General features: G+C 41.4%; 37 protein-coding genes and 1 tRNA gene. 25 read left to right on the forward strand and 13 right to left on the reverse strand.

All coding sequences use genetic code 11. The features are described 5' to 3' along the window. The first annotated feature begins 229 nt into the window (after window positions 1–229). From VIK44_RS00165 to VIK44_RS00180, 4 genes are all read left to right on the forward strand, one after another. Complete coding sequence (locus tag VIK44_RS00165) at window positions 230–937, forward strand: MIP/aquaporin family protein (protein WP_414637029.1); 708 nt, start codon at window positions 230–232, stop codon at window positions 935–937. A gap of 439 nt (window positions 938–1,376) precedes the next feature. Then, window positions 1,377–1,916 carry an NADH-quinone oxidoreductase subunit NuoE gene (gene nuoE / locus VIK44_RS00170; RefSeq protein WP_331551795.1) on the forward strand — a complete coding sequence of 180 codons (540 nt, stop codon included), beginning with the start codon at window positions 1,377–1,379 and terminating at the stop codon, window positions 1,914–1,916. Continuing rightward, window positions 1,913–3,664 (forward strand): NADH-quinone oxidoreductase subunit NuoF, encoded by a 1,752-nt coding sequence (locus VIK44_RS00175; RefSeq protein WP_331551796.1) that lies wholly within the window; start codon window positions 1,913–1,915, stop codon window positions 3,662–3,664. Before nuoE ends, VIK44_RS00175 begins: the two co-directional genes overlap by 4 nt. Window positions 3,665–3,678: 14 nt before the next feature. Beyond that, entirely contained in the window at window positions 3,679–7,185 is a 3,507-nt protein-coding gene (locus VIK44_RS00180; protein WP_331551797.1) for a molybdopterin-dependent oxidoreductase, read from the forward strand. 61 nt (window positions 7,186–7,246) lie between these two features. On the opposite strand, the gene VIK44_RS00185 is transcribed toward VIK44_RS00180, so the two are convergent. Both VIK44_RS00185 and VIK44_RS00190 read right to left on the reverse strand, forming a co-directional pair. Continuing rightward, on the reverse strand, window positions 7,247–7,990 hold the full coding sequence (locus VIK44_RS00185; RefSeq protein WP_331551798.1) for a DUF3169 family protein: 744 nt from the start codon (window positions 7,988–7,990) through the stop codon (window positions 7,247–7,249). Next, window positions 7,987–8,208: a helix-turn-helix transcriptional regulator gene (locus VIK44_RS00190; RefSeq protein WP_331551799.1), complete on the reverse strand. Its 222-nt coding sequence runs from the start codon at window positions 8,206–8,208 to the stop codon at window positions 7,987–7,989. Before VIK44_RS00190 ends, VIK44_RS00185 begins: the two co-directional genes overlap by 4 nt. A gap of 197 nt (window positions 8,209–8,405) precedes the next feature. Between VIK44_RS00190 and polA the strand changes: the two genes are divergently transcribed. The 15 genes from polA to VIK44_RS00265 all read left to right on the forward strand — a co-directional run bounded on the left by polA (window position 8,406) and on the right by VIK44_RS00265 (window position 23,158). Next, window positions 8,406–11,048: a DNA polymerase I gene (polA, locus tag VIK44_RS00195; protein WP_331551800.1), complete on the forward strand. Its 2,643-nt coding sequence runs from the start codon at window positions 8,406–8,408 to the stop codon at window positions 11,046–11,048. A gap of 43 nt (window positions 11,049–11,091) precedes the next feature. Then, window positions 11,092–11,697 carry a dephospho-CoA kinase gene (gene coaE / locus VIK44_RS00200; RefSeq protein ID WP_331551802.1) on the forward strand — a complete coding sequence of 202 codons (606 nt, stop codon included), beginning with the start codon at window positions 11,092–11,094 and terminating at the stop codon, window positions 11,695–11,697. A 92-nt stretch (window positions 11,698–11,789) separates the two neighbouring features. After that, window positions 11,790–11,876 (forward strand) — tRNA-Leu (locus VIK44_RS00205). Window positions 11,877–12,509: 633 nt separating this feature from the next. After that, window positions 12,510–13,973 (forward strand): anthranilate synthase component I, encoded by a 1,464-nt coding sequence (gene trpE / locus VIK44_RS00210; protein WP_331551803.1) that lies wholly within the window; start codon window positions 12,510–12,512, stop codon window positions 13,971–13,973. Next, window positions 13,973–14,557, forward strand: a complete 585-nt coding sequence (locus VIK44_RS00215; protein ID WP_331551804.1) for an aminodeoxychorismate/anthranilate synthase component II — start codon at window positions 13,973–13,975, stop codon at window positions 14,555–14,557. Before trpE ends, VIK44_RS00215 begins: the two co-directional genes overlap by 1 nt. Continuing rightward, window positions 14,550–15,566 (forward strand): anthranilate phosphoribosyltransferase, encoded by a 1,017-nt coding sequence (gene trpD, locus VIK44_RS00220; protein WP_331551805.1) that lies wholly within the window; start codon window positions 14,550–14,552, stop codon window positions 15,564–15,566. The genes VIK44_RS00215 and trpD overlap by 8 nt, the downstream gene beginning before the upstream one ends. Then, on the forward strand, window positions 15,563–16,342 hold the full coding sequence (gene trpC, locus VIK44_RS00225) for an indole-3-glycerol phosphate synthase TrpC (protein ID WP_331551806.1): 780 nt from the start codon (window positions 15,563–15,565) through the stop codon (window positions 16,340–16,342). The genes trpD and trpC overlap by 4 nt, the downstream gene beginning before the upstream one ends. Window positions 16,343–16,528: 186 nt before the next feature. Beyond that, window positions 16,529–17,140 (forward strand): phosphoribosylanthranilate isomerase, encoded by a 612-nt coding sequence (locus tag VIK44_RS00230; protein ID WP_331551807.1) that lies wholly within the window; start codon window positions 16,529–16,531, stop codon window positions 17,138–17,140. Beyond that, window positions 17,133–18,317, forward strand: coding sequence for a tryptophan synthase subunit beta (gene trpB, locus VIK44_RS00235; protein WP_331551808.1), 1,185 nt, complete (start codon window positions 17,133–17,135; stop codon window positions 18,315–18,317). The genes VIK44_RS00230 and trpB overlap by 8 nt, the downstream gene beginning before the upstream one ends. Further along, on the forward strand, window positions 18,310–19,080 hold the full coding sequence (gene trpA, locus VIK44_RS00240; protein WP_331551809.1) for a tryptophan synthase subunit alpha: 771 nt from the start codon (window positions 18,310–18,312) through the stop codon (window positions 19,078–19,080). The genes trpB and trpA overlap by 8 nt, the downstream gene beginning before the upstream one ends. A gap of 341 nt (window positions 19,081–19,421) precedes the next feature. Continuing rightward, window positions 19,422–20,414, forward strand: a complete 993-nt coding sequence (gene dhaK / locus VIK44_RS00245; protein WP_331551810.1) for a dihydroxyacetone kinase subunit DhaK — start codon at window positions 19,422–19,424, stop codon at window positions 20,412–20,414. A 45-nt stretch (window positions 20,415–20,459) separates the two neighbouring features. Then, on the forward strand, window positions 20,460–21,098 hold the full coding sequence (gene dhaL, locus VIK44_RS00250; protein WP_331551811.1) for a dihydroxyacetone kinase subunit DhaL: 639 nt from the start codon (window positions 20,460–20,462) through the stop codon (window positions 21,096–21,098). Between the two features lie 3 nt (window positions 21,099–21,101). Further along, window positions 21,102–21,485 (forward strand): dihydroxyacetone kinase phosphoryl donor subunit DhaM, encoded by a 384-nt coding sequence (gene dhaM, locus VIK44_RS00255; protein WP_331551812.1) that lies wholly within the window; start codon window positions 21,102–21,104, stop codon window positions 21,483–21,485. A gap of 32 nt (window positions 21,486–21,517) precedes the next feature. Further along, the gene (locus VIK44_RS00260; protein WP_331551813.1) at window positions 21,518–22,327 is read left to right on the forward strand and encodes a protein-ADP-ribose hydrolase; all 810 of its coding nucleotides are present in this window, start codon (window positions 21,518–21,520) and stop codon (window positions 22,325–22,327) included. Continuing rightward, window positions 22,328–23,158, forward strand: a complete 831-nt coding sequence (locus VIK44_RS00265; RefSeq protein ID WP_331551814.1) for a hypothetical protein — start codon at window positions 22,328–22,330, stop codon at window positions 23,156–23,158. It abuts the gene before it with no gap. A gap of 106 nt (window positions 23,159–23,264) precedes the next feature. Here the strand turns inward: VIK44_RS00265 and VIK44_RS00270 are convergent, their stop codons facing one another. The 4 genes from VIK44_RS00270 to VIK44_RS00285 form a co-directional block, all read right to left on the reverse strand. Then, window positions 23,265–25,592 carry a methyl-accepting chemotaxis protein gene (locus tag VIK44_RS00270; protein ID WP_331551815.1) on the reverse strand — a complete coding sequence of 776 codons (2,328 nt, stop codon included), beginning with the start codon at window positions 25,590–25,592 and terminating at the stop codon, window positions 23,265–23,267. 189 nt (window positions 25,593–25,781) lie between these two features. Beyond that, window positions 25,782–27,080, reverse strand: coding sequence for a serpin family protein (locus VIK44_RS00275; protein WP_331551816.1), 1,299 nt, complete (start codon window positions 27,078–27,080; stop codon window positions 25,782–25,784). A 109-nt stretch (window positions 27,081–27,189) separates the two neighbouring features. Next, window positions 27,190–27,648, reverse strand: a complete 459-nt coding sequence (locus tag VIK44_RS00280; RefSeq protein ID WP_331551817.1) for a chemotaxis protein CheX — start codon at window positions 27,646–27,648, stop codon at window positions 27,190–27,192. Then, on the reverse strand, window positions 27,639–28,505 hold the full coding sequence (locus VIK44_RS00285; RefSeq protein WP_331551818.1) for a response regulator: 867 nt from the start codon (window positions 28,503–28,505) through the stop codon (window positions 27,639–27,641). The genes VIK44_RS00280 and VIK44_RS00285 overlap by 10 nt, the downstream gene beginning before the upstream one ends. A gap of 577 nt (window positions 28,506–29,082) precedes the next feature. Between VIK44_RS00285 and VIK44_RS00290 the strand changes: the two genes are divergently transcribed. The 6 genes from VIK44_RS00290 to VIK44_RS00315 all read left to right on the forward strand — a co-directional run bounded on the left by VIK44_RS00290 (window position 29,083) and on the right by VIK44_RS00315 (window position 34,581). Then, window positions 29,083–30,135: an inorganic phosphate transporter gene (locus VIK44_RS00290; protein ID WP_331551819.1), complete on the forward strand. Its 1,053-nt coding sequence runs from the start codon at window positions 29,083–29,085 to the stop codon at window positions 30,133–30,135. A gap of 13 nt (window positions 30,136–30,148) precedes the next feature. Continuing rightward, window positions 30,149–30,781, forward strand: a complete 633-nt coding sequence (locus VIK44_RS00295) for a DUF47 domain-containing protein (RefSeq protein WP_331551820.1) — start codon at window positions 30,149–30,151, stop codon at window positions 30,779–30,781. Window positions 30,782–30,936: 155 nt separating this feature from the next. Beyond that, a complete protein-coding gene (locus VIK44_RS00300; protein ID WP_331551821.1) occupies window positions 30,937–31,617 on the forward strand; it encodes a response regulator transcription factor in 681 nt (226 codons plus the stop codon). A 342-nt stretch (window positions 31,618–31,959) separates the two neighbouring features. Beyond that, on the forward strand, window positions 31,960–32,883 hold the full coding sequence (locus VIK44_RS00305) for an ABC transporter ATP-binding protein (RefSeq protein WP_331551822.1): 924 nt from the start codon (window positions 31,960–31,962) through the stop codon (window positions 32,881–32,883). Then, window positions 32,876–33,673 carry an ABC transporter permease gene (locus VIK44_RS00310; RefSeq protein WP_331551823.1) on the forward strand — a complete coding sequence of 266 codons (798 nt, stop codon included), beginning with the start codon at window positions 32,876–32,878 and terminating at the stop codon, window positions 33,671–33,673. Before VIK44_RS00305 ends, VIK44_RS00310 begins: the two co-directional genes overlap by 8 nt. 11 nt (window positions 33,674–33,684) lie before the next feature. Continuing rightward, complete coding sequence (locus VIK44_RS00315) at window positions 33,685–34,581, forward strand: HAMP domain-containing sensor histidine kinase (RefSeq protein WP_331551824.1); 897 nt, start codon at window positions 33,685–33,687, stop codon at window positions 34,579–34,581. A 142-nt stretch (window positions 34,582–34,723) separates the two neighbouring features. Here the strand turns inward: VIK44_RS00315 and VIK44_RS00320 are convergent, their stop codons facing one another. The 7 genes from VIK44_RS00320 to VIK44_RS00350 all read right to left on the reverse strand — a co-directional run bounded on the left by VIK44_RS00320 (window position 34,724) and on the right by VIK44_RS00350 (window position 41,233). Next, window positions 34,724–35,485 carry an ABC transporter permease gene (locus VIK44_RS00320; protein WP_331551825.1) on the reverse strand — a complete coding sequence of 254 codons (762 nt, stop codon included), beginning with the start codon at window positions 35,483–35,485 and terminating at the stop codon, window positions 34,724–34,726. Beyond that, window positions 35,482–36,240 carry an ABC transporter ATP-binding protein gene (locus VIK44_RS00325; protein ID WP_331551826.1) on the reverse strand — a complete coding sequence of 253 codons (759 nt, stop codon included), beginning with the start codon at window positions 36,238–36,240 and terminating at the stop codon, window positions 35,482–35,484. The genes VIK44_RS00320 and VIK44_RS00325 overlap by 4 nt, the downstream gene beginning before the upstream one ends. A gap of 10 nt (window positions 36,241–36,250) precedes the next feature. Then, window positions 36,251–37,171, reverse strand: coding sequence for an ABC transporter substrate-binding protein (locus tag VIK44_RS00330; RefSeq protein ID WP_331551827.1), 921 nt, complete (start codon window positions 37,169–37,171; stop codon window positions 36,251–36,253). Beyond that, a complete protein-coding gene (locus VIK44_RS00335; protein WP_331551828.1) occupies window positions 37,171–37,749 on the reverse strand; it encodes a flavin prenyltransferase UbiX in 579 nt (192 codons plus the stop codon). Before VIK44_RS00335 ends, VIK44_RS00330 begins: the two co-directional genes overlap by 1 nt. Before the next feature lie 83 nt (window positions 37,750–37,832). Then, a complete protein-coding gene (locus VIK44_RS00340) occupies window positions 37,833–38,714 on the reverse strand; it encodes a UbiA-like polyprenyltransferase (protein ID WP_331551829.1) in 882 nt (293 codons plus the stop codon). After that, window positions 38,701–40,149 carry a menaquinone biosynthesis decarboxylase gene (locus tag VIK44_RS00345; protein WP_331551830.1) on the reverse strand — a complete coding sequence of 483 codons (1,449 nt, stop codon included), beginning with the start codon at window positions 40,147–40,149 and terminating at the stop codon, window positions 38,701–38,703. Before VIK44_RS00345 ends, VIK44_RS00340 begins: the two co-directional genes overlap by 14 nt. 106 nt (window positions 40,150–40,255) lie before the next feature. Next, a complete protein-coding gene (locus VIK44_RS00350) occupies window positions 40,256–41,233 on the reverse strand; it encodes an alpha/beta hydrolase (RefSeq protein WP_331551831.1) in 978 nt (325 codons plus the stop codon). Between the last annotated feature and the right edge of the window lie 85 nt (window positions 41,234–41,318).

Below are 41,318 nucleotides of genomic sequence, written 5' to 3' on the forward strand. Positions count from 1 at the left end.
TCGGCATTCTAGTTCTTGTTTAATAGAACTGAAAATTTAAAAGAATAGGCAAGACATCTGATAACTGCTTAGTACCTATAGAAACGATTAATGTCATCAGGGGGAAAGGCAGTATATCATCAGTCATGGTAACGAAAGAGGGATGTGATATTCAATTAGGTAATAAAAAAACTGTTTCCACTTGGGATTTCACAACCTGATCTGAATAAAATTTAAGAAGGTGGTTTTAATGTCACATTTTATGGCTGAATTTCTGGGAACGGCACTCTTGATTCTTATTGGGGACAGCACAATAGCAAACGTTTGCTTGAAAAAATCAAAGGCTTTTGGTGGTGGATGGAACGTAATAGCATTAGGCTGGGGTTTTGGACTTATGATTCCAATTTTCATTTTTGGAGGTATTAGTGGTGCTCACTTAAATCCAGCATTAACAATTTCTCTTGCTGTAATTGGATTGTTCCCATGGGCTGAGGTTCCGACTTATATCGTTGCACAATTCCTTGGTGCATTTGTTGGTGCTGTACTTGTATGGCTTGAATTCCTTCCTCATTGGGCTGAAACTGAAGATAAGACTACAAAACTTTCTGTTTTCTGCACACAACCAGCAATTAGAAACACTGTTGCTAATTTTATTTCAGAGATTATTGCAACCTTCATACTCGTATTTACAGTCCTAGCTATCATGGGTAATGAAGCTTTAGGAAATTTTGCCCCCATGCTAATTGGTTTCGTATTGATGGCAATTGGTATGGCAATGGGCGGAACTACAGGTTATGCTATTAATCCAGCAAGAGACCTTGCTCCAAGAATTGCTCACTTAGTTTTACCTATAGCAGGTAAAGGAGACTCAGATTTTGGCTATGCATGGATTCCAGTAGTTGCTCCAATAGTTGGTGCTATTATAGCCGCATTAACTTATAATACAGTATTTATTTAGTTAATATTCAAAACTTAATTATATTATCTAAATAGTTTACCATTTGTTATTGGCTACGAAAGAATAAAATAAAGACGGTGTTTTCATTATTCGAAAAATAGGCTTAGATATTTCAAGAAACAATGTTATCTGAACTTTTGGCTTAAAAGGAGTAAGTAGGCGACTAAACAAACCATCGATTTGATATCGTGGATGTTGCATGAGCATGTTTTATCTTATTAGCCATAAATTCTGAGTTTTATATAAATATCATGGACCGCTGGAAAGCAAAATTTCCAGCGGTTCATGACGTTTATCGGGAGCAGTTTAAAAAAATTCAAAATGAATAAAAAATAAAACTGTATTATACACTTTTTTACTCGTAAAAAAGTGTATAATTATAGAAAATATATAATTTTAAATTAACTATATCTTCTGAATTTGAAAGGAGTTTTACACTATGAGTCATGAAACACATGAACATGGCTGCGGTTGTGGCTGCCATGGCGAAAATATGAATCCCTATGAGGATCTGGTGCCTATTTTGGAACACTATGCAGGGGTTCCGGGAAGTCTGATTACTGTTTTACAGAAAGCCCAGGAGATTTACGGGTTTTTGTCCACTGATTTAATGCGTTATATTGCAATAGAAACAGACATCAGTATTGCAAAGGTCTATGGCGTTGCCACCTTTTATACCCAGTTTCGTTTTGAACCCATCGGAAAATATCTGGTGATGTTGTGCCAGGGAACCGCCTGTCACGTCAATGGATCAGAAAGAGTTGAGGAAGTGGTTATGGAAACCCTTAATATTCAAGAAGGCGAAACCACGAAGGATGGGTTGTTTACATTAAACAACGTTGCCTGTTTGGGATGCTGCAGTCTTTCACCGGTGATGATGGTCAATGATACAACCTATGGTCAGCTGACCCCGGATAAGGTAAAAAATATCCTGGCGGAAATTAAAGAAAAGAATCTTTCTCAGGAGGCGACAACATGAAAATAGTTATTGGAAAAGGAAGCTGCGGCATTGCGGCAGGAGCCAATATTATTCAAAGTGCCTTTGTAGAAAATCTTTCCTTAAAAGGACTGGACATTCCCATTGATACCACCGGTTGTATTGGTGCCTGTTACCTGGAACCCATTGTTGATGTTTTTGATGATAAAGGGCAGAAAGTCACCTTTGTTAATGTGACCACAGATAACGTGAAAGATATTGTTGAACAGCACATTTTAGAAAAACAGGCCCTTAAAGAATTACAGATGACAGAGGCCGACATGACAATGATCGGAAAACAGACACGGATTGTCCTTAAAAACTCAGGAATCATTGATCCTGAGCGCATCGACGATTACCTGGCTGTGGACGGCTATGTTGCCGCAAAAAAATGTCTCACCGAACTGACACCGGAAGAGATTATCGAAACCGTTAAAATCGCCGGTCTCAGAGGCCGCGGCGGCGCCGGTTTCCCAACATGGTTTAAGTGGAATGCCGCTTTTCGATCACCGGGCACTGTGAAATATATGGTCTGCAATGCCGATGAAGGCGATCCCGGGGCATTCATGGATCGAAGTGTTCTGGAAAGTGATCCACATGCCCTTATTGAAGGCATGCTCATTGCTGCAAAAGCCATTGGCGCCAATGAAGGCGTGGTTTATGTCCGTGCCGAATACCCCCTGGCCATTATTCGACTGCAGCTGGCCATTGATCAGGCAAGAGAACACGGCTATTTAGGGGAAAATATTTTTGACACCGGTTTTGATTTTGACCTGCGCATAAAAGCAGGTGCCGGAGCCTTTGTCTGCGGCGAAGAAACCGCCCTGATTGCCTCTCTGGAAGGCGAACGCGGCATGCCGCGGTTAAAACCCCCATTCCCGGCCCAGAAAGGGTACTGGAACAAACCAACCAACATCAACAACGTGGAAACCTTTGCCAACGTTCCCTGGATTTTCAGAAACGGCGGAGAAGCCTACGCTGCCATCGGAACCAGGGACAGCAAGGGAACCAAGGTCTTTGCTCTTACCGGCAAGATTGCCCATGGCGGTTTGGTGGAAATCCCAATGGGGTTGAAACTCAGGGACGTTATTTTTGAAATCGGCGGCGGCATTAAAAACAACAAAGAATTTAAAGCCGTGCAGATGGGTGGTCCTTCCGGGGGATGCGTACCCGCATCACTGCTGGATACTGAAATCGACTACGCAGGAATTACAAAAACCGGTGCCATTATGGGATCCGGCGGCATGGTCGTCATGGATGAAACCACCTGCATGGTGGATATGGCCCGTTTCTTTCTGGATTTCACCTGTAAAGAGTCCTGTGGAAAATGCACCTACTGCCGGGTTGGAACCAAACGCATGCTCGAAATCCTCACCCGTATCACCAAAGGCGAAGGGGCTTCCGGGGATATAGATCTGTTGGAAGAACTGTGCAATAAAATTAAAGAAGGTGCCATGTGCGGCCTGGGGCAAACCGCCCCAAACCCCATATTAACCACCATTAAATATTTCAGAAATGAATATGAAGATCATATTAACAATAAAAAATGCACCGCCAAAAGTTGTAAAGCCCTTTTAACCTATACCATCAGTGAAGAAAACTGTGTGGGTTGCGGAGTGTGTAAAAAGAAATGTCCGGCGAAAGCCATAGAAGGCAAAAAGAAAAAAGTGCATGAAATAAACCAGGCACTTTGTATTAAATGCGGAAAATGTTTCGCCAACTGTAAATTCGATGCAGTTTGTGTAGACTAGAAAGGAGTGGGAGAATGAAAAAATTCAAATTAAATATTGACGGTAAAGAAGTGACCGGCTTTCCGGGACAGACGATTCTGGAAATTGCCCGGGAAAATAACATCGACATCCCCACGCTTTGTTATGATGAACGACTGGAAATCTTCGGGGCGTGTCTGCTGTGTCTGGTCGAAGTGGCCGGCAGTCCGAAACTGTTCAAAGCCTGCGCCACAGAAATCGCTCCGGACATGGTTATTCAGACAAAAACCGAGCGTGTCATTGAATCCCGAAAAACAAATCTGGAGTTGCTGCTGTCCAAACATATCGGCGACTGTGTGGCCCCCTGTAAACGGGCCTGTCCGGGAACAACCGATTGCCAGGGCTATGTGGGGCTCATCGCCAACGGCGAGTTTAAAGAAGCCCTGAAACTGATAAAAGAACAGCTGCCCCTGCCGGGATGTATCGGCCGGGTCTGCCCCCATCCCTGTGAAACAGCCTGTCGACGGGCAGAAGTGGATGAACCCATTTCCATTGCCTGGCTCAAACGTTTTGCCGGAGATTTCGATTTGACCCATGAGATGTTTATACCGGAAATTAAAGAAGCCACCGGCAAATCCATTGGGATCATCGGCGGAGGCCCCGGTGGTCTCACCGCGGCTTACTATCTTATCCAATCCGGCCACGACGTGACCATTTACGAAGCCATGCCTAAAATGGGCGGCATGCTACGCTACGGAATTCCGGAATACCGTTTACCCAAAGGTATTGTGGACGAAGAAGCCGGCCTCATTGAAGAAATGGGGGTTGTCTTTAAAAACAATGTGCGCATTGGCAAAGACATCGCTTTTGAAACCATTCGTGAAAATCACGATGCGGTTTTTGTGGCTCTGGGAGCCTGGACCAGTTCGGGACTGCGGTGTGACGGCATTGATGCCAAAGGCGTCATCGGCGGCATTGAACTGCTGAAACAAGTAGCCAATAATGAACCCATTGTCCTCGGTGAAAAAGTCGCCATTGTCGGTGGCGGTAATACCGCCATGGATGCCTGTCGAACCGCCCTGCGGTTAGGCGCCAGAGAAGTCACCAATATTTACAGACGCACCATTGCCGAAATGCCCGCAGAACAGATTGAAATCACCGAAGCCCAGGAAGAAGGGGTGGTCTTTAAAAACCTGGCAAGCCCCATTGAAGTCATTAAAGGAGACGACGGACAAGTCATAAAAGTACGTCTCCAGAAAATGGAACTCGGGGAACCCGATGCCAGCGGCCGGCGCCGTCCGGTTCCCATCGAAGGGGATGAAGAAACCATCGATGTGGATACCCTGATCCTTGCCATTGGCCAGGGCATCAACCCTGACGGACTCACCGCCATGAATCTGACTAAAATGAATACCGTGGTTGCGGATGAACAAACCTTCAGAACCAATCTGGAAGGGGTATTCGCCGCCGGGGACTGCATTAATAAAGGGGCATCCATTGCCATTAAAGCCATCGGCGATTCCAAAAAAGCGGTGCCCTTTATTGAAGCCTATCTCAGAGGCGAAGACATTGCGTATCACGAGCCCTACTATGTTTCCCGGGAATTCGCAGATCCGGATTACCTGGAAAGCATTAAAAAAGATAAACGCCCGGTGATGACCCATCTGGCTCCGGATGCCCGGAAAAACAACTTTCAGGAAGTGGTTGAAGGGTATGATCCGATCCAGGCCGTGACCGAAGCCAACCGCTGTCTGGAATGCGGCTGCCAGGATTATTTTGAGTGCAAACTCATTGCCAATGCCAATGCCTATGATATTAAACCCGACCGCTTTAAAGGCGCCAATCCCGAGAAAAAAATACAGGATGACCATCCCTTTGTGATCCGGGACAACAATAAGTGCATTACCTGTGGCCTGTGTGTTCGGGTCTGTGATGAAATTGTCGGCGCCTCTGCCCTTGGTCTGGTGGACCGTGGTTTTGAAACCGAAGTCCAGCCGGCGTTAAAACAGCCTCTAGCCGAAACCGGTTGTGTCAGTTGCGGCTTATGTATCAGTGTTTGTCCTACCGGCGCCTTAAAAGAAGGCCTTATAGGAATTAAAACGGTGCCCATGAATACAACGAAAACCGAATCAACCTGCGGCTACTGTTCAGCCGGTTGTCAGACAGTCATCGAGTCCATGGGAGATACCATTATTAAGGCAATTCCCAGGTCAAATCATACCCGGTTAAACCAGGGCGTGATGTGTGGTCGGGGACGCTTTGGAACTAATCTGGTTCAGTGGGGAGATAGGCTTACCACACCTCTGATTCGAAATGAACAGGGTGAGCTTAAGGAAGTCAGCTGGTATGACGCCTTTGTCACCATTGCCAAAAAATCCCAAAGTATTGCCGCACGCTATGGTGCAGATGCTTTAAAAATGGGAATTTCACCGAAATATACCAATGAAGAAATTTTCACCATGACCGAGCTTGCCAAAGTGCTCCGGGCTGAAACCTTCAGCTTCAGCAACGTTGTAAAAGGCGAAGCCGACGTTCTGAGCGGCAACTATGCCCTTCAGGATATGGATGAACTGCTCTCTGCAGACACCATTCTCGTTTTGGGAATGCTTCCGGTGAATAACCCCATTGTTAAATTCAAATTGAGCCAGGCCTCTAAAAACGGGGCTCAAATATTTGTGATTAATCACATGGAAAGCGGTTTTAACAAGTTCAGTGATGAATTCATTACTGATTGTGATGATTTGGAATTTCTGGGTGAGATTACAAAATACATTCTGGAAAATGGGAACATCAATCCCGATGCTAACAATATTGAAAGCCTCAAGGCTTCCCTTGAAGACTTCGATATCTGCCCTGAAGCTGAATTTATCGGAGCTGGACTTGTCAAAGCGAAAAACCCGGTCATTGTTCTGGGCGATAAATATGTGACCCCGGAAGCAGCAACTTTGGCAGGTGATATGATTGGCCTGTTAGGAAAAGCTGAGAATCCGCGATCCGGTATTTTCAGAGTGGCCATTAAGAATAACAGTGTTGGCCTTAACGCATTAGGTGTTGTTAATACTAATGCTGTCCTGAAAAATGCCAAAGCATTACTCCTCTTTGGAGAAGACCCGAATGCAGACTTAAGCATTTATGAATTCCTGATGGTGCAGGATACTCATTTGACCCAGGCCTGTGCCAGAGCTGATGTTGTGTTGCCAGCACTGGCTTTCCCTGAAGTGAACGGTACCTTTGTCAATACCGAAGGACGACTTTTGAAAGTTGAAAAAGCAGTTGGAAAACCATTTGAATTGTCGAATATAGAAATGGTACAAGCCATTGCAGAAATTCTTTCCAAAGATTTGGGATCCGCTTCTTCGGGCGAGATTTTAATAGCTATTGACCAGGTTAATCCGGCTTTTAATAATGTTGGAGTTGGCAAAAACCTTAAGGTTAACTTTGCCGAAAAAATCACAGTTAATCTTAAACCTTATGTCGATGGAAGACTCTTTACCGAGATTCCCTATACCGATTACCTCATGAACGAAATACAGGACGAATTGAACAAGGTCACTAAGCAATAGAAGTATGTAAAAAACGCCACCACAAATTTTGTGATGGCGTTTTTGTATTTAAAGCTTAAAATTATCTGGCGTTTTCCAACTGGCCACGCTGGTATTTAATGGCGTAAACTGAATATACCAGGGTTTGGGTGATCCAGAGAAAAGTAATCAGCAGATAGAGATAGATACCGATGTTGATAATGATTGAAATTAACAAAGAAACCACCATGGCACTGCTATAGGCATAGTTCATGAACTGATAACATTTGTAGGCAGCTTTATAAATGACGTATTTCTCGGCTTCATCACAGCTTTCAATCCATACTTTATCGAAATTAAAATCCAATGGGTTCCCTTTTTTTTCAGGATAGAGTATCTTAGTTAGTTTGATGCTTTTGGTGATCATGAAAAGGGTGAACGAAATGTTCGCTAAAAAGATAACCAGAGCCCAAGGGGAGAAACTTGATAAGAAGCTTGTAACAGAAATCCCAAAGAAACCAAAGCTTAGAATCATATCTATAGAAATAAATGGAAGCAAAAAGTTAAGCTGACGGTCAATGCTATCAAAGAATGCTTCATCATCCTCTTTGAAGTGGGAAAGCCTTTTTTTCACAGTGAAATACATGATGATGATAATCAAAGCGGACACTCCGAGGATTACCCCTTGAATAACTAAATTGTTTTCTAGTATAAATGACTCAAGGCTTATAAAAAAGCCTGTGATCACCTCTTCACCCATGGAAAGAGTGGCGCCCAGGATGCCTCCGAAAATTCCGGAAATGATCATGATTACAAAAAACTTTGCAGTGGTATTTAATTTTTTCATAGTGTTTTCTCCTCTTTCTCTTCTTTAAATAAAAATAATGACTCGACCGTTGTATCAAAAACTTTCGCAATTTTTAAGGCCAAAACTACTGACGGAGAATAGTCCCCACGTTCAATGAGACTAATGGTTTGCCGGGAAGCTCCGACCAGCTTTCCCAGATCCGATTGATTCAGGTTATTTCGGGCACGATATTCCTTTAAATGATTTTCAAGTGCCATGAACTAATCCCCCTTCTATTTTTAGTGGAAATGATACTTGTCAATATGACAAACATTATTGTCAATTTCAGTATAACTCTGACAGGGATCGTTGTCAAGGCATAATAATAAATTTATTATGCTTTATTCAATGTTCACGAGTCAGGTCTTTTGGTATAATAATAAGATACAAACACACTGACCAAGAAGGGGAATATATGAAAAGCATACTCATTGACGGCAATAGCCTCATATATCGAACGTTTTACGCCATACATGAAATGTCCAACTCAAAGGGAATACCAACCAACGCGATTTATGGTTTTGTTAATATTTTAGTGAAAATACAAGAGGAATATAAGCCGGATTATTTGGGCGTCGCTTTTGATTTAAATGCTCCAACCTTCAGAAATCTGGCCTATGCTGATTACAAGGGCGGTCGTCATAAAATGCCTGAGGGTTTACAGGAACAATTTCCAATCCTCAAGGATCTTCTTGAAAAAATGGGGATTACCATTCTGGAAGTGGAAGGTTACGAAGCCGATGATATCATCGGAACTTTGGCCCGTATTGGTTCGGAAAAAGGCTTTGAAACCGAAATCATCACCGGTGACCGGGATGCCTTCCAACTGGTAGGACCCAAAACAAAAGTTCTATTCACAAAAAAAGGAATCTCTCAATTGGATGAGGTGGATGAAGCCTGGATAACAGAAAACTATGGCCTGACTCCTAAGGATCTCATTGATTTAAAAGCTCTCATGGGCGATAAATCCGACAATATTCCCGGGATCCCGGGAATTGGGGAAAAAACCGCACTGAAGCTTATTCAAAAATATACAAGTCTGGAAAATCTCTATGAACACATTGAGGAAGAAAAGGGTAAACAAAAAGAAAAACTCATTAATGGAAAAGAAAATGCTTTTCTAAGCCGAATGCTGGGAACAGTCGCATTGGACGTTCCCGGGTTTGAGGATTTTGAGTCCCTTGCCTTTGAACCACTTTTTAATGAAAAAAGCATTGCTCTTTTAAAAGAGCTGGAATTCAATACCCTTCTGTCAAGAATTGAGGCCACAGATATAGTTGAAACTATCCATAAGCCGGTAGAATATCAATGGGTAAAAACCATTCAGGAAATGGATGGATTAATGGATGTTTTATCAAAGGCCAAAGAGGTCACTGTCTATTATCACAAGGAAGAGGCACAAATTTATCTGGCACTGAGAGTGGCAGAAAACTATTATTACATCAATCCAAAGGGCGTGGAAGATCTCGGCTTCTTTGATAAAATAAGAGCGTTGAAAAACCTGAAAACCCTGGAATTTATAAGCCAGGACTTGAAAAATCTCATTCATATTTTCAATAAGCACGGGATTGAAGACATCAAAGATGCTTTCGATACCTATATTGCAACCTACTTGTTAAGCCCCGGGGATCAGCGCTATGATCTTAAAACGGCGGCGTACAGATACCTGAAACGGGATGTTTTTAGTGATGAAGAGCTTTTCGGAAAAGGGAAAAGTCTGGTCAACGCCAATAGTCTGGATGAAGCCCTGCTGGCAACCTATATGGTTAAAAATTGCGAGACCGTTTATGATCTCAAAGCAGTTCTGGGAAAAGAATTGGAAGAAGCAGGGATGACGACTCTTTATAATACCATTGAAATACCGCTGCTTCGTGTGATGGCTTCCATGGAAACTTTAGGCTTTACCGTTGATTTAGAACAGTTGGAAGCACTTGCAGCTGATTTTGAAAACAAGCTCAAATTATTAACCCAGGAAATTTACGATTTGGCAGGAGCCTCAGATTTTAATATTAATTCACCTAAACAATTGGGAGAAGTCCTTTTTGAAGATTTGAAATTACCGGTGATTAAAAAAACAAAAACCGGTTACTCCACGAACATTGATGTGCTGGAGCAGCTGGTGCTGTTTCATCCCATTATCCAGAAAATCATTGACTATCGAACCCTTTCTAAACTGGATTCAACCTATGGCCGGGGACTGATGCCATTTGTTGATCCGAAAACCCATCGGATATATTCAACCTTTAATCAAACCGTTGCCGCCACCGGACGGTTAAGCAGCTCCAATCCGAATCTCCAGAACATCCCCATAAAAACAGAAATGGGCCGGGAGATTCGCCGGGTCTTTGTACCATCCGATAATGATCATATTTTAGTGGATGCGGATTATAATCAAATTGAATTACGTGTTTTGGCATGTTTGTCAGGAGATGAAAATCTCATTGAAACATTTAAAAAGAATGAAGATATCCACACCAGAACCGCGTGCGAGATTTTTGATGTGCCACTGGAGAAAGTTACAAGAGAACAACGTGGACATGCAAAGGCCATAAATTTCGGACTTATTTATGGGAAACAGGCCTTTAGCTTAGGAAAAGATCTGGGAATCTCAAGAAAAGAAGCCCAGGAATATATTGATCGTTATTTTTCCCGATATCCCAAAATCCAGGCTTATTTGGCAAATGTGGTAAAAGAGGCCAAGGAAAAAGGTTATGTTACCTCTATATGGGGACGCCGGCGTTATATTCCAGAGCTGAATTCAAGAAATGCCATTCTGGTTAAGGCCGGGGAACGTATGGCTTTAAACACCCCGATACAGGGAAGTGCCGCCGATATTATTAAGCTGGCCATGCTCAGGGTTTATAACCGAATAAAAAAAGAAAATCTCAAAGCACAGCTTATTTTACAGGTCCATGATGAGCTGATCATCGATACACCGAAAGATGAACAGGCCCAGGTTGAACGGCTCATTAAGGAAGAAATGGAAAGTGTTGCTGACCTTTGTGTTTCCATGACTGTGGACGTTCACAGCGGATCATCCTGGTTTGAGTTAAAATAAGCCGTTGAAACAAAGAAAGAACAGAGAGGATTTTGTAATAGAAATGAAAGTTATTGCCTTGACCGGTGGAATCGCTTCAGGAAAATCAATGGTTACGAAGATACTTCAAAAGCGTTTTAACTATATTGTCATCGACGCCGATGAACTGGCACGAGCAGCTGTTCAAAAGGGCAGCCAGTGCCTTAAAAAAATTGCTGCAACCTTTGGCGAAAAATATTTCAGGGAAGACGGTGAGCTTAACCGGGGTTTGTTGGGGGAGCGGATTGCTGAGGATGAGGACGCCCGAAAAAAACTTAATGCCATCGTTCATCCCGAAGTAAAAAGGCTCTATGATGAACAAGTTGCAGTTTATGAAAGCAAAGGGATTCCAGCGATCTTTTTCGATTGCCCGTTGCTTTTTGAAGCAGGGCTTGAAAATACCGTTGATGAAACTATGTTGGTGGTTGCGGATGAAGAAACCCGGATCAACCGCATCATGGAAAGAGATGGGTTTCCCCGGGAATTCGCAATGAAAAAAATACAGATGCAAATGAAGGATTCCGAGAAAATTAAACGGGCGGATGTGATTATTGAAAACAATGGAACACTGGATGATCTGTTAGTCACACTGAACGGATATTTCTCAAGCCGTAAGCTCTGGGTAAAATAAATATTAAAGTTTGTAAAAAAGTCAATATATGATTGCTATTTTATCAGAGATCCTTTATAATTATCATCAGGGTTAAAAACCCAACCATTTGTGCGAGGGTGGTGGAACGGCAGACACGCAGGTTTGAGGGATCTGTTGCAGATAATGCAGTGAGGGTTCAAATCCCTTTCCTCGCACCAATAATAAAAGAAAATTCCGAATGCGTAAGCAATCGGATTTTATTATATTTATCAATGGTTTCCTTAATGATTTCGTTATCATCCAAAAAACATTTGACAAAAATAAAGAATTGCCATATGATAAAACTAATTTAATAAAAGAATAAACCGTTGAAGTGGAGATAACGGTGTTTCGTGCAGTTACAGAGAGTAAGCAAAGCTGAGAGCTTACACAACGCAGATCATCAAATGGACCACCGAGGGCGCAGTCAAAGGAAATTTTAATTTCCGAGTACTCTGCGACGTAGCGCATACGTCAGTTGCGAGGAATATGATAGTATTCTGATAAGTGTACAGAGACAAATCTCTGTAAATTAAGGTGGTACCACGGGTGAATTTAGTGCGCTCGTCCTTGACAATTTTATGTTGTCAAAGACGAGCGCTTTTTTTATTGGATTGAGTAAACAGGCAAATGAGATACGGTTCTGTTTCTTGCTGTTGGTTTATATGAAACAATTTTTCCACTCTACGTCGGACACTCTTCGAGATGTCCGCCTAAGACGTTACAAAATCGTTTATATAAACAAACAGCAAGGTATAAAGGTCTGTTTTTGTGCATTTCCAATTAACCATGAAGTGAAGAAGGGAGAAAAAATGATAAAACCAACCATTGATGAATCAAGAAAATATTGTAAGGAAAACAGGATACTGCCAATCAGCCTGGAACTGTATTCTGATATTAAAACACCAATTGAGGTGCTTAAATGTTTGAAAGCCACGAGCAAAAAATGTTTTCTTTTAGAAAGCGTTGAAGGTGGAGAAAAATGGGGGCGTTATTCTTTTTTAGGCTATGATCCTGAACTAACCGTTAAGTGTATGGACGGACAGGTCGAAATTAAAAATGGGCACAGTACTAAAATCCTGGAAGAGGATCCTCAGGCAGTTTTACGGGGAATCCTCAAAGAATGGAAAAGTCCTAAATTAGACTTCCTGCCTGTTTTTACCGGAGGCTTTGTGGGATACATATCCTATGATTTTGTTAAATATACCGAAAAAAATCTGAGGCTTGAAAATTCCAATCCTGCTGATTTTGATGATTTAAATCTCATGCTTTTTGATAAAGTCATTGCTTTTGACCACCTCAGACAGAAAATTGTGGTGATTGTAAACATTAAAACCGATGATCTGGAAAAGAATTATATTGATGGGGTTATTAAACTTAAAGAAATTGAATCCTTAATTAAAAACGGAAGCAGTACCCAAACCTTCGAAGGAAAACTCACCTCGGATTTTTCATCCCTTTTTACAAAAGAGTATTACTGCAACATGGTCGAAAAAACAAAAGAACATATTTATGAAGGGGATATTTTCCAGGCCGTGATTTCAAACCGTATAGAAGCGGATTTTCAAGGCGATTTATTGTCAACCTATCGGGTGCTCAGAACCCTGAACCCGTCTCCTTACATGTTCTATATTGATTTTGATCAAATTCAGGTTGCCGGTGCATCACCGGAAACCTTGGTTTCTCTAAAAAACGGGAAATTATCAACATTCCCCATTGCCGGCTCTTGCCCAAGAGGAGAAACACCGGCAGAAGACGATGCCTATATTAAAGAGCTTCTCGAAGATGAAAAAGAATTATCCGAACATAATATGCTGGTGGATTTGGGAAGAAACGATTTGGGAAAAATCAGTGAATTTGGTACTGTTCAGGTTGAGGGCTATCAACAGGTCCTTAAGTTTTCTCATATTTCCCATATTTGTTCAACCGTCACCGGAACCTTACAACAAGGTCTGGACCAGTTGGATGCCATTGCCGCATTACTTCCCGCCGGAACCCTGTCCGGAGCCCCTAAAAAGCGGGCTATTGAAATCATCAATGAGCTGGAAGGCGTGAAACGCGGCGTATACGGGGGAGCCGTGGGTTATATCGATTTTTCAGGAAACATGGATATGTGTATTGCCATTCGCATGGCCGTAAAAAAAGATGACAGGGTTTATGTGTCTGCCGGAGCAGGCATTGTTGCTGACAGCATTCCTGAAAATGAATTTATTGAATCCCGTAATAAAGCAAAAGCCATGTTTGAAGCATTAGAACGCGCCCAGGAGGTGGAATAATGATACTACTCATTGATAATTATGACAGCTTTGCCTACAACCTCTATCAATACGTGGGAATCATCAATCCGGATATTCAGGTCATTAAAAATGATGAAATGAGTCTTGAAGAAATCATCAACCTGGACCCCAGTCATATCATTATTTCACCGGGACCGGGACGTCCTAAGAATGCAGGGTTGTGTGAAGCCGTTATTGACCAGTTTAAAGATAAAACACCGATTCTCGGAGTTTGTCTTGGACATCAGGCCATTTGTGAAGTCTTTGGTGGGGTTATCATCTATGCCAAAACTTTAATGCATGGGAAACAAAGCGCCATTCATATTGCCAACGGCAGCCCGATCTTTCGGGGATTACCTCCTATTATTGAGGGCGCACGGTATCATTCATTAAGTGTTGAAAGGGAGTCCCTTCCGGATGATCTTCTGATTATTGCCGAGGACAACGATGGCGAGATTATGGCGGTTAAACATCGAAACTTTGATATTTACGGGGTTCAGTTTCACCCCGAATCCATATTAACCAAAAACGGTCATGAAATCATTGAAAACTTTTTAAAGATTGGGTGCGAAAAAAATGATTAAAGCAGCAATTTACGAGTTAGTGAACGGAAACGATTTGCCTCTGGAACAGACAAGAGAAGTCATGAACCAGATCATGAGCGGGGAAGCCACCAATGCTCAAATTGGGTCATTTTTAACTGCCATGCGAACCAAGGGCGAAACCATTGATGAAATCACCGCCTGTGCCATGGTCATGCGTGAAAAATGCACAAAAATTCATCCAAAAACCGATGTTCTCGACATTGTGGGAACCGGTGGGGACGAAGTATCCACCTTTAATATTTCCACCGTATCCTCCTTTGTTATCGCTGCCGGCGGGGTTCCGGTGGCAAAGCACGGAAATCGCAGTGTGTCCAGTAAATGCGGCAGTGCGGATCTATTAGAGGCATTGGGAGTTAATATTAATTTAACGGCCGAACAAAGTGCGAAAAATCTGGATGAAATCGGTATTTGCTTTATGTTTGCCCCAACCTATCACGCCTCCATGAAATATGCCGGTCCCGTGAGAAAAGAATTGGGGATTCGGACCATCTTTAATATTTTAGGACCATTGGCCAATCCTGCCGGAGCCAATATGCAGCTCCTCGGCGTTTATGACGAGAACCTGGTGGAACCTCTTGCCAATGTTCTCAACAAACTGAAAGTGAAGCGCGGCATGGTGGTTCACGGACATGATGGCCTTGATGAAATCACCCTAACCGACACCACTACCATTTGTGAGATTACCGATGGAAAAATCAACAGCTTCTTTATTACTCCGGAACAGCTGGGGTTGAAACGGTGTCAGTTATCAGACCTCATCGGCGGGGAAAAAGAAGAAAATGCGCTGATTGCTTTAGATATTTTAAATGGGAAAAAAGGACCGAAACGGGATGTGGTGGTTTTAAATTCAGCGTTTTGTTTGTATATGTCCCACAATGATATTACCCTTCGGGATTGCGTAAAAATGGCAGAGAATATTATTGACAGCGGTTTGGCAAAGAAAAAACTGGATGACTTTATTAGATTAACCAATGAGGTTGAGTCATGATCCTCGACCGGATTGTCAAGTCCACTGAAATCCGGGTGGCGCAATTAAAAAAAAGTTACCCCCTAAACATATTAAAAGAACTGGCGAAAAAATCCGAGAATCCCTTTTCTTTTGAAAAAGCCCTGAGAGTCGATGATATTGCTTTTATCTGTGAAGTGAAAAAAGCATCCCCGTCAAAAGGCCTGATTGCCAAAGATTTTCTCTATATTCAAATTGCCAAAGAATATGAAACGGCAGGGGCTAACGCCATTTCAGTTTTAACCGAGCCGGAATTTTTTCAGGGGGCCAATGCCTATCTTTCGGAGATTAAAAAAAATGTGAGCATTCCGGTGCTGAGAAAAGATTTTATTCTCGAGGAATCTCAGATTTATGAATCAAGAATTATTGGCGCAGATGCCATTCTGCTGATCTGTTCAATCTTAAGCGAGGAACAAATCAGCCACTACATTAAAATTGCCGATAAGCTTGGCATGTCCAGTTTAGTGGAAGCTCATGATGAAGCCGAGGTGGAGAAGGCCATTAACGCCGGTGCCCGGATCATTGGGGTGAATAACCGCAATCTTAAAACATTTGAGGTGGACATCGAAAACAGCGTCCGCCTTCGAAAAATGGTGCCGGCTGAAATCGTCTTTGTGTCAGAAAGTGGGATAAAAAATCAGAAAGACATCAAGATACTACGGGATAATGGAACGAACGCCGTTTTAATTGGTGAAACGCTGATGCGTAGTGGGGATAAATCCCTGGAAATCAAGAAACTGAAGGGGATTGGGCAATGATAATTGCGAAACTGCTGTGAGCTTCGCTGTCTGTTTACATGAAACAATTTTTCCACTATACGTCGTACAGTTCGTTGAACTGTTCGCCTATACGTTATAAAATTGTTTATGAAAACTGACATCAAAGCAATTTGCGTTTGTGAATTTGGCAAAGGTCTAAAGATTATTAATGATAAGAAGGTAAAAATGACTAAAATAAAAATATGCGGACTCACTCGTTTTGAAGATATTAATGCCGTTAATAGTGCCAAACCGGATTATATCGGGTTTGTGTTTGCAGAAAGTAAACGGCAGGTTGATATTGAAACCGCGAAGCGCTTAAAATCAGCACTGAATCAGGAAATTAAAGCCGTCGGTGTTTTTGTAAATCAGCCGATAGAAGAGATCATCTCTTTAGCAAATGCACGAATTATCGATATCATCCAGCTTCATGGTGACGAAGATGAAGAATATATATCCAACCTGAGAGAGGAAGTTTCACTGCCCATCATTAAGGCCATGCGTATCAGGCAAAAGAGTGATGTTAAAAAAACAAAGTCCGATTTTGCACTGTTTGACACCTATGACAAAAATCAGTATGGCGGCTCCGGGGTGAGCTTTAACTGGGAATTATTACAGGGTTATGAAGGAGACTTCTTTTTAGCCGGAGGCCTTCAGAGCGATAATATCGAAGAGGCCATAAAGACTGTCAAACCATTTTGCGTGGATATCAGCAGCGGCGTCGAAACAAACGGCATAAAGGATCAAAGAAAAATCCTTGAAATAGTAGAAAAAGTTAGGAGAATTAATTATGAGTAAAGGAAAATTTGGGGTTCATGGCGGGCAATACATTCCCGAAACACTGATGAATGCAATCATTGAACTTGAAAAAGCCTATGCGTTTTATAAAACAGATAAAGACTTTCAGGACGAGCTTACCGCTCTGTTAAACGACTATGCCGGACGACCGTCCCGACTGTATTTTGCAAAAAAAATGACCGAGGATCTGGGCGGAGCAAAGATCTATTTAAAAAGAGAAGATCTCAACCATACCGGTTCCCATAAAATCAATAACGTTCTGGGTCAGGCACTGCTGGCAAAAAGAATGGGTAAAACACGACTCATTGCCGAAACCGGCGCCGGCCAGCACGGGGTGGCCACCGCCACAGCCGCAGCCCTGATGGGTTTTGAATGCGAAATATTTATGGGCAAAGAAGATACCGATCGCCAGGCCCTGAATGTTTATCGGATGAAGCTATTAGGGGCAAAGGTTAATGTCGTAACATCGGGCACCATGACCCTCAAAGATGCAGTTAACGATACCATGCGGGAATGGACCAAACGGGTTGAAGATACCCATTACGTTTTGGGCTCGGTTATGGGTCCTCATCCTTTTCCAGAAATTGTCCGTGATTTTCAAAGCATTATCAGCAAGGAAGCACGACAGCAGATTCTTGAAAAAGAAGGAAAGTTGCCAAATGCCATTATCGCCTGTGTCGGCGGAGGCAGCAACGCCATCGGTGCTTTTTATAACTTTATTCCCGATAAAGAAGTCCGTCTCATCGGCTGTGAAGCCGCTGGCAAAGGCGTGGATACGGCCTTACACGCAGCAACCATTGCTAAAGGGAGCTTGGGTATTTTTCATGGTATGAAATCCTATTTTTGTCAGGACGAATACGGTCAGATCACCCCGGTTTATTCAATATCAGCAGGGCTTGATTACCCGGGAATCGGCCCGGAACATGCAAATTTGTATGATACAAATAGAGCGGAGTACGTGCCAATCACCGATGATGAAGCGGTTGAAGCCTTTGAGTATCTGTCCAAAACAGAAGGTATTATTCCAGCAATCGAATCGGCCCATGCCGTGGCCTATGCCATGGTTCTTGCCCCGACAATGAAAAAAGACGAAATTATTATCATTAACTTATCCGGTCGGGGGGATAAAGATGTGGCAGCCATTGCACGCTATAAGGGGGAAGATATTCATGAGTAAAATAACCGAAATTTTTAAAAACAATAAAGCATTTATCGGCTTTCTCACAGCAGGAGATCCAACCCTGGCAAAAACAGAAGAATTTATTTTAACCATGGAAAAAGCCGGGGCTGATTTAATTGAAATTGGAATTCCTTTTTCCGATCCCATTGCCGAAGGACCGGTTATTGAAAAAGCGAATATCAGGGCCTTAAGCGTTGGCACCACCACGGATAAAATATTTGATATGGTGAAACGGGTTCGCACAAAAACCGATATATCACTGGTGTTTTTAACTTATATGAATCCTGTTTTTGTTTATGGGATTAAAAAATTCTTTAAAACCTGTCAGGAAATAGGCATGAACGGCATTATTATTCCGGACCTGCCTTTTGAGGAAAAAGATGAAGTGCTGGGAATTGCAACATCCTACGGCATCGATGTAATTACCCTGATTGCACCCACATCAAAAGATCGGATCCAGATGTTGGCAGAAAATGCCACCGGATTTATTTACCTGGTTTCATCCATGGGGGTCACCGGGGTAAGAAGTGAAATCAAGACAGATATTGGTGCCATCGTTAAAGACATCAGGCAGGTATCAAAAACGCCCATTGCCGTGGGCTTTGGTATCTCCACACCGGACCAGGCAAAAGAAATCTCGAAAACTGCCGATGGAGTAATTGTCGGCAGCGCCATTGTCAGAATTATTGCAGAACACGGTGAAAATGCTGGAGATGTTCTTTTTGACTATGTGAAGTCATTGAAGGATGCCATTTTATAGTCAATGAAAAGAAATGATAGTTATATTAGTACTGATATTAACTATCATTTCTCTATGATGAATAGAAGGACCAGGAATTAAGGTTTGTCAGCACGCTGAGCACCCTGTTAATTCAGGGTGCTTTTTAAATAAAGATAGAAAAGCAGTGTAAGCTGACAAAACTGCTTTGAATTTAAAACGCTGAGGATCGGTAGTCGTGATATCTTTTTTAAGAATCATAACTTAATTGTTAGATTGCCGGGGACCGTAAATTTATTTTCAATAAGCAATCATTAATAAAGCAGAAACGTGTTATTATAGTATGAACTAGGAAACTAACACTGTTTGTAGGAGGAAGTCTTATGAAAAAATTTATTAATGACGTTGAAAATGTAGAAAATGAAATGCTGGAAGGCATGGCCTTTGCATATCCTGAGTATGTGACCCGTCTTGATGGATTTGATGTTCTGGTAAGAACTGAAAAAAAAGTTAGTAAGGTTGCCCTAGTCAGCGGTGGCGGAAGTGGTCATGAGCCAGCCCATGGCGGATATGTTGGAAAAGGAATGCTGGATGCTGCTGTTGCAGGCGCCATGTTTACATCCCCAACGCCAGACCAGGTGTTCGAAGCCATCAAAGCTGTTGATGCCGGACAAGGTGTATTATTAGTTATAAAGAACTACACCGGTGATATTATGAACTTCGAAATGGCAGAAGAACTGGCAGAAGCCGAAGGCATCAAAATTGCCAGTGTTGTTACTAATGATGACGTTGCTGTTGAAGACAGTCTTTATACCACCGGACGTCGGGGTGTCGCAGGAACTATTTTTGTTCATAAAATTGCAGGTGCAAAAGCCGAAACAGGTGCAGACCTCAAAGACGTAAAAACCGTTGCAGAGAAAGTAATTGCCAATGTAAGAACCATGGGCGTCGCCTTAGAACCATGTACTGTACCAGCTGCCGGGAAGCCGGGTTTTGAGTTATCAGATAATGAAATGGAGCTGGGCATTGGTATCCATGGCGAACCGGGAATCGAAAGAAAGCCCCTCCAAAAAGCGGATGTAATCGTTGATTATCTTATGGTCAGAATCCTAAAAGAGTTTAATCTTCAAGCAGGTGCTGAAGTGGCAGTCATGATTAACGGTGCCGGTGCCACGCCTCCAATGGAATTATATATATTAAACCGTCGCGTGCACCAGATTTTAACAGAAAAGGGCATTAGAGTATTTAAAACCTTTGTAGGGGATTATATGACATCCATTGATATGGCTGGAGCTTCCGTTACACTGTTAAAACTTGATACAGAGTTAAAGGAATTACTATTGGCAGAAGCGGACACCTTTGCTTTTAAAATGTAATACAACTTGTTAAGTGACGGATTAGAAAAAGAAACGAGGATAATTATGGCAACTAAGGCTGAGATACTGGATTTTATCAAAATATTTGGTGATAAAATGGCAGAGCATCGACAGGAATTAACAGATCTTGACCAGGTGATAGGGGATGGAGATCATGGGATTAACATGAACCGCGGATTTAATGCTGTAGGGGAAAAATTACCGACACTTGCAGATAAAAGCATTACCGAAATTTTAAAAACTGTTGGAATGACTCTGGTTTCCACTGTCGGCGGTGCAGCCGGTCCGCTTTATGGCACTGCCTTTATGAGAGCAGGGGAATCAGCAAAAAGCAAAGAAGCATTATCCGATCAGGATGTGATTCTTGCTTTCGATGAAGGTGTGGGCGGAATAAAGTTTCGCGGAAAAGCAGTACAAGGCGAGAAAACTATTTTAGACAGCATGATTCCAGCCATTGACGCGATAAAAAAAAGTATCAGAGAAGGAAAACCCATGACCGTCGCTCTAGATGAAGCTGAAAAAGCAGCATGGGAAGGTGTAGCGTACACAAAAACCATTATTGCAACGAAAGGAAGAGCGAGTTACCTGGGTGAACGAAGTATTGGTCACCAGGATCCTGGTGCAACGTCCATGGCCTATTTATTTCAAGCTGCCAAAGAAGCCGCTCAGAAATCAGGTAAATAAAGTATGGTCGGAATTGTAGTTGTTTCCCACAGCCAAAAGATTGCTGAAGGTGCTTGTGAGCTGGCATTGCAAATGGCTCCGAAAGCCAAAATAGCCGCTGCCGGTGGTACTAAGGATGGCCGCATCGGAATAGATGTTGCGAAAATATTAGCAGGAATCCAGGCAGTGCAATCTGATGAAGGCATTGTTATTTTAGTCGATATTGGCAGCGCTGTTATGAGTTCAGAAACGGCCATTGATATGATCCCGGATAACGAAAATATTGTGATTGTCGATGCGCCTTTAGTCGAAGGAACATTTTTCGGTGCGGTTGAAGCTTCCGTGGGATCACCTCTGGCTAAAGTTATTGAGGTGCTAAAAGAATCGAAAAATTACAGGAAAATATAATTTGAATGGTGAAAATCATAGGGAGAATCGAAATGAATAATGAAGAGAAACTTGATTATCTGGTTAAATCACTGACCGAAGAAAACCATGGGATTCCCGGAATAGAACTTACCGAAAATAACTTTACCAAACGAAAATTGCTTCGTGGTCTCATGAACGTCCGACTTCCAGGGAACATAGCTCCGAAATTTTTAGAAATTCAGGATGAATTTCTTTCAAATGAAACTGAAGAAAAGGGAATCATCGATGGGAATAGTCTTATCACCGTTAATAAGATGTTTCCATGTTCCGAAATTCGCAATGGGGATAGAATCGTACTGTGGCAGGGGGACATTACCCGGCTGAAAGTTGATGGGATTGTCAATGCTGCCAATAAAAGAATGCTCGGCTGTTTTACGCCCTGTCATGGTTGTATTGACAATGTCATCCATTCTGCAGCAGGGATCCAGCTTCGGGAAGAATGCAATGAACTCATGGAGAAACAAGGATTTGAGGAACCAACGGGAAAAGCAAAAATCACAAAATCCTATAATCTGCCAAGTAAAGCTGTCATCCATACTGTGGGACCAATTGTGGAAGAAGGTGTGACAAAATTAGAAGAAATCCAGCTTTGGTCATGCTATGAAGAATCTTTAAAATCAGCAATCGACCACCATCTCACAACGATTGCTTTTTGCTGTATTTCCACCGGTGAGTTCCATTTTCCAAACCAGCTGGCCGCTGAAATAGCCGTCCATACAATTGATAATTTCCTTGATTCCCACAAAGAGATAGAAAGGGTAATCATCGATGTCTTTAAAAAAACAGACTGGGACATTTACCAGAAAATATTCGAAGAATAGATGAAACTGAAAATAATTGTCCTGGGTTTAGTTATTATAATACTTGTTTTTATTCTATCTTTTATTTTATTATCTCCCGGCTTTGCCGGACTGAGAAGTGATGTGGCCCTTCAAATTCAAGGTCAAAGTTTTAAAGAAAAAAGTGTTTTCAATCAAGTAGGATTACAGTTGGATATTCCCACAGGCAAAGATGATAATAAAAACGGATGGACCAGAAATATGAAGCTCTATCATCCCGGCAATAACTTTCCTCATGATGGGGGAGCAGGTGAAATGAGTATCCTCTATAATTTTGGTAATTTTGAAAAGGGACGTTCGCTTTTTTATGATCCGAATTCGGATTACTTTAATGCCCATTATGGTGTTTATGCCATTCAACTGGAAAATGGGGTTTTTGGTTTGGAAAATGGACAATTAAACGAAGAAGCCATTACTGATATTGTAGCCTTTGATCAGTTACAACTCGTGATGGAGTCACTAGGCTGTCCACCATCAAAAAGACATTTTGATTATGAAATAACCAGCATCAAAGAAGGACCGGCAATGGCAGGTTTTTCTGACTGGATTCAAATCGATGGGTTAATTAATACCAATTCGCCACTTCATCATCAAACACAGAATCGTTTGGGCTATGTTCAGTACGGCGAGCCGCCTAAAGATTACCTTGGCGAGGATTTTCCGGTAGTCTCCATGGCAGGACGGCTTTACCTGCGCTATGATAATTTAAAAAATATAACGGTCATCTATTTTATGGTTGGAAAAACCCAGGAATTCATCGATGAAACGAGTGTTGATTATTTAATCCCAATTCAATGGAAGACCGTAGATTAAGGTGGCCCAGAACAGTGCCACCTTAATCTAATCACTAAATAAAATAATCCCTTCGATTTCGAGTTTTAATCGAATCCGAAGGGATTATTGTTTTATGATCCAAAAGTTAGTATTTATCATTCTCCATATCAGTTAAGATAATTTTTGGTTCCGATGATGGACTGGTTTTTTTTTCAGATGGTTTTGGAGCGGATGTCGTTTTCTCACTATTTTCAGAGTGTGCTTTTAATTTAAACGCACCCACCATTTCCTTAAGCATTTCAGCCTGACCGGATAGCTCTTCACCGGCTGCAGCACTTTCTTCAGCAGTAGCTGAATTGGTTTGAACGACTTGGGAAACCTGTTCGATACCCTGTGTAATTTGAGCGATTTCCGAGGCTTGATCATTGGAAGCCTGGGCAATGTTTCCGACCAAACCGGTTACTTTTTCAATTTCATTCAGCATTTCTTTCAAGCTCTCTCCAGTGTAATCGGCGATTTTTGTTCCGGTTGCCACTTTGTCAAGGGAGCCTTCAATGAGGACAGTCGTTTCTTTGACTGCTTCTGCGCTTCGTGCTGCCAGGCTTCGAACTTCTTCGGCGACGACTGCAAAGCCTTTTCCATGTTGTCCTGCCCGAGCGGCTTCCACAGCGGCATTCAGTGCCAGAATATTGGTCTGGAAGGCGATGTCGTCAATGACTTTAATGATTTTAGAAATATTTTTAGAGGAATTATTGATTTCGCCCATGGCCAGGATCATTTTTTTCATTTGATCATTGCCGATTTCGGCGCTTGCCTGAACTTTCAAGGTTAGTTCATTGGCCTGGTTGGCGTTTATTGCATTACGCTTCGTTTCCGCAGCAACCTCTTCGATAGAGGCAGTGAGTTGCTCTATGGCACTGGCTTGTTCAGTTGTGCCCTGGGCCAGTGCCTGTCCACCGTCAGATATTTGTCTGGAACCAGATTCGACTTGTCCCGATGCATTGTCAATTTCAGACATGACTTCGCTTAAATTGGTGGTGATGCCGTTGATGGCCAGCTTAATATTCACAAAATCGCCGTGATAGTAAGATACAATTTCCTGACTGAGATCCCCATTACCGACTTGTTCCAACGTGCTTGTGATTTCGTCCACATAACGTTTGAGGAATTTGATGGTTCGATTCATATCATCTTTAATTTTACCATGATGTCCTTTGAAGTCGCCTTCCATGATAGTGTTTAAGTTGCCCTTGGACAGTTCTTTTAATGCTCCGGAGGCTGCTTTTATGGGTTCAATCACAACATCAAGGGTTTGGTTGAAGCCTCCAATGACCTTGGCATATTCGCCAGGGAATTTACTGGCATCTCCGCGATGATTCAAATCACCTTCAACAGCGATCCGTGTCATTTCGTCAGCTTCGTCAACCAATGATTGAATATTTTCAATCATCTGTACCAGGCTCGGGGTAAAATTGTCCTCATCGCTAGTCTTTCCGAGACTTTTCAATTCTTCATAATCGCTTAAATTTCCGTTGGAAACATTGTTGACAATGGTGAGAATATTGGTGAGTTTCTCTTGCATATCATTAACCGATTTGGCGAGTTCACCGAATACACCTAAATAGTTGCCTTCCATTTTTTCGTCAAAATTGTTGATGTCCAATTGATGCAGAACGGTTTTGGTTTCGGTTAAGGCTCCTAAACCATCGATACAGGTATTAATATTGTCCTTAAGCACATTAAAATCACCTTGGTAGTTGAGTGAGAGCCGCGGTGGTACTTTACCCATTCCAATTCTTTCGATGGCCTTCACTGCAACCTTTAAGGGCTTAACAAATGAAGTGATAACAGCGTTTAATTCAACAATAAAATTTTTGAATAATCCAGGGTATCCTTCCGTATTTCCCCTAAAACTAAAGTCACCATTCAAGGCTGCAGTTTCGGTTTCTCTCATGCCATCGTAAAGCTTATTCATTTCTTTAACCAGGGCAATAAAGGAGTAGGAAAAGACATCCTTATCCGATTGGGGTTTAATTTTTACAGTGAAATCGCCTTGAGATAAATGCTGAATCGCCTGGGCCTGAATTTTTCTGTTTTCAACCATCAGCTTAAACGATTTCATTAGATTCCCAAGTTCATCATTGGTTGTTATCTCAGGTAACTCAATATCTAAATCTCCAAGCACTAATTTGTCTAATGTATTCTGCAGTGCGTGAATTGGTTTGGCCATACTTTTTGATACGAATTTGGCGACAACTCCGCCGATTAACAGAATAATTAGCATAGCAATCAGCATAATAGTTATCGATGCTCCTAAGTTAATCGAGATGATTCCTAAAGGTATTACGACAAGCCCAAGAATTACAATGATAAATACAAATAATCTGTTGGAAAACCCCATTTTAAAGTGTTTCGTTAAAAGTTTGCCTCTCAGTTCATTCACAGCATTCCCTTTTGTCTGACTTCTTTTCATTTTTTCCCCTCTCAAATTGTAATTTCATTCCTTTATGTAAATTAATGTTTGGGGTATTCTGAATTTTCACACCTAATTGATAATTGGATACCCGTAACTTTAATATCGTCATATTCTGATATAACTTTAGGAAGATATTGTTCTATGATGGAAAAAAATGAAAGTGCACAAAGTTAACGATACGGATGATTATGGATGCCTCACAACACCAATAAATAGAGTTGATCCAGTTTGGTTTTCCTGAATGACAAACATAAATGGGCGGTTACAGTTAAACATTTTGGGCTCATCGCTTGGGACACTGGTAACACCCATGGTAATGACGGTAACTGCTGCCGCTTCGGTTCCCTTTTCATCGACAATGATTGAGGCGTTTTGAAACAAATCGCTGATGTATACATTCCCGTTAGCAGATTCAATCATATTTGAAAAATCAGCCTCATCCGGTGAAAAGGATGTTTTCATACCGGATGAAGAGAGTGGATCTTTAAGGTCATTGCTCACCTCGTATTTAAATTTCGGGAAATCCAGGATTAATGGTGATGAACTCTGTTTTGCATTTTCTATTTTTGCGGCAATTTCATCAAAAGAAGCGGTATTAATAAATGTTTCAATATTTTCTTTTGGCAGGAGAATGTACATGGTACTCCCCCCATAGTAAGGCAACCCGGCAATTTGACTGGATTCATCTTCATAGTATTCAAAACTATTCTCCTGCTGCATCATATCCACATCAACCGATTCAGTTTCGCTGAAAGAAAAAGGCTTCTTTGTTGTTTGAGAGTCATCAAATGCTTTAATCCAGGTACCTTTAAAATAAACAGTATTCATGAGATAAGCAATGGTGCTCGGATTGATTTCAGAAAGTGTGTTTTTCAAGAGATGATTTGTCTTTTCTTCCACCCAAAGATTGATTTGATCCACGGTTTTCGGGTCAGAGAAATCTGTTTTGTAGACTTCAGCGTCATAAGATGTTTTTAGTGTGTCAACAAAATCCTGCTTTGGAATGATGTCATCTTTAAACCAAAAGGAATTTGCAATATTGAGAGTAAAGGGTGGTGGCGTTTCATCTTCACCCTTTGTTTCGGCTGAAGAAATTTGGTTGAAATAATTCAGCAGGGTGTTAAATCGGCTGTTTAAGCCTGGATCCGAGTCCGCCATGGCAGTTAAAATGCCTTCCTTTGTCTGGCCTTCAGCGCCGTTTTGCACCATGGCCAGGGCAACAGAAAGACTAATAGGGGACATAAGGACATTATTTTCCGGGGAGTTCTTAAGCATGCCTTTCATCAGATTGTATCCGGTCTGATTTGAACCCTTAATGCTCAATGCAACAGCATCATTCATAACGACATCAGAAACAGTTTTGTCTTGAGTTTCAAATTTGGTTGTTGGATTAACTAATCCTTTAGAAACACTGTCTGGCAGCAGACCGCAACCGCTAAACAACAGAGTACAAAATAATAAAGTTGTAAATGTTTTAAGTTTCATCCAAACCACCCTTTTTTTGTTTAATTATACCTTTTCAGATGCTGTTTTGTCAAAAAAAAACAAGGTATCGATTTTAAAAATCTATACCTTGTCAGAAATTAAACTTATCTTAATCTAAAGCGACACTGATTTCCAGCTTAATGCCGTCTACATCAAATTCAGCACAAATAATCTCATCTTTATTCATGCTTAACTCGATATCCTCACCGTACATAAGGGTAGGAACAGATATATCCACAGTGATTCCTTCATTTGAAAAATTTATTCCCGCATTGGCAGTCAGCATATTGGACAATTCAGAAAGCGCACTTTTTGCCATGTCATCCAATTCTTCTACCGGCATGCCCATCATCATAATCGAAGCTATTTTTTTTGCGCCTTCTTTACTAGTGGAATAAACCACGTTACCTTTTTTATCTCCAACGATTCCCAGGGTGATAACGACTCCGCTGGCAACAATCTTTTTCCTCTTAGTAGTCAGTCCATTTTGGGTTACACATTCAAAACCCAGCTGTGGCAAAACGTCAGTTACAGCGTCAATAAAGGGTTTAATCATTTTCAGTGCCATTCATTACCTACCTTTTGAAAACCGGCATTCATAAAAACTTCTCCTAAATTTGTTTTTATCTTATACGATTTACTTAGAATATCCCCGATGGATATAGTAATATCATTTCCGCGAAAAACCGTTGGCGGAGAGACTCTAAGACCAAATGACTGATTTAATCCATTAAGCAGAGAACAGGCATTGCCTGCAACGACATTGGTAAACTCGCTTAAAAATGCGATTGCATTGTCAATTGATTGATCTTCATCCTGTAATATTTTTCTTGTCATATTCAGTGAAGTATCATCTGACATGTCAATGATGCATCTGCCGTTGTGTCTTCCAATGATGCCAATCGTCACTGAGATTCCCGAAGATTTCCTGGTGGCCGTGGAGTTAATCGGATTGTCCTCAATCACTATTTCGCCACCGATTTCTCTTTTTAAGAAACTGAATATTGATTCCTTAAAAGCTTCTTCATAATTATCAGTTAAGATTTTATACAGTTCGTCTCCTTCAAACAATCGTTGGATTGATGCATTAAGTTCGTTTTGATTCACTGGCTTTTGCAAATATGCTTTTATTCCAACATCTTTTGCTTTTTTAATAATTTCTTCATCCATCATTGAACTGATCGCCAGGATCTTTGCATCTTTAACATGTTTTAAAATCTCTCTTGAACATTCTATCCCGTCACCATCCGGCAAGGTCATATCCATGGTAATCAAATCGAAGGTATTGCCCTTGGCTTGTTCGATTGCATCACCCATTGTCAGTGCCGTAGCCACAACATCAAGACCACTTTTTACCAACATGTTTTTTAAAACTGCAATTGAAAAAGTAGAATCATCGACAATCATTACTTTTAAACTTCCCATAATTTCTCCCCTTTGAAATAATAGACTTAAAATTTTACATGCTTTATTCTATTTCTGAAAAGGGGTGTACGTCAAGTTATATTTACCGGATATCTCTGTGAGATCTCCATTTAGATGTCCAGGTAAAATGGTTTCTTCTTGAAAACTATATGATTCTATAGCAAAATGATTTAAGAGTAGAAGACGTTTTTAAGGAAGGAATAACAACAATGATCTCTTTAGTAGAGTTAACCCTTGAATTATCAAGATTTCTCTGAAATTGCAAAAATAATTAAATTTCATCATGTTGATTGGGATGGAAATAAATGAAGGATTGCTGGCCACAAGGACTTTTAAAACTCAAGGATTTTTCCGCCATCTGTTTCGATGGCCGTGTAACTCCCCGTATCTTTTATCACCTGGCGATATTATTATATCATTCATTAAGAGTGAGCATTTTATTAAAAAATCTTCTATTGACGTACTTTCTGTAGTAAAATGAAAGCGGCACTAACAGTCAAAAGAAGTGGTGCTATCAAAACTCAATCAATACAATTGATTTTTGGATGTGCATAGAAAAAGAGGAGAAGAAAAAGATATGACAATAACTTTATCGGATTTTATCAATGGTATCATGAATAATCCGGCGCTATTGATAATTGTAGTATTGACACTTGGGGTCATTCTAGTAAACGGTTGGACCGATGCACCAAATGCCATTGCTACCTGTGTATCCACACGGTCTCTAGCGCCCAGGAAAGCAATTATCATGGCGGCCATCTTTAATTTCCTGGGTGTTTTTGTAATGACTTCCATTAATGCAAAAGTTGCCCAAACCATAGCAAATATGGTTAATTTCAGCGGTAACCCAGATGATGCGATTATCGCCTTGTGTGCTGCTCTTTTTGCCATTGTGCTGTGGGCAACCGCCGCATGGTATTTCGGGATTCCCACTAGTGAAAGTCACGCGTTAATTGCTGGATTATCCGGAGCTGCGATTGCTCTGCAAGGTGGTATTGGCGGAATCAATGGAGCAGAATGGATCAAGGTTATTTATGGTTTGTTTACTTCCACCATTTTGGGCTTTGGATTTGGTTTCCTGGTTGTCAAAGCAGTGATGCGTATTTGTAAAAAAATGTCTCGGCAACAAACGACAAATTTTTTCAAAAAAGGGCAAGTCGGTGCAGGAGCTGCCATGGCATTTATGCACGGCGCTCAGGATGGCCAGAAATTCATGGGGATCTTCATGCTTGGAATTTTCCTGGCTCAAGGTAATGCAAATGCAACAAATTTTGTTATTCCAGTTTGGATGATGATCTTGTGTTCCCTGGTCATGGCTTTAGGAACGTCTATTGGGGGCATGAAAATCATTAAAACCGTTGGAATGGATATGGTTAAGCTGGAATCCTTCCAGGGATTCAGCGCTGATGTTGCAGCTTCAGTCTGTTTACTGCTGTCGTCTATTTGGGGGTTACCGGTAAGTACCACACATACGAAAACAACGGCCATTATGGGAGTAGGCGCGGCGAAACGCTTTTCCTCTGTTAACTGGTCAACCGTAAATAGTATGGTTTTGGCTTGGGTACTGACGTTTCCGGGATGTGGATTAATTGGTTTTCTAATGGCCTGGATTTTTGTGAGAATTTTCTAAGAAGGAGTTTACTATGTCAAAAAAAATGAAAACAAAAAGGTATAACTATTATAAGGAATTCATCAGTGTTTCCAATTTAATTGTGGAAGCATCGCATTTCCTGAATGAAATTATGAATGACTATGATGTCAATGATTTAGAACAAAAGCTGATACAATTGCATAAAATCGAACGCAATGCCGATGAACAAAAATATGAGATGATGAACAATCTGTATCGAGATTTTCTTCCTCCCATTGAACGGGATGATATTATTGATCTGGCAAATGCCCTCGATACAATCATCGATTTAATTGAAGATATTTTAATATACATTGATATGTATCAAGTTCCGGCGATTACAGCCGAAATGCTTGAATTTACGGAATTGATTGAAAAATGCGCTGAAAAGCTTCAGGAAGCAATCAAAGACCTGAAAAATTTCAAGAAACCAAAAGCCCTTCATGAAGCAATTATTTTGATTAATCGTTATGAAAATCTTGGAGATGATTTATATACGAAATCAGTTAAAAAACTCTTTGTCGCAAGAAAAGATGCTCTTGATACCATAGCATTAATACGAATTTATGATTACTTTGAGAAAAGCTGTGATTCGTTTGAGGAAGCGGCAGATATTATCTCAAGCATCATCCTCAAAAATTCTTAGCGTTGATCAAATAATTTACCCCATTATTATAGCCTTTTACCTGGTGATATTTGTTCGTTCCAGTGTAAAAAAAATATTCCGTCTTAAGGTGATCTGGAAAGAAAGAGAAATTCGACTAGAAAAATAATAGAGAAAGGCGGTATCAAGCATTTACGATGGATACAATTTTAATTGTAGAAGATAACAGGGATGTGAATCTCATGCTGGCAGAAGCATTAACCGATGCAGGCTATGAGACAAAATCCATATACACAGGAACAGATGGCATCCGAGAAATCAAAAGTCATTCCTACGACCTGATTTTGCTGGATATAATGCTTCCCTATAAAAGCGGGGATGAAATTCTCAAAGAAGTCCGGTCATTTTCGGATGTGCCGGTGATCATTATTTCCGCAAAGGAACTGGTTGGCACAAAAATTGACCTTTTGAAAATAGGCGCCGATGATTATATCACCAAGCCCTTTGACCTTGGAGAAGTGGTGGCCCGGGTGGGATCCAATTTACGGCGTTTTCATAAACAGATTCAGGAAACCAGGACTTTCAGTTATAAGGATTTAGCCTTGGATGACAGTACAAAGCGGGTGGCTATCAGTGACGCTGAAGTCGAGTTAACCGCCAAAGAATATTTAATTCTGGAGCTTCTCTTAGAACACCCGGGTAAGGTTTTTACCAAGGCGAATCTCTATGAAACCGTCTGGGAGGAAGACTACCTAGGGGATGATAATGCGGTAAAAACCCATATGAGCAATCTGCGCAGCAAACTGAAGAAGGCCAATCCTCATGAAGACTATATCGAAACCGTTTGGGGATTGGGCTATCGGCTGTATAAGGCTTGAATTGTCTGTACAACTGCACACCAATAGCAGATAATGTGAGGTGTCGTTGTACAAAAAAAGGTTCTTTGAATTGAATTATCTCTTTCTTGACTTATTCTTCGTCCACCTTAACCTTTTCTAAACCTTTTAATCCTAAACTAAAGTCATCGATAATTGCGAAAGTAATCCAATCCCTGTTGTCGGTTTATATAAAACAATTTTTCCACTCTACGTCGGACACTCTTCGAGATGTCCGCCTAAGACGTTACAAAATCGTTTATATAAACCGACAACAAGGTCTAAAGGTTTTTGTTTGTGGATTTCGCAGTTATCACTAAAGTCAGGAAAGGATTGGTGAACAAAATGAATGATCGCGTATTAAAAACAAACAATCTCACAAAAACCTATAAAGGCACGGATGCACTGCATAATGTGTCGATCTCCCTGGAGTCTGGAAAAATATATGGACTGATCGGCCAGAATGGCGCCGGAAAAACCACGTTAATGCGGTTGATCGCAGGACTTAGCTTCCCCAAAAGTGGCAACATTGAGCTTTTCGGTCATACCGGGGAAAAAGCTTTGCAGACTGAACGAAAACGACTGGGGTCCATAATTGAGTATCCCGGGATGACTCCTAACATGACTGCCAGGGAAAATCTCAAATTTCACAGAATGATGCAAGGAATCCCCAATCAGGAAGTTGAGGATGAACTCCTGGTTTTGGTGGGGCTCGGTGATACCGGGAAGAAAAAAGCGAAAAACTTTTCACTTGGCATGAAGCAGCGCTTGGGCATTGCCACAGCTCTGCTGGGGAATCCAGAATTGCTGATTTTGGATGAACCCATCAACGGCCTTGATCCCATCGGTGTGGTTGAAATCCGTAATCTCCTGAAAAAATTATGTGATGAACGACAAATGACCATTTTAATTTCCAGCCATAATTTGCCGGAGCTGTATCAAACCGCAACCGATTATATCATCATCCATAAAGGGGAAATTAAACAGACCCTCACCCTGGAACAGCTTGAAGAAAACTGCAAACACCATATTCTTATCAGTTGTGACCAGCCTGAAAAACTCACCAGTATTTTGGAAATGGCACTGAATACCACTAATTATAAGGTAATGCCGGATCAGTCGGTAAAACTTTATGATTATCTGGATGATAAAGCCCTGGTAGCACGATTGATTTTTGAAAACGGTATTATCGTAACGAATTTTTCAATTGAAGGGGATACCCTTGAAAACTACTTTATATCAGTGGTAGGAGGTGACAGTCATGCTTAATCTCATACGCGCCGATTTATTTAAGCTGTTCAAATCCATGTCCATTAAGATTCTGTTTGGCATCACCTGCCTTTGCGCTTTCACATTGACAGTTATGGCCTATTTAATACCCCGGGGAGGAATTGATGCCGGAATGACGGGCATCGGTTTTATGTTCTCGGATATTAATATCATCAGCATCCTTGGTGCGGTGCTTGCAGGGACTTTCATCTGTGGCGATTTCGACAACAAAACCATCCATGACGCCATTGCCTCAGGTTCCAGCCGAATGGCGGTTATTGTCAGTAAAGCGATTGTATTTTTCTGTGGTATTGCCTTTCTTTTACTGCCCTATGCTCTGGCCACTGTATTTGCGCTGGGGTCCGGTTTCGAGTTTGGAATGGACGCGGTGGCATTGGGATTTCTCAATTTCCTTACCAGGGGATCCGGTAACGCCATACAGGTATCCGAGCTTTTAAAACTGTTCGCGGTGATACTGACCCTGGTGATTGTATATACATCCCAACTCAGTGTTTGTGTGCCCCTTGCCTTTGTGCTCAAGAAGCCGGTTTTGGTAGTTGCCATTTATTACGCCATGACCATTCTCAGTGCCCAGCTCATCGCATTAAGTGCAAGCTCAGAAGCCCTTGATTTTATTTTATCCAAAACGCCATTTGGGGGAGACTACATCTTTTTAACCATGAATTCGGGCACGGTTGACATTGTTGCCGCAATTTTTGGCAGTCTGGTATTTATGATGGTCATGCTTGCCATTACCTATGGGGCCTTTAGAAAAGCAGAAATTAAGTAACAGAAAGGTTGGTGAAAGGGTTGACCATTATTCTTGGTGTGATCTTATTTTTTCTCGCTTTGTATCTTATTTATCTTCAATATCAGCTACACAGCCTGAACCGCCAGCTTCATAAGCGTTTGGTTGAAAAAACCAGACAGCCGCTGTCCCTGGAACTCATTAACCCGGAACTCAGCCGGCTTGCCGCCAATATGAATAAAAGTCTGAAAGCCGAAGAAACCCTTCGGCTTAATGGCATTCGAGAAGAAAAACAGTTTAAGGAAATGATTGCCAATATATCCCATGATCTGCGAACGCCTCTCACTGCCATTAAGGGCTATCAGCAGCTCATGGAAAAAGGGGAATTAACCAATGATCAACGACGAAAACTTCACACTGCGCAAAAACACGCAGATGAGCTGGGAAACCGGATTCAACATTTCTTTGAATATTCCTATTTGTTAAATGCAGAGTCTGAACCTACAATCGAAGGTTTTAATCTAACAAACCTTGTGGCAGAATGCCTGGCAGAGTCTGTTGCTGTTTTTGAAGAAAACAATCTGTCGGTATGCTTTGAAGAAGGGCCATCGGTTTTCGCTTTTGGTGATCAAGAAATGACCACCCGGATTGTGCAAAATCTCATAAGGAACTGCACAGCACATTCGGTAGGGGATATTAAGGTTCGGATTAGTAGCGAAGACTTTGCGGTGATCTCATTTAAAAACCCTGTGAAAAATCCACAGGTAATCGATGTTAATCGGCTGTTTGACCGATTTTATACCGCAGACAAGGCTCGGGGAGAAACCACTGGCCTGGGACTTTCCATTGTTAAATCCCTTGCCGAAAAAATGAACGGCCATACAAAAGCGGATTTACAAAAGTGTGAGCTTGAAATTCGGATTGAACTGCCGCTATGTGAAAGACCTTAATGATAAACAAAGACGTGGGGATATTTTCCCACGTCTTTGTTTAAGTATCTAAGATGGACGATTTCTATTGGATATATATATTGGATATGGATCAATTATCAGTTCAAACAAGACAAACGAAACGTCCCCGCGTCTGAGTCTTCTATCCTTCCTGGGGGGCTGTTTGTTTCCATTTACAGACATGTTCTTCAATGATATCAATCATTATGAACAAGACAAACCCGACTAAACTAATAATAATAATGCCCAGGTACATGTTCATGTAATCCATTCTGCTCCATGCGTCTAAAATATAAAATCCCATACCATATTGGGTGCCATAAGCCTCGGTAAAAAACAGAATCGACAATGCCGTTCCAACGGATACCCTTAAATTGGTCAGAAGTTCAGGTAAAATCGCTGGCAGCGTCACATTTAGAAACCGTTGGGTTTTTGAACCACCTAAACTCGTGATCATGTCATAGGTTTCATGAGAAATATTTTGCACCGAATCCCGGGTGACGACAATGACCTGAAAAACTAAAATAAGCACAATCAGGATGATTTTGGAACCATTGCCCAGGCCGAATATCAGCATTAGAATTGGCAGAAAAACCGTTTTCGGGGTGGGGTAGGTTAAATAGACAACGGGTCCGAGCACCTTGGTCCACTGACCGGAATTGGCCATCAGCAGTCCAATGGCAATACCAATAATCAGTGCAATAATGATACCGCTTGTTACCCGATAAAGGCTGGCTAGGATGTGCATTCCTATTTCCTGATTGAGTATATCACCCATATGAGCGTAGACTTGAAGGGGTGTCGGCAACACGGATTTATTCCAGAGTACTGCCACCAGATACCAGATCAAGTTGATCAATCCGAATCCCTGGAGAAACATGACCAATCTTTTTTTTGATTTCATAGGGTCCATCCTTTTTTGATAATGCCCCTGATATACGAGGACAATTTCAGGTGCTCCGTATTTTCACGTATATTCTCGGTATTAAAAAGAGGGTTATCAATAATTTCGACAATTGTTCCGGGACAGTCGGACATAATAATAAGCTTTTTACCCATGAAAATGGCTTCTTCAATGCTGTGGGTAACAAATAGAGTGGTCAGCTTTTTTTTGTTCCATAATTGTATGAATAATTCCTGGGCTTCTTCCCGGGTAAGTGAATCCAAGGATGAAAAGGGTTCATCCATCAGTAACAGTTGGGGATTCATAATAAATGCCCGGGCAATCGCTACTCTTTGCTTTTGTCCGCCACTCAGGTCCTTTGGAAATCGATGTTTAAGATCCGATATATTCAGGTGTTCCAGTATATAATCGATTTGTTCCTGGGTTTGGGTATTGATCTTTATGCCTTTTATTTTAAGAGACAGTAGATAGTTTTGTTCCACGTTTTTCCAGGGGAGAAGTCCAAAGTGCTGGGGGATATATCCAATCGCCTGTTCCCTGGGATATAAGGGAACATCGTTTAACAAGACCTGCCCTTCGTAATTTTGAATGACACCGCTAAGAACACTCAGCAACGTGGATTTTCCGCAGCCGGATGGCCCGATGATAGCGTAGATTTCGCCTTGTTGAATCGTCAAATCGATGGGGCCCAGGGCATGGATGCTTTCATCTGCTTTTTTGTAGGTAACCGCAAGTTGTTTTATGACTAACATCATTCACCTTCTTCTATTGCTGCATAACGAGATCTTTCGGGGTCAGCTTTTTATCAACTAACTGGTTTGCGTTTACCCAGTCAATGGCGTCCTGGAGTTCACTATCTGGTGGAAGTCCGCTTTTTTCAAAGGCAGGTAAAACGATCTGACCTTTCATCTCTGCGGGATATCCAATTGTATCAATAACGATGTTTTCATATGACGCTATCGGATTTGTGTTTGTAAAATCAATGGCGGCATCATAGGCCTTAAAAAAATGATTGATTTCTTCTTTTTTATTAGTGATAGCTTCCTGGGAGAAGGCAATGATCGAGGGGTAAAGTCCCATTTCACTGGCTTTACCAAGGACCACACCGCCGTCTTTTATTGCCAGAGAAGCAAAAGGTTCAGGTAAAAGCGCCAAGTCAACTTTATTATTCGTCAGCATTTCAACCCGGGCCGGAATGGCAGGAATCGCTGTTTTGACAATACTCCCTGTATCTATGTTATTTGCTTCAAGCATTTTATCCAGGGTATATTCGATAACCGTATTTTCAGATATGGCCACTGTTTTGCCACTGATATCCTTCATTGATGTAATGCCTGAATCTTTTCCGGCAATAAGCAGATGATCACAGGTTGTGGAACTTGCAATTTTAATATCAAAACCAGCATTCTGGTAAAGGCAAATAGCCACTTGATCGCCGATAATGCCGTCTAAATTTCCGGATTGATAGGCTGCATCCCTGTCTTTGGCACTTTTAAATATTTCATATTTGACCTGTACCTTTTCTTTCTCAAAAAGGCCTTGTTGTTCAGCTAATATAATCGGAATAGCATCCGCCGAAGCCATTAGGCCAATGGTCAGTGTCTTTTGCCCAGCTGCTTCTTTGCCGCATCCTGCCAGCGAAACCATAAGTACCAGCACTAAACCTATAACTGTTAATTTTTTCATCAGTTATCCTTCCATTTTTCAAAAAGTGTGTTCTCAATCAGGAGATTATCAAGGATCTTGCCGACAACAAAATCCACCAGTGATTCGATGGTCTCCGGCATATGGTAAAATCCTGGCATTGCCGGGATTATTCGCACGCCTAAACGTGCGAGCTTTAACATATTTTCAAGATGTATGGCATTAAATGGGGTTTCTCTTGGTACGATAACCAATTTCCGATTCTCTTTAAGGGCTACATCCGCAACCCGTGTTAAAAGGTTTTTCGAATGCCCCTGGCTGATTTCTGCTAGAGTTCCCATGGAACAGGGCAAAATAATAACGGCATCATAGGAATAAGATCCACTGGCTACCCCAGAAAATAGATTGTCGATATCTTCCAGTTTAATATGGGCATATTCTTTTTTTAGATCTTCAACCCATTTGTCCAGTTCGATGCCGGTTTCAAATTTCATGACTTTTTTACCATTTGCAGTACAGATAATGTTCAGTTCATAGCCTTTTTCCAATAATACTTCAATGATTCGTTTTGCATAGATGCTGCCGCTGGCACCGGTTATGCCAATAATTATTCTTTTCAAGGGAAACTTCCTTTCAAATCATTATGAATGACAATACACTTGACATCTAGTTCACAAGTCTATCTATCCAATAACGCTTTTTACTATATTAAAGCATCGAGCACACCAAAAATCAAAAAAGTCACACTGATGAGCTGGTTTATACTATAGGATGCGATGTTCACATGGGTTAGCTTTTCAGGTTTGACCATGCGGTGCTCGATAATAAATAGAATGGCGATGATTCCCAACCCAATATAATAGATCCACCCCAGGGCCGGTGTTAACAACCCGACAAAGATAAGGAATATCATTGCTCCCAGGTGAAATAGTCCGGCAATACGAAGGGCATTTTTTACGCCAAAAGTAACGGGGATTGAATGCAGGCCATGATTAACATCGTATTCATAGTCCTGAGAACCATAGATAATATCAAATCCAGCGACCCAAAGGGTATTCGCAGCTCCCATAAATAAAGGAATCCAGGAGATGCTTCCAGTAACCGCGATCCATGCTCCAACCGGAGCCATTGCCGTTGTGACACCTAAAAATAAATGACAAAGAAAGGTGAATCGTTTTGTGTATGAATAGAATACGAGAAAAAACAATGCCACCGGAGATAGTATCAAACATAAAGGGTTAAGCATTGCCGCTGCTACCACCATCAGTATAAAGCAACCAATGGACAAAACAATCGCTTCGCTTTTTTTGACTAGACCCTGGGGGATTTGCCGTGTCGCCGTGCGGGGGTTTTTCTTGTCAATCTCTGCATCGATGACGCGATTGATGGCATTGGCTCCGGTTCTGGCTCCCATAAAAGCAACTAAAATCCAAAAGGCTGTTTCCGGCGCGATGTTCCCGTTACCTGCAATTAACATGGATATGAGGGCAAAGGAAAGGGAAAAAATGGTGTGCGAAAACATAACGAGATTCCCGTAGTCCTTAATTTTATGAAGGACCTTAGAAAAACTGTTAATCAAGACCATATTCGGACCACCTTTTAGACACACGGTCTTTAATCTCCTGGGTCATTTCAATATCATCAGGCCAGTCCCTGGTATGTCCTTCGCTTTTCCATTTTCGGGTTGCGTCAATACCCATTCTATGCCCATAGTGGGGAAGATTCGACGCATGGTCCAGGGCATCCAGAGGGCCCTCGGATATTACCACATCGCTTTTGGCATCAATGTTATTAAATACTTTCCAGGCGACGGTGCTCAGGTCACAGGGCTTAATTTCTTCATCCACGACAATAATCATTTTGGTATACATCATTTGCCCCATGCCCCATAAGCTGTTCATGATCTTCTTGCCATGTCCCGGATACCTTTTTTTAATCGAAACAATGACACAGTTATGAAAAACACCTTCCAAGGGAAAGTTGATTTCCACAATTTCCGGCAACTGCATTTTTATTAGCGGCAGAAAAATGCGTTCGGTTGCTTTACCCATATAACAGTCTTCCATCGGTGGCTTTCCAACCACTGTTGCCGGAAAAATAGGCTGTTTCTTGTGGGTGATACAGGTTACATGAAAAACAGGGTAATAATCCGCAAGGGAATAATAACCGGTGTGGTCGCCAAAGGGACCTTCAAGACGAAGATCCTCATTTACATCCACATATCCCTCTAAAATAAATTCAGCATCCGCAGGGACATAGATATCATTGGTTATGGACTTAACCATTTTAACCGGCATTTTCCGTAAAAACCCTGCAAACATCATCTCATCAATCATTTTAGGAAGTGGCGCCGTTGCTGCGTAGGTAATCGCCGGATCACAACCCAAGGCAACGGAAACCGGCATTACGCCGCCAAGCTCTTTATAGTCATCATAAATTTCTCTGCCATCCTTGTGCCAATGCCAATGCATGCCGGTGCTGTTTTTATCATATACCTGCATACGATACATGCCCATATTTTGAATGCCGCTTTTGGGATCCTTTGTGATCACGATGGGCAAAGTAAAGAACTTCCCGGCGTCATCCGGCCAACATTTTAAAACCGGTAATTTGGACAAATCAGGTTCATAATTGATCACCTGTTGGCAAGCCCCTTTTACAGGAAGCTTAATGGGTATGATACATGCCATCCGGGTTAATCTCGGCAGAGACTTAACCGTCTTCATCAGTCCCAGATAATTTGTCATGTCAATAAACTCTTCAATGCTGTTTCCAATGTCATCAAGTTTTTCAACACCTAGGGCCATACTCATACGTTCATAGGTTCCCATGGCATTGATGAGCACTGGAAATTCTGATCCTTTAACCTTTTCAAAAAGCAAGGCCGGACCATAATTCTTGCTTACTCTATCGGTTATTTCCGTAATTTCAAGTTCAGCATCTACTTCAGTGGGGATTCTTTTTAATAAATGATTTTTTTCTAATTCATGAATAAAATCCGATAAATCTTTAAAGGCCATGCAAAGCTCCAATCCTAAGACTCATTTAGTTCAATAGACATATAATTCTAACTCAATTATAGACGTAATCTCAGGCTTTTGCAACGGCGCCATTACTATTCGAAAATCATTTCTGCTCAGCAAAATAATGAGCGACAGCATAATTAAATGAATTTATAAAAAACGAAATTGCCTTTTTGCTTATATCCGCCCTGGAGTTTACGGCATGAAAGGCATGATAACACCCTTCATACATTTCAAAATCAACTGGAACACCGGCTTTTCTTAAATTGACAACATATTGAATCGTTTCATCCCTAAATGGTTCTAAGTCACCAATAAAAGTAGCGGTTGGCGGAAGGTTGCTGTAATCTGTTGCCCTGGCAGGAGCCGCATAGGCAGGCACATCCTTCCCATACAATTCACCAAGATATAATTTCCAGGCCCATCTATTTGAATCAGAGTTCCAAATAGGGGCATTATTGTCTTTTGCCGATTCACTAATCATTCGATCGTCTATCATCGGATATAATGGCATCTGAAAAGCAATATTTACTTCTCCCTTATCTCTTGCATAGAGAGTCAGAGCAGCAGTTAATCCGCCTCCGGAACTATCTCCTCCGACCATGAGCTGATTTTCTCTGATACCCAGTTCTTTCGCATTGATTTTCATCCATAGAAGAGCTTCATAACAGTCTTCCAGCGCGGCCGGATAGGGTTCATCAATGGATACACGATAATCGGGAGCGACGATAACACAATTACTTTCCTGAATTAATTTTTTATACATGACTTCATCTTGTTCCGGAACTCCGAATGCATAACCGCCACCATGAATCCAAAGTACTCCGGGAACGTCTTGTTTTGGATTAAGGGGCTTGTATATGCGAATACGCAATTTAGATTCATCTTTCTTACGAGGAATCAACTTTTCACTGCTTTTTAGTTCCTTGATGTTTTTTCCGGCAAAGAATTTATTTAATATTTTTTGATTTCTCTGGGCATTTTTGAGAAATTCTGTTTCACTGGATGCGTGGATTATGAGGTCCATAAGTTTACCTGTAAGTCTCAATTGCTTATCAATCATTTTATTTGTTACTTTCATTTTTACTTATTCCTTTTATCAAATTGTTTCAACCGATAAAGTTACTAACCCTATTGTATGAGAATGAGCAAAAAGAAACAAGTGC

Origin of the sequence: Acetobacterium sp. (assembly GCF_036508315.1) — a bacterium.
Classification (GTDB): Bacteria; Bacillota; Clostridia; order Eubacteriales; family Eubacteriaceae; genus Acetobacterium.

Coding starts and splice junctions, on each gene's coding strand:
- VIK44_RS00165 (WP_414637029.1), top strand. CDS start 230: ATGTCACATTTTATGGCTGAATTTCTGGGAACGGCACTCTTGATTCTT.
- nuoE (WP_331551795.1), top strand. CDS start 1,377: ATGAGTCATGAAACACATGAACATGGCTGCGGTTGTGGCTGCCATGGC.
- VIK44_RS00175 (WP_331551796.1), top strand. CDS start 1,913: ATGAAAATAGTTATTGGAAAAGGAAGCTGCGGCATTGCGGCAGGAGCC.
- VIK44_RS00180 (WP_331551797.1), top strand. CDS start 3,679: ATGAAAAAATTCAAATTAAATATTGACGGTAAAGAAGTGACCGGCTTT.
- VIK44_RS00185 (WP_331551798.1), bottom strand. CDS start 7,990: ATGAAAAAATTAAATACCACTGCAAAGTTTTTTGTAATCATGATCATT.
- VIK44_RS00190 (WP_331551799.1), bottom strand. CDS start 8,208: ATGGCACTTGAAAATCATTTAAAGGAATATCGTGCCCGAAATAACCTG.
- polA (WP_331551800.1), top strand. CDS start 8,406: ATGAAAAGCATACTCATTGACGGCAATAGCCTCATATATCGAACGTTT.
- coaE (WP_331551802.1), top strand. CDS start 11,092: ATGAAAGTTATTGCCTTGACCGGTGGAATCGCTTCAGGAAAATCAATG.
- trpE (WP_331551803.1), top strand. CDS start 12,510: ATGATAAAACCAACCATTGATGAATCAAGAAAATATTGTAAGGAAAAC.
- VIK44_RS00215 (WP_331551804.1), top strand. CDS start 13,973: ATGATACTACTCATTGATAATTATGACAGCTTTGCCTACAACCTCTAT.
- trpD (WP_331551805.1), top strand. CDS start 14,550: ATGATTAAAGCAGCAATTTACGAGTTAGTGAACGGAAACGATTTGCCT.
- trpC (WP_331551806.1), top strand. CDS start 15,563: ATGATCCTCGACCGGATTGTCAAGTCCACTGAAATCCGGGTGGCGCAA.
- VIK44_RS00230 (WP_331551807.1), top strand. CDS start 16,529: ATGACTAAAATAAAAATATGCGGACTCACTCGTTTTGAAGATATTAAT.
- trpB (WP_331551808.1), top strand. CDS start 17,133: ATGAGTAAAGGAAAATTTGGGGTTCATGGCGGGCAATACATTCCCGAA.
- trpA (WP_331551809.1), top strand. CDS start 18,310: ATGAGTAAAATAACCGAAATTTTTAAAAACAATAAAGCATTTATCGGC.
- dhaK (WP_331551810.1), top strand. CDS start 19,422: ATGAAAAAATTTATTAATGACGTTGAAAATGTAGAAAATGAAATGCTG.
- dhaL (WP_331551811.1), top strand. CDS start 20,460: ATGGCAACTAAGGCTGAGATACTGGATTTTATCAAAATATTTGGTGAT.
- dhaM (WP_331551812.1), top strand. CDS start 21,102: ATGGTCGGAATTGTAGTTGTTTCCCACAGCCAAAAGATTGCTGAAGGT.
- VIK44_RS00260 (WP_331551813.1), top strand. CDS start 21,518: ATGAATAATGAAGAGAAACTTGATTATCTGGTTAAATCACTGACCGAA.
- VIK44_RS00265 (WP_331551814.1), top strand. CDS start 22,328: ATGAAACTGAAAATAATTGTCCTGGGTTTAGTTATTATAATACTTGTT.
- VIK44_RS00270 (WP_331551815.1), bottom strand. CDS start 25,592: ATGAAAAGAAGTCAGACAAAAGGGAATGCTGTGAATGAACTGAGAGGC.
- VIK44_RS00275 (WP_331551816.1), bottom strand. CDS start 27,080: ATGAAACTTAAAACATTTACAACTTTATTATTTTGTACTCTGTTGTTT.
- VIK44_RS00280 (WP_331551817.1), bottom strand. CDS start 27,648: ATGGCACTGAAAATGATTAAACCCTTTATTGACGCTGTAACTGACGTT.
- VIK44_RS00285 (WP_331551818.1), bottom strand. CDS start 28,505: ATGGGAAGTTTAAAAGTAATGATTGTCGATGATTCTACTTTTTCAATT.
- VIK44_RS00290 (WP_331551819.1), top strand. CDS start 29,083: ATGACAATAACTTTATCGGATTTTATCAATGGTATCATGAATAATCCG.
- VIK44_RS00295 (WP_331551820.1), top strand. CDS start 30,149: ATGTCAAAAAAAATGAAAACAAAAAGGTATAACTATTATAAGGAATTC.
- VIK44_RS00300 (WP_331551821.1), top strand. CDS start 30,937: ATGGATACAATTTTAATTGTAGAAGATAACAGGGATGTGAATCTCATG.
- VIK44_RS00305 (WP_331551822.1), top strand. CDS start 31,960: ATGAATGATCGCGTATTAAAAACAAACAATCTCACAAAAACCTATAAA.
- VIK44_RS00310 (WP_331551823.1), top strand. CDS start 32,876: ATGCTTAATCTCATACGCGCCGATTTATTTAAGCTGTTCAAATCCATG.
- VIK44_RS00320 (WP_331551825.1), bottom strand. CDS start 35,485: ATGAAATCAAAAAAAAGATTGGTCATGTTTCTCCAGGGATTCGGATTG.
- VIK44_RS00325 (WP_331551826.1), bottom strand. CDS start 36,240: ATGATGTTAGTCATAAAACAACTTGCGGTTACCTACAAAAAAGCAGAT.
- VIK44_RS00330 (WP_331551827.1), bottom strand. CDS start 37,171: ATGAAAAAATTAACAGTTATAGGTTTAGTGCTGGTACTTATGGTTTCG.
- VIK44_RS00340 (WP_331551829.1), bottom strand. CDS start 38,714: ATGGTCTTGATTAACAGTTTTTCTAAGGTCCTTCATAAAATTAAGGAC.
- VIK44_RS00345 (WP_331551830.1), bottom strand. CDS start 40,149: ATGGCCTTTAAAGATTTATCGGATTTTATTCATGAATTAGAAAAAAAT.
- VIK44_RS00350 (WP_331551831.1), bottom strand. CDS start 41,233: ATGAAAGTAACAAATAAAATGATTGATAAGCAATTGAGACTTACAGGT.